The following is a 49726-nucleotide window of genomic DNA, read 5'->3' as shown; positions in this document are numbered from 1 at the left end:
AAACAAGTCGCCCTGACTTTGATCCGGTGATTTTCCTATCATTTTTTGCAAGCTTTTAGGACTTCAAGATACGAAATTCTGCAATATTAAGCAAATAATTGAAGGTATAATTTATTAGTAAATAGCTTATTATGTGCTTTTTAAGGAGCGACTAATTAATGCGAATCAAGGGTTAAATGTGCCGTTAGGCACATCATATTGGTAGAAACATGAATGAAATTCGTTTTTTTGTGCCGTCAGGTACAAAATGTGAATTGTTCTGTAGATATTGCGTACCTGACGGCACGCAATTAACCGGTTAAAGCTTCTTTCTACCAACATTCAGTCCCTAAAGGGACAAAAAATAGCACATTTAACCATTGATTCGCATAATTTATTATATGCCCTTACAGGTAGGCTGTCCCAAGAGTATTTTTATCTCTCTGAGAAGTGAATATTTGAAAACAGTCTCAGATACAGACTCGAAGAAAAAGCATAGAAAAAGAGGCTTGTCCAAAAAAGTCGGACAGCCTCTTTCTAAACCTGTACTTAATATTTGACACACTCTCTTTTCAATCTTAATTACCTGCCTTTCTGAAGGCTGGCCTATTTAGATAAAGATGTACAGATTTCAGTATTTATCTTCTTTACTCTCGGTTCATCTACTTTGATAACCTTACGGTCGTATGTTATCAGCCCGTTTACCTCTCCTTCCACGTCCGTAGTCTGAGTATAAACCGCCGCCGAAAAGCCCGACTTAATCATTTTTTTCAGCATTTCGCCATATTTTACATACTCGTCCGTTACCTCCGAGGCATTCTTGAACTGAACATAACCCCAGTTCTTGTCTGTTTGCCAGAGGTGTCCCTGAAGCGGAAGCCCTATGCCTCCATATTCACCCAATACAGTAGGGCGTTCGGCATCGTACAGGTACATTTCAGGTCCCGGATAGTTGTGCAAGTCGAGCATGTCGCCTGTACGGTAATGGTTGCCGCCACTGGCAGGGTTTACAAGGCGCGAAGGGTCGTATGTTTTCGTCCATTGGGCAATCTCCTCTGTTTTGAACTGTCCCCATGCTTCATTGAAAGGAACCCATGTAACGATGGAAGGATAGGAGATGAGGTAATCCATAATTTCTTTCCATTCCTTACGGTAGTTTACTTCCGATTCACCGCTACGGATGAGTTCGCTTCCATTGAAGTAGTTCCTGTTTTGCCATTGCGGCGAACGGTCGCCGTTAGGCATATCCTGCCATACAAGGATGCCCATCCGGTCGCAATGTGTGTACCAGCGTGCGGGTTCTACCTTCACATGCTTGCGTATCATATTGAACCCGAAGTCTTTTGTTTTCTTGATGTCGTATACCAGTGCCTCATCGGTAGGGGCAGTGTACAATCCGTCGGGCCACCAGCCCTGGTCGAGCGGGCCAAACTGGAAGTAATCCTTATCGTTCAGTTGCAGGCGCATGATACCGTTAGCGTCACGCTTGGTCGAGATTTTACGCATCGCCGTATAGCTTTTTACATTATCTACAGCTTTACCACCTTCGTACAGGGTAACCTCTACGTCGTAAAGGAAAGGGCTTTCGGGCGACCATAGCTTAGGCGAGGCAATAGCCAGTTCCAGTGTTTGCCCTGCCACCGCTTTTCCGGTAGCTACGGTCTGGCTGCCGTCTTTTACCTTTACTTCTATGATGTCCGCAGATGATGTGTTGGCGGTGCATATATCAAAGGCAACCTTGCGGGTATCTGTATCCGGTATTGCTTTTATAGCCGCTATGTGCTTGTTGCTTACAGGTTCGAGCCATACAGTCTGCCAGATGCCCGAAACGGGTGTGTACCAGATGCCTTCGGGGCGGGCGTTTTGTTTTCCTACCGGCTGGTAACCTTCCGTTGTAGGGTCCCATACCTTTACCACGAGTTTCTGGTCGCCCGAAGTAAGAAATGGAGTAATGTCGAAACTGAACGGTGTATAACCACCCTTGTGTGTTCCTATCAGTATGTCATTCAGGAATATTTCCGTTTTCCAGTCTACGGCACCGAAGTGCAGCAGGATATTTTTACCTTTCCAGGCGGATGGAACGGTAAAAGTGCGCTTGTACCATAATTCGTTCTTAGCACCCAGTTCTTTTTGCACCCCCGAAAGGCTGGATTCTACGGCGAACGGGACTAGTATCTGTCCATCGAAGCGCTGAGGTTCTGCCTTACCTACAGGAAGTATGGCATACTCCCACAGCCCGTTGAGGTTCGACCAGTCGGCACGTTCCATGATAGGGCGCGGATATTCGGGCAATACATTTTTTGTGTCGATGGACTCAGCCCATTTCGTTTTAATCTTGTCTCCCGCAGGTTTCCACTGAGCAAAGGCATTTACACTCAGGATGGCGCAGGCTAATAATAATTTAACTTTCATTGGCTATATTTTTAGGTTAATATGTTAGTTGACAGTGGACAATTGACAGTGGATAGTTAGAAACCCGTTAACTGTCAATTATCCACTGTCCATTGTCAACTTAGAATACTGGTTTTTCCGCTTCCGTTGATGGTTTTCCCCCTTCCACATAAGGCCAGTTGTCGCTGTCCCATCTTACCCGGTCGAGCAACAATACCCTGCCTTGCGGATTATTCAGGTCTACGCCATGATAGAATATCCAGTCATTTCCGGCTTTGTCTTGCACTATTTCGGAACAGTGGCCGTTGCCTGCAAAGCGTGTGCTTTTGCCGATAACCACCGTGTAACCGTTGTCCATCATGTCTTTTCCCGTCTTGTCCACATACGGGCCAAACAGCGACTTGGATCGTCCTACTACCAACTCGTATGTGCTGTTAGCACCCTCGCAACAAGTACCGATGGATGCAAACATATAATAGTAATCTCCTTTCTTATGGATGTATGTGCCCTCAAAGGCGGTTCCGGCTATCTGTTTCTTTTCGGCATCCGGCTTCACCGACAGCCCGTCATCGCTCATCTCTATGTAGTAAATACCACGGAAGCTACCCCAGAAGAGGTACTTTTTGCCTCCTTCTTTGATATAAAACTGGTCGATAGAATTTTGCACGCCTATTTCGTTGCTCCTGAACAGCATACCCTTATCGGTGAAAGGCCCTTCGGGCTTATCGGCTACTGCGGCACCTATACCGCAAGTCCACTCGCCACCCCATACCGACATGGAGTAGTAGAGTACATATTTACCGTTTATATAATTGATGTCGGGTGCCCAAAGCCCACCATTCGGCTCGAATGTAGGGCGGGTGGCATCTGTAAAGGCTGTTCCTGCGAATGTCCAGTCCACCAGATTATCCGACTTATAGATGGGTGTATTGCGTGTATCCTCGGTAGCATACAGGTAGAAAAGCCCGTCCTGCGCCTTGACGATGGTAGGGTCGGGCAGGCTTAGCGCTACTACGGGGTTGTGATATTTGTACACCTCAGCCGGAGGGGGAGCCTGTTTATCACTGTCATTACAACCCGAACAGCCGGATATGATGAAAAGCTGTAAAATAAATAGATAGAAAAAATTCTTTCTCATGGTTATTTTAGTTATAAATTATCTTCTTTGGTTGTAGATAATTATAATTTAAGGCATTTGCGCTGCTAAGATAATATGTTATTAACAAAAGAAAAGTACACTGATTAGCCAAAATAATATCAAAATACGCTATACTTGTTCTTTTTGACTGAATTTTTAATGTTTTTGACCGGATTTGACTATTTTCTGTTATGTAGGGGCGAACCTGTGTGTTCGCCCGTTTTTGGGCAGACACGCAGGTCTGCCCCTACATTGCTATATTAATTATATGTTCTTATCATTTCTTTTGATTAAAGTAATTCGATACACGGTCGGGGCTTAGCATCTGCCACAGAGAGGCTACTGTCCAGCCCGGAGCGAATATGTCGTTATAGAATCCCTTGCCGTTTTTGCCATAGTCCCAGTTGGTATGTTGTACCACCTCAGGATAATAGCCTGCTTTTCCGATGTCGAACATGTGTCCTTTTACAGGCATAAGCTGCAACATGGAAGTCTTGATTACAGAAGAGAACTCCGCGAAACGCGGTTCGTTGCGTTCTTTGGCCAGCCAGTCGAGCACGGTGGCAAATTCGAAGATGAATACATCTACATGGTTGTTCTCTACCGATACGTTTCCCCATCCGCGCGACTCGAAGCCTACATCGCCCAGCATCTGTCCCTGTGCAAATGGTACATCCCACATGTAGTACCATGACAGTGCAAAATATGCCGCTTTTTTCGACAGGTCGATGTAGCGTGCTTTCTCTTTATCGGGCGATGCCATAGCCAGATAGTACAAAGCTGTGGACGCATACAGTGACGCTTCTTTATCTTCGCAGTTGGCATCGAGGGTAGACGAGAAGTAATCGGCCTTGGATATCAGTTCTTTTTCAAGGTAAACAGCTGTCTGTTTCGCACTTTCCATATATTGCTTATTCTTGAAGTAAGTATAAGCCATCGTCAGTGGTAACGTTGCCGATGGTGTGCTGCCACCCGATGCGTCCGTTACGTTGAAGTTGTCATTAAACTTGCGGGGGAAGCTGCCATCCTGTCCCTGTAGCTTCAGGAAGTTATCCAGTAAAGCTTTTACTTTCGCTTCCCATTCAGGGTGCTTGCGTCCCTGTTTCTTCTCATAGTCGAGGTAGTTGAGGATGGCGAATGCTCCTTCCGACTGGCGGCGGATGCTATATATATCTGTTTCGTTATTGTGAGTATAGTCTACAAACTCGCGGAAAAAACCGTTCGGTGTGAAACCATGTTGCAGGTAGCTGTCGAATATCGAATTAGCCTTGTTGACAAGGCCGGTGTTGTTTGTCTGCTCACCGTATTCCAAAGCATTGAAAGCATTGAGCAGTACACGTCCTACGAAACCCACTTCTACCGAGCCTGTACTCTTACAGTCATCGGTACGCATGTGTACTCCCGAAAAATATTTCAACGGGTATTTATCTACATAGCTTTCTATAAAGAAGTTGGATAAAACTTTTTTCGCCTCAGCCGTACTCATCGCGCCGGCATATACCTGTGGCTTGAAGGTGTCGTAAGAGTAGTTCCAGACATCTGCTACAAAGGCTGAATAATCCTGAGCTTTTCCTTTACGTATTTCCCAAACCAGTTGGCGGCTTTCCCCTTTTTCCAGTTTTTCGAAAGCCTGTACTGCAGGAGCCAGTGTCAGCTTACGGATATATGTTTTAGGTGCTTCGCTGTATGGAAAACCGAACACAAGGGCTGTAGTGCCGCCCACGTTGCGGAACCCTGTAAAACCTAACGATGTTTTATCTGTTAGTATAACTTCGCCTGCACTATGTGTTGCAAGGCTTTCTCCTTTGAATTCATCCAGGCGTACTACTGTGCAGAAGTCGCCTGTTTTGTCGCTGTAGATACCTGTAAGCGGTGTGCTCAGGCGGTCTTCGCGTACTTGCCAGCTGTCGCTGGTAGCAAACGAAGGGGCTTCTTTCGGCGAGCGTATATTGCGGTGATACCAGAATCCCGGCATAAAGAACTGGCAATCATCGTGGCTGATTCCCGCCAGTTTGCATACCTCTTCAAAGTTGTAGTAAACGAGGTCTTTGGCAGTGATATCGACCGTAATACGTATTGTAGAGGCAGTCTCTGTTTTTTGTTGCCTGATTTCAACAGGCAGGTTCTGCGATGCTTTCAGGTTACCCGAAGCATCTTCCAGCAAGGTGTATGAATCTGCCGGATTGCCCGGCGATTTCAGTGTGATTTTATATTCCGGCTCTATCACCTGAGCATTTACCAATACCCATGAAAGCAAGAATAAGATAACTGCAAACAATCTTCTTTCCATATATTTTTAAGTTTAGTAATTTTCTTTTACTCCCCTTGTCATGCCGAGGTAACGAAGCATCTCGTTTCTCTATAGTGAAGAGATTCTTCACTTCGTTCAGAATGACAGAGAGAATATATTTAATTGTCTAATTTCACCCTCAGCCATGTTTCCGGCTTATCTTCTTCACTGTTTACCAGCATTTCGGTATAGCCGGCCTGCGCATCATCGTAGGCCGATAATGCCATACTTACCCAGATTGTACCATTATCTGCTTCGGGTATATCCTTGGCGGGGATAATGATCTCCAGATCGTAGCCTTTATCGCTTAAAGAAGAGGAGGCCTGTACATTAGCTGCCGACCTTATTTGCCAATCTTTACCTATTTTATCCCACACATCGAATTTCCCCTGATAGCTGCACCACAACCGTAGTGTCTTCTTTCCATTGCTGAAATAGACAAATACGCCATCGGAGGCTGTGCCGGATTCTTTCAAACCATATAAACTGTTATCGTTAACCATGCATTTAACATACAGGTTCTCCTCATCCTTTCCTAATCCTGCACGCAGGTTTGTTTCACCCTTTGCCCCTATGAACAGGGGGTATCCGGTTATATCTTTTGTGGCTATTTTCAGTCCGGGGATTATATATCCTTTTATCAGCCAAGGAGCAATAAATTTAGACTTGAAGTTGGATGCCGCGAGCGCCACTACTGTGTTTTTGTCCCAAAGCGCCAATGAGTTCCATTTGGCTTCCTTGTTCAAAGGGACATCGAACGGGCGTGTCCTGCGCCCGAAATTGCGGGCTTCCTTATCGCCTACGGCTACTTCCATTGTGGAATATTCCCAGTCGGAAGCACGGTTTTCGTTCGTCTGATACGAAATCAGTGTTTCTCCCGTAGGAAGTTTCAGCAGGTAAGGCGCACCCATATATACCGTATCGTTTATCTTCTCGGTCAGGGCATATTCCCTGTCGGGAGAATCGGCCAGTACCGGTTTCGGCCAGTTGTCGGCGAGTTTGGTACGCACGGTATAAGGCTTGAAACGGTCGATATTATTATCTTCGATAACCATAACAATCTCATCACCGACTATCGTAGCCACCGGCATACCATCGCGCCTGCCTTTGCGGAAGCATACCGTACGGGCATCCTCCCACGTTATACCGTTATCTTTAGAGCTCATTACAGAAATTTCCTGTTCGTCAGATTGCTGATACGGATTCTCATTGGCAAAATAGACCTGTAGTTCCCCATCGGGCAGTTGCAGGAACGAAGGTTCCCAGCATCCGTCGTGGAAACGTGGAGCAGCATTGTATAATATCTGCGGTTCGAGCCATGTAGCGCCATTGTCGGTGCTGCGCCTTATGGCTATAGAAAATGGAGCTATTTCCGCCTTTTGCGGGCGGTAGTTTGCTCCCACAATAATATCACCGTTCTTCAATTGCGTTATCTCTGCATTCGACATGTTTACCGGTGTCGATTTTCCATTTTTGCCCTTATAGGTGAACTGCCAGAACATCTTTACAGGCGCAGACCATGTAGCGCCATTGTCATAGCTGCGGCGAAGGTCTATATTACCTGTTAAGGTTTCGTATACAGCTATCAGGGAATTGTCCTGCATCCGCTTGAGGCGGCCATAACCTCCCCGTTGGGCAATCTGCTGCATAGAACTGTAGTCCCATGCTATGCGGATGCCGCCGGCAGCATCTTGCTGTTCTTCTTCCGGTTTGTTGTTATCCGAATGGCAGGCAGTAAAGCCCAGCAATACAATAAGCAGAAATAAACCTGTAAATTTCATTATTTTACAATCTTAGGCTGAATAATATTTCCCGTTATTTTCATCACAGGTACGGCGTCATTCGTAAAATCGACATCTGCAATATACATGGCTCTCGGATGAATGCTGTCCGGAGAATGATGTGCATGGAATACGATCCTCAGTTGTCCCGCCTTGTCGTGGAACATGGCGCTGTGGCCTACACCTACGAGGCTGTCGGGTTTCTGTAATATGGGGTTCTTTTCATACTTTGTCCACGGCCCCATAGGAGAAGTGGCTGTGGCGTAGCCTACTCCGTAGAAAGGGCTTTCGTAGCTGTTTCCCGAATAGGTAAGGTAATACATATCTTTATGTTTCGTCACAAATGCACCTTCGTTGACACGCGGCCATACTTCTTCCCACGATTGCGATACGTTGATACATTTGGTAAGAGTTTCTTTCTTAATTGTTTTCAGGTCACTTTCGAGTTCGGCTACCCAGATATTCAATCCATCGTTGAAACGGTCGAAATAGAGGTAGGGTTTGCCGTCATCGTCTATAAAGAGAGAATTGTCGATACACTTTTCGTCGGCAATCATCGGTTCTTTTACGTCCTGTACAAATGGCCCTGATGGAGAGTCAGCCGTAGCTACACAGATATGCTCATCGGCCGAATAGTACATAAAGAATTTATTCTTTTCCTTGATATAATACACCTCGGGTGCCCAGTACCAGCGGTCGGCCCAGGAGTCTTTTTTGTCGAGGGCAAGGGCAGAAGCCTTCTTCCATGTCAGCAGGTCATCGGAGGTATATACTTCTATCCCGTCTTCGGCGCGTGTACCATAGGCATAATATACATTGTTATGAAGCATGATGAACGGGTCGCCAAGAGAGACAGGTGTGCTGTACTCCATATAGACTTTCTCGCTGCTGCCACATGATGAGAGAAGAATAAGGGACAGGATAAAAAGTGTACAATGTTTTAAATATTTCATTTTATTTGTTTTTTAATAAGTTATGAGTTGATCTCAGTGTTGATGTATCAACTCATAACTTATGCTTAGAAACTGTTTAAATTTTATACGAATATTTTATTATATCTTTTTCTTCGTTCATTTTTAGTCTGTTTTTGGCTCTTTTTTCCTTTCTCTCAACTCAACCAGCGGTCACAGGAGCGAAGCGTATGTAAATAGCCCGCTATTATCGTTTCAAGAAAGAAAAAAACATCTCTAAAAATTGGAACGAATAAAATTTAAACAGTTTCTTAAACTAATTAATAATTAGGGTTCTGTACTATATTCGCATTGTTGTTTATTTCGGTAGAAGGTATAGGCAGGCAATTGTGGTGCCCGATCTTAAAGTTATTGAAGTCTGCATCGCGTGATTTCAGCTCGTCTATACCAGCCTGAGTATCGAGTAAGCCCCAGCGTTTGATATCAGCCCAGCGTTGTCCTTCGCTAGCCAGTTCGAGCATACGCTCCATTTGCAGGCGTTTTAGGAAGGCGTCTTTGCTTGAGCTTGCCGATGAATGGTTTACAGACAGTGCCGGCATATTTACCCTTGCACGTACCTTGTCTACCTGTGCTACGGCTGTAGATAGGTTTCCTCCCGATTGGGCGATACACTCGGCGTACATCAGCAATACATCGGCAAATCGGATAAGCCTTACATTCGTATTGTTATAGTAGTCGTCATAGTCGCGGTAGTAATCAGCGCCATACTTGCGGAAGAATACACGTCCTGTCCAGTTGCTTCGCCCCCAGGTATCGGCGTTACTTGTCTCGTTGAATATCCTGTCATTGTTGGCAAAGTCTGTTTCCATCCCTTCGTAGAAGGCAGTATATTTCAGGCGTATATCGTACTCGTTGCTCAAATTCTTTTCTTTCTTGAACTCTGTTACCAGCCAAGGACGAAGTTCACCGTCAGTCCATCCGATTCCCGGAGGTGCGAAGAATTTACCTTTGTTCAAGCCTAAGTTAGGGTCTACGTCATAGTCGCCGTCGCCCGCAGGGGAGCCATATACGTCAGAAAACTGGATTTCGAACACCGATTCGATATTGTTTTCATTCGCATTGAAGTTGTCGAAATAATTTGTGACCAGCCCGTAATATCTTTTCCCGTCACCTTCTATCAGCCAGTGCAAGTCATTTTTTGCTTCGTTCCATTTGTGCATCTGCATATATACTTTGGCACGGAAAGCGAGGGCTGCTCCTTTTGTCGCACGGCCTTTTTCGTCGCCAGTCCATTCTTCAGGCAGGTTTTTCTGGGCTTCGGTAAAGTCGGCGATAGCCTGTTCGTATATTTCCTGTCCGGAGTGTCCTTCGGGTCTCATAGCCGGAGTCGACGGTTCCAGCGGCATGGCGAGGCTCTTGTTGTCGCTACCCCACAATAGTCCCAGGTAGTAGTAATATAGTCCGCGTAGGAAGTAAGCCTGCGCCAGAATCTGGTCTTTGTCGCTTTGGTTCGTAAATTCTATGTCGGGCACATAATACAATACCTGATTGGCACGGTAGATGGCCTTGTAGCAGGCGCTGTAAGTGCCGGCGTTTCCTTCTCCGAAATTATAGTTGTTGTACCTGAAGTCTGTCCATTCCTTTAGTTCTGCCCACGGGCTTTGGCTGTACCCTTCGTCAGATGTGAGGTCGAGCCTGAACCATATCCAGCGGCTGAAAGTGTCCGGCTTGTAAAAATAGTTATAAGCCGCGTTGATACCGTTTTTTGCATCCTTCTCTGTCTTCCAGAACGACTCAACGGTGGTTGTATTCGGATTCTCTACATCTACATCACAGCCTGTGAAGAATAATGCAGATAAGAAGAATAGTGTATATATAATTTTTTTCATTTTCGTAGATGTTTATAGGTTAGAATGAAATCTGAGCTCCGAATGTAACTGTACGTGGATTTGGAAATGCTCCGTTATCATGGCTTCTTTCCCAGAGGCTTGTGTTTAAGAATTCCGGGTCGAGCCCTGTATATGATGTAAATGTGATCAGGTTCTGAGCATTTACATACAGGCGTGCACTATTGATGTATTTCCCTAAAAACGACTTAGGTATATTGTATCCTAATGCTATCTGTCTCATTCTTAAATAATTTCCGTTTTCAAGCCAGCGGTCCTGATTGCCTATGGCATTTCTCGAATCGGCATAGAGAGGACGAGGGTCTTTTGCATTCGGGTTTTCGGGTGTCCAGGGGTCGTAGTCGGCACGATAGTTGGAGTTGTCATCGAACCTGTCGTACGCACTGCGCGGGCCGTTGAATATTTTGTGACCGAAAGCACCGGTCATCTGTACTTGCAGGTCGAAATCTTTGTAACGGAATCCGAGGTCTATGCCCAGTTCATATTTAGGCATGTTTTCGCCACAGTACTGGCGGTCGGCGTCAGTTATCTGCCCATCGTCGTTAGAGTCTACAAAACGGATGTCTCCCGGCTTCGCATTCGGCTGTATAAGTTTCCCTTCACTGTTTTTGTGAGCCTGTACTTCTTCTTCCGAACGGAAAAGCCCGTCGGTTTTGATCAGGTACCATTGGCCGATAGATTCTCCCACTTTCGATTTTGTATTCCACTGGTCAAACTCGGTTAGTCCGTATCCTATCTTAGTCAGTTTATTTTTCAGGAAAGAGCCATTAAGGCCAATGTTGTAATCCATGTCTTTGCCGATATTATCTTTCCATGTAGCTGCCAGTTCGAAACCTGTGTTCCGGATAGAAGCAGAGTTAACCCAAGGGTTGTCGCCGCTGTGCCCCGATGACATGAGTACAGGCATACGGGTAAGGATGTCGGTAGAATTCTTTATGAAATAATCGGCGGTAATTCCCAGCCTGTTTTTTAGCAAAAGGGCGTCGACACCAACATTGAACTGTGCCATTTCTTCCCATTTCAGGTCTTTGTTTACAAGGGCGGTCTGTATCATACCACTTTGCACCCTGTCTCCGAAAACTACCTGAGGGTACAGGTTTATGAGTTCGATATAGTCGTAGTAGCCATTGTTGGATGTCCCCAAAACCCCGTAGTTGGCTCTGATTTTCAGGTCGTCTACCCACGACACGTTGAAGAATTCTTCGTTGCTGATACGCCAGCCCCCCGAGAATGAAGGGAAATATCCAACACGGTAATCCTTCGCAAACTTGGAAGACTCATCGCGGCGTACGGTTACGCTGAGAAGGTAACGGTTGTCGAATGTATAATTGACGCGGCCAAAAAGTGAGAACAATTTTGATCTTTCCTGATAGCTTCCGGTTTTAGCACCCGATAGGGCGGCATCCAGTTGTTCGAAATACTCCGTACCATTCATCAATACGTCATTCTTTGTTCCCCATAGGCGTTCATAGTTGGTATCCTGATAGCTAATACCCAGTACAGTGCTGATATCGTGTTTGCCGAAAGTTTTGTTAAACTCCAGTGTGTTGTCAAATACCAGATTGTGAGACTGAGCCTGCCTGCGGGTCAATATAGACGGGTCGTATGACTGATTGTACGTCCAGTCTCCTTCTTTACGCAGGTATTTGTGTTTATCGTTGCTGTAGTCGAATCCGAAATTGAATCTGTACTTGAACATCTTAAGTACTTCCAGTTCGGCAAACGCGTTTCCACGGACACGCAGGTTGCTGTTGCGCGTATCTTCCATGTTTTCTTTTGCCACAGGGTTTGTTCCGAAAGTGACGTCGCGTGAGCCATCACCATATCCGTATCCCCCTTTTGTATTATCGGGGTTGTAAACCGATATTGTAGGCAACATACGGTAGACGTCTATGATAGGGTTTGTATTTAACTCATTCACGCCGAAGTAGCTCATCGCTATATTTTCACCCACGCGGAATGTTACATGGTCGCCAAAATTGCGTGTAGCCGAAGTGTTGGCTCTCAGTGTAAAGCGTTCGCTGTCGGTACCTATTGTTGTGCCCGAATTGCTTTGGTAGTTGGTAGAAATGAAGTATCTGCTATTGTCGGAACCTCCCGAAAATGAGACGTTATGGTCCTGAACGATACCTGTCTTGAATACTTCTTTCTGCCAGTCGGTATTACCGTCGAAGTGATTGGCCAGGCCTTTTACATCTTTATTTCCATCACTCATCGCATTGGAGAATGCCATGTCATTCAGTTTTATCCACTGGTCGCGTCCTGCCAGATCATACTTAGGCAGCCACTGAACAGACAGGCGGGATGATATGTCTATTTTCATATCGCCTTTCTTCCCTTGTTTTGTAGTAATGATGATGACCCCGTTACCTGCGCGCGAACCGTAGATAGCTGCCGCCGAAGCATCTTTCAGTACCTGGATACTCTCTATATCATTGTAGTTGAAGTCACGGTTTCCTCCCGAAACAACACCATCGACAACATACAACGGGTTGGAATCGCCCAATGTGCCGACACCACGGATAACCACTTTGCCTTCGCGGCCCGGATTACCGGCAGTACGCACATTCAGCCCAGGTAATGTACCCAGCGCATCGCCTATCGAACCGGTTACGATTGTGTTTTTCATTTCATTAGGATTAAACACCGATACAGCGCCTGTAAGGTCGGCTTTCTTGATAGTCTGGTAGCCGATTACCACCACTTCTTCCAGGTGTTTGTCGTCAGTAGCCAGCGTGACGTTCATCACAGGCTGTCCGTCATATACGATTTCCTGCGAAGTCATTCCCACGAGCTTGTACACCAGCGTTTGTCCCTGCGAAACAGCGATAGAGTAGTTGCCATCTACATCCGTAATGGTGCCTCTTGTTGTACCCTTAACGCTGACGCTAACTCCGGGGAGCGGGTCGTTGATATCATCCACAACTGTTCCCTTTACCTCCACATTCTGCCCATATGCTATTAATGAACAGACCGCAAATAGTAGAAATAAAATTCTTTTTAACATGTTTCTAGATTTTGGTTTTTTATAATTAGGTTAACTCATTATTTATAGGTTAGGATAAATAATAATTTCCTTTGATTTGTATAGTAATTATGAAGATTTGATTATATTGAGTCATTAATAGTAACTCTTGTTCTTGTCGTTACCTTGTCATCCTGACCGTAGGGAAGGATCTCGTCCTTCTTTGCATCCAACTGTTCAGGGTCGGGATGCTTCGTGAGGGTGTGTCATAAGTATTTTTCCATATCTTTTTACATACGCTTCGCTCCTGTGACCGTTGGTTGTCATGTTGAACGGAGTGAAACATCCCGTATCTGGAAGGTCGAGATTCTTCGTTGCACTCAGAAACAACGTTCGCCGAAGCGAAGGCGAGGCAATGACAAAGAGAGTAACAATTTGACAGAGATGTTTTACTTATGACACACCCTCTATGTGACGTTAATTATAATGAACTATAATCTTCAAAGAATAATCGGAAGGGTATGTTTTTTCTTTTTCATATTGATTCATGATTTAATTTAGGTTAAAATTGCTTCGCTTTCCAGTTTCAAAAGTAGTACGAGAGTTAATAAATGTAAGTGCACTTTTCGGCTAAAAAAATGTAAAAACAAGTCTGAACGGCCAAATGCACGATTTTTACAATTATTTGATTACTTTTTACCATAAAATAGAAATAAACGAGGGCTGGTATGTTCGCCGATATAGTGTAACTTTACAATAATGAAAAACTATAGACTATTTTTTACTATTTTCGCGACCGTTCTTTACACCTTAAATCTATTCTCACAGGAAAATTCCAATTTCCACTTCCGCAAGATTCAGGTAGATGACGGGTTGTCTGAGAATGCCGTTTACAGTATCCTGCAAGATTCGAAAGGATTTATGTGGTTCGGCACCAAAGACGGGCTTAACCGCTACGATGGCGACCATTTCCGCATATTCAGGCGCGACACATATAATAACCGTTCGATAGGCAACAACTTTATCCGCTGTATGGCCGAAGACCGGCAGGGCACGCTCTATGTAGGTACCGATGCGGGGCTGTACAGGATGGACGTTGCCGAAGAAAGTTTCGGTAAGATAAATGTAAAAACCGGCACGGGCGCAGAAGTAACATCCGCCGTCAACACCCTCTATGTAGATAAGGACGGGCGTATATGGATCGGCTCCATGTCGCAGGGTGTATTTATGTACGACCCCGCCAATAATACGCTGAAGGCATTAGAGATAGACAAATACCGTCTGGGTCAGAATGCCACATGGTCTATAGTAAGCGACAAGTCGGGCACGATATGGGTAGGCACACGGCTGGGACTGCTGAGGTACAATCCCGGCAGGGATAAGCTGGAAGCCATAGAGGGCATGTTCAGTATACAGGACAATTCGCAGAATGAGATACTATCCATTCTGGATGACAATACAGGCAACTTATGGCTGGGGACATGGGACGATGGTATCCGGCTTTTTAACAAGCAAACAGGCGAATATACCTCATTCTACGGACTGGGCTCGAAGACGCATTATATAACACATGTACGTTCTGTCTTCCAATATACGGATGAGTCGCTACTGATAGGCTCCGACGATGGGTTGTACCTGTTCGACCCCGCGAGCAAGGCGATAAAGCGGCTCGATACCCCTCAGTTGAGATACAGCCTCAGCGACCAGAATATATACTCCATAGCCAAAGACAAAGAAGGCGGCATATGGATTGGGACGTACTTCGGGGGGGTGAATTACCTGAACACCTCCTTGCTGAATATAGAGACATATTATCCCGATATGCTCCACGGACTGTTGTCGGGCAAGGCCGTCAGCCAGTTTCTCGAAGACAGGACGGGCAATATGTGGATTGCCACCGAAGACGGCGGACTCAACTATTTTGATACGAAGACAAACGTATTTTCCCAGCCTGTAAAAACGACCTACCACAATACACACGCACTGCTGATGGACAACGACAACCTGTGGATAGGGACTTTTTCGCGCGGGATAGACATTTATAATACACAACGGCGTTCGCTTACCAACCTGCGGAGTAATACAAAAAATGAGAATACACTGAACGACGACTGTGTTTTTTCCCTGTACAAAACAAAGAACGGCGATATCTATGCCGGTACGCCTGTTGGGCTGAACAAGTACAACCGCGAAACGAACAGCTTTACCCGCATACCCGAAGCATCGGGCTTCATATACGATATGAAGGAAGACGACTACGGCAACCTGTGGGTAGCCACCTACGGATCGGCGGCGATGAGGCTGGATATGAAGCAAAACAAATGGATACACTACGATACTATACAGAGCCGCAACAATCCCATCATAGGCAGCAAGCTTACCAGTATACATATCGATAACCAGAAGCGTGTGATATTTTCGAGTGAAGGGCGGGGCATCTTCATCTACAATTACAATACGGATAACTTCGTCAATATATCGGAAGACGACGGGCTGCCCAATAATGTGGTTTACGGCATACTTGACGATCCCTTCGGCAACCTGTGGATAAGTTGTAACAAAGGGCTTGTATGCTTCAATACATCCGACCCCCAAAACTATAAGTTGTATAACAAAGCCGACGGGCTGCAAAGCAACCAGTTCAACTATAAGTCGAGCTACAAGGCGCGCGATGGCAAATTCTACTTCGGAGGGGTAAACGGTTTCAACTGCTTTTATCCGCAAGAGCTCAATGGGAACAGGAATAATATAACACCATTTATAGAGATTACACGCATAGCCTTGTTGGGAAATACAGACGCGCAAACAGAACAGGAGATTCAGACCAACCTGAACAAGCGGCAAAAGATAAAGCTGCCATACAACCGTTCGTCATTCACCATATCGTATGTGAGCCTCAGCTATATATCGCAAACGAAAAACCAGTATGCTTATATGCTGGAAGGTACCGATACGGAATGGAACTATGCAGGCAACAACAAAAGTGTGACCTACGTAAACCTGTCGCCGGGCAAATACACTTTCAGAGTGAAAGCCTCCAATAATGACGGGCTGTGGAACGACACGGGTACGGCGATAGAAATAGAGATACTGCCGCCGTTCTGGCTATCGCTGCCGGCACGCATATTCTACCTCATACTAGCCATGTCGCTGCTCTACCTGCTGGTGTCGTACTATGTGAGACGGAACGCGAAGAAACAGCAGCAGCACCTCGAAGCATACAAGGCAGAGCAGGAGACACTCGCATTTAAGTCGAAGATTGACTTCTTTACCACCATCGCCCACGAAATACGTACGCCGCTGAGCCTTATCAGCGCGCCGCTGGAGGAAGTTATCGCCTCCCGCGAAGGTAGCAACCAGACGCATCAGAACCTCTCTATCATAGAGAAGAACTGCGACAGGCTGACGGTGCTTATCAACCAACTGCTCGACTTCCGTAAGATGGATACGACAAAATATATCGTCAACCCCGAAACGATAAATCTGACGGAACATATCACCGAACTGTACGAACGGTTTAAGAAAACGGCGCAAAACAAGAACATCGACTTCGAACTGCGTATGCCGTCCGAAGCGGCGGCCAGTGTCGTTTCCGATCCGGATGCGCTGACAAAGATTATCGGCAACCTGCTGACCAACGCGCTGAAATTTACCAAGAACAAAATCATACTGTGCCTGATACTCAACAATGACAAATCGTACACCGTGACGGTGGAAGACAACGGGCGCGGTATTTCCGACAATCATAAGGAACTTATATTCGACCCGTTCTATCAGATACAGCAGGGAGACGAAAAGATAGGTACAGGCATCGGGCTGTCACTGGTAAAGCATCTTGCCGAAATATTGAAAGGTAAAGTAGAGGTCAAAGACGGCACTACGGGCGGCGCGCTTTTCGCTTTCACCTTCTCCGACATCACACAGGAGTTCTTTATAGGCAAAGGAGAAATTGCCGACAACAGGGATACCGATTATACGGCTGGGGAGGAAACGGCGAAGGACAGGAAAAATACGGTGCTGGTGGTGGACGACAATCCCGAAATGATACAGTTTATAAAAAACAGCCTGCAAAACGAATACATAGTAGATACATCGCTGAGCGCTACCGAAGCGTTGAGGCTGTTGGAAGACAAGAGTTTCGACCTCATCGTTTCCGACATTATGATGCCGGGTATTGACGGTATATCCTTTACGAAGAAACTGAGGGCTGACCTCAACTATAGCCATATACCCGTGATACTGCTATCGGCTAAGACGGAGAATGCCGCCAAGGTGGAAGGGCTGCTTTCGGGCGCGGATGTGTTTATAGAGAAGCCGTTCTCTATATCTTACCTCAAGGCGCAGATAACCAGCCTGCTGGAAAACCGCAAGACGATACTTGAGGCCTTCAACCGTTCGCCGCTCGCCTCTTACTCTACGCTGGTAACCAATAAGAGTGACGAACTATTCCTGAACAGGCTGAATGAGGAAATAGAAAAGCATATCTCTGACGAGAACTTCACGGTAGAGTCGCTGACAGATGTGCTTGGCATCAGCCGTTCCAACCTGCAACGCAAACTGAAAAGCATAGGCGGGGTAACGCCGGGCGACTACCTGCGCAACTATCGTCTCAAGAGGGCTTGTAAACTGCTGTTGGAGACAGATATGCGGATAAATGAAGTAGCGTATTATGTAGGGTTCAACTCGGCATCTTATTTTACCAAAGCGTTCTTCAAATGCTATAAAATGTCGCCGAAGGAATTTATAAATAAAATGGGGAACGGATAAGGAGAGATTATAACTGCCTTGTAGGGCAGTGGCTTGTTCCTGCCCCTACATATAAGGTGTTTAATCTGCTAAAAATAACAACCTTACAACCGCCCTTTATCCATATAACTATAGTACGAATGGTCGCAGACGATAACATGGTCGAGCAAGCGTATATCCATTATATTGCCTGCTTCTTTCAGGCGTTTGGTTATCTGGTCATCGTCACCGCTGGGTTGCGCGTTACCCGAAGGATGGTTGTGGCAAAGTATCAGTGCCGATGCCAGGCCATCTATAGCCTCACGCATTATCATGCGGATATCTACCACCGTCCCCGTTACACCACCCTTGCTTACCTGTATCTTTTTCAATACCTTATTTGCCCTGTTCAGCAGCAACACCCATACTTCCTCGTGCTTCAAATCGGCCAGTACGGGATGAAGAAGCTGATAAACAGTTTCGCTGGATGTTATCTGCGGCTGTACAATCACTTCCGATAATTTACGACGTTTACCCAGTTCCAGCGCGGCAACTATTGTAATTGCTTTTGCCTCCCCTATTCCGTTAAAATTTTTAATCAATTCGTTTATTTCAAATTTACCCAATGCATTCAGGTTGTTAGATGCGCTGTGCAGGATACGCTGAGCCAGTTCCACGGCTGTTTCATTCTTATTGCCCGAACCGATAAGGATGCCGAGCAGTTCGGCATCGGAGAGTGCGGCAACTCCTTTGAGCAGCATCTTTTCGCGTGGACGGTCTTCCTCGGCAAGGTCTTTTATATTTAGCTTTGGTCTATTCTCCATTTAATAGAAATTCAATTTGTAGATTGAAAATAAGAAAAATAATCGGATCACGATGACATAAACCACAAAATAGGGAGTAAAGACTGGTATTTTACCGGAGCCAGTACTTTTCCTGTCTTATAATTGATAATCTCCCTGCTTCTCTTGCAGTGAGACTAAGATAATAGAAAGGAAAATATTTTTCGAGTCTTTTTAAATTTTATAGCAAATCTTTTTTATAGCTATTTTTGGATGGATTTTATCATTTTTGCCAGCAGCTTTAGCGGGCTAAACCAAGAGTAAAAAAGGGAATTGAAAATCGGCAGAGCCAAAAAGACACTAAAAAGTACCACAGTACATGACAAAATTTTATATCCTGCTGTAGGGGCATCCCCTTGTGGGTGCCCGTAAACGATGACAAGCGGGCAGGGACAAGCCACTGCCCCTACATCGTCTCCAAATCGTGTTTGAATAATTTTTGTCATATACTGCGAGCAAATATATAAATTTAGAGTGGCACTGTCTTTAAGCCTCTGTATTTAATTCTATATAGTTAATGCCAATCAGGATTTGAGAAAAGGCTTGAAAAGCCAAATCTTCATAACCGCGGGTCATCGACCTGCGGAAAAAGGATGAGCAATACCAGCTGTCTGAAAGACAGGACATACTGTGTGTCCTGCCGCTTCGGGCAGGGGAGTGTAATTGTCCCTTGCTCCGTAAGCTACGCTGCGCTTGCATACGGTTATGAAGATTCTGCCTTTCAGGCAGGAGTTGAGCAATTTTCAACCCCTGATTCGCATAATCAGTAAGAATTACAGCAATATTTCCAGATGATAATTTGTAGAAACAAAACAGTGCGCAGAATGCCGTTATAAACTCTAATCTAAATATTTAGTGTCATATTTCAAAAAAAATAAGGATGGCAAAAGCTCAGTAGAAAACCCTTAAACAAATAAAAGACAGCTATTGCTGTCTTTTACGAACTATATACTACCGGATAGAACATATCACTTTCTGGCTGAAAGCAATCTTATTCTTTCCATTTATTTTACCATACTTACTTAGCCTCAATTTTTATCGGCATAGCGTATTTCGCGCAATTCCTGCAACTTAACGTGCAAGTTGTGCAACCACATATCCAGAACGTCATGCGGGGTGTCCTTTGGCGCATCCTCTATAATCTTCTGGGCAAATTGGATTTCATTGATTAAACTTTCGTATTGACTCATGGATGTAATTATTTAGGGTTATTTAGCTGTTTTTTGTGATTTTGCAATTTATATATTACAATAAATATGTTATAATTGCTATCTGTACATTGCAAATGTAAGAATAATATTAAAAACACAATAAGATATATTGTTATTTAATATATTTTAAGATTATAGTTTGTTACGGAAACAGGGATTACAGGAATTGATATACCTTAATCTTTAATGAAGAGAACGGTGTGCAGGATCGTTATTTCGCTCCCGGCATGGGGGTGGAAAACGGGCATTGATATGTGAAGGGATTGTGGTGTAAGCCAGCAATGCAAAAATATCTCCAATAAAAAAAGAGTTGCCTGACTGTCAGACAACTCTTTGTATATAGGTTTTTGTATATCTTATTCAGAAATTACTTCGAAAGGTATTTCAACGGCAACTTCTTTATGAAGTTTTGCTGTTGCTTTATAACTACCCACTTCTTTCACAGCATCTTTGATAACGATAAGCTTCCTGTCTACATTGTAGCCTAGTTTCTCAAGCGCTTCTGAAATCTGAATATTAGTTACCGAACCAAAAATAGTTCCTGTAGAACTTGTTTTTGCACCGATAGTAAGGGATACACCTTCCAACTTGGCAGCCAAATCCTGAGCATCTTGTTTGATTTTCTCAAGTTTATGCGCACGTTGTTTCATGTTCTCAGCTAATACTTTCTTTGCAGATTCTGATGCTATCACAGCTTTACCTTGGGGAATAAGGTAGTTACGTCCATAACCGTCTTTTACAGTTACGACTTCATCTTTATATCCTAAATTCAGGATGTCTTCTTTTAATATAACTTGCATTTCTTACTCCTCCTTTTTATTTCATTAAGTCTGTTACGTAAGGAAGCAAAGCCAAATGGCGAGCTCTTTTCACTGCTTGTGCAACACGACGTTGGAATTTCAATGATGTTCCTGTAATACGGCGAGGAAGAATCTTACCTTGCTCGTTCAGGAATTTCTTTAAAAACTCAGGGTCTTTATAATCGATATACTTGATACCGTTTTTCTTGAAACGGCAGTATTTCTTTTTCTTTACATCCACTGAAGGCGGAGTCAAATATCTGATTTCTGATTGTTGTGCCATAGCTTAATTCTCCTTTACTTCTTCTTTTTTAGATGATCTTAAATTTCTTCTCTTCAACGCATATTCGTGAGCAAATTTGTCTTGACGGAAAGTCAGGAAACGGATTACTCGTTCGTCGCGGCGGAAGTTCACTTCAAGTTTAGCGATAACAGCAGGGTCAGCTTCGAACTCTAACATCGCATAAAAACCGGTAGATTTCTTCTGAATTGGATAAGCCAATTTGCGAAGTCCCCAGTTTTCTTCATTGGCTATTTTGGCACCTTCGTTAACCAAAAGAGTCTTGAATTTTTCTACCGCTTCCTTCATCTGTACATCAGACAAAACGGGAGTCAAAATGAAAACGGTTTCGTAATTGTTCATAAATTAATTAATTATAAATTAAACATATCATTTTTTCAAATGAGGTGCAAAGATAGTTTTTTTTATTAATATAACAAATGCTAAAGCCTGAAAAAATGTTGGACTTACGGACTTCTTGTCTTACATTTGTAATGAAAATCAGAGAACAGTATACATGGAAAATGAAGAAGCATTAGATTTAAATCAGGATTTAGACTTAATATTCCCGATTATCAACGGAAAAGTATCGATGGCCATAAACAGGATGATGTACAGGAATTTCAGAAAGGAGAACCTCGACATCACACCCGAACAATGGACAGTGCTGGCTTTTCTTTGGCGCGAAGACGGCGTTACCCAGCAAACGTTGTGTAACTCGACATTCAAGGACAAGCCGAGCATGACTCGACTGATAGACAACCTAGCCAAACAGAATCTTGTGTACCGCAACGCATCGACAAGCGACCGGCGTTCAAACATTATCTTCCTGACCGAACAGGGCAAGTTGATAAAAGAAAGAGCCAACAAAGCAGTTCTGGAGACAATGGACTCAGCGCTTGCAGGTATAGATATAGAGGGGCTGAAACAGGTCAGGACGTTGCTGGCAGCCGTTTTTGGCAACATCAGCTTAGCGCTGGAGGACAGATAGTTCAGGGTTTTATCAATAAATCGATATATATAGGCAGGTGGTCGCTGTATCCTCCGAGGTACTTCCATCCCGAATATGTCCTGAATGGCTTTTGTCCGCCATACTTTTCATTATCTTTCTCTAATAAGAAACCGGCTGAAAAGATATGCGCGGCACTGTCTTTCACAGAAACCTTCCGGGATTCGTCCAACAGGTTCCCACTTACAACAAACTGGTCTATAAAACCCCATTTACCCCTGTATTTGTACGAACCTGCATCCTTCTCCTTTATCTTGTGATAGAAAAGGTTATACAGAGACCGGGATGCTATCCCTGATTCTATACTTTGCCCTTTCAGGGTTTGAGACATACTTATGTCATCCGGGTAATCGTTGAAGTCTCCCATAATGATAATATTCGCCTGCTTACGGATACGGAAGATGCTATCGGCCTTTTGCTTCAACAGTCCGGCGCACCTTATACGGTAAGGCCTTGTCTTCTTAATCCCTTCGGAACGTGAAGGGAAGTGGCAGATGAATATATCCAGTATCCCCCCATTCACCACACGGCCTGTAACATGCAATATATCGCGGGTAGGCTTTGCCGGATTATCCGATAAAGGAGTATATGACTTCTTGCTCACCATCTTCATCTGGTCGCGCTGGTATAGCAGGGCTATATTGGAACCGCGCCGATCCCCTGAACAGGTTATAACATATTCATACTTATGTCTTTGTAGCGAGGACTTCCGTGTCAGGTCGAAAAGCACGGAATCATTCTCCACTTCGCACAGTCCTACCAAAGCCGGAGGATAACCTTCCCCTACCGAGGATATTACCTTGCTTACATTTTCCAGCTTCTGCCAATACCTGAACTTTGTCCAATGCAGCTGCCCGTCAGGGGTAAAGTCGTCGTCATCCGTATGCGGGTTATCTTTTATATCATACAGGTTTTCGGCATTGTAGAACATCACGCGGAAATTCTCCTGCGCCACAAGGGGCAACAGCAATAGCCACAGAAAGGCTAGCAAGCGCAACCGCCTACTCAGCCCACTCATAGCAGCCTATATCCGGCCTGGAATCCGACAGGCGGGAGCGCCCGTTCAAGTCGAGCGGAACCTGTGATGAATAAGCCTTATCCGCTTTGTCGATAGCAGGCGAGGACGCCTGTAGCCCAAAACTGTAAGCATAGATACCATCGCTATTCAAATCCAGGAATAAAGGGTCGGTATCCCATATTGTATTCTCAAAGTGGTTGCTGGTTTGCTCCGGCGTTTTTATCAGGCAGTTGCGAAACATGTAATCATACGCGGCCGAACCGGTACCGCTCAGGTATAATTCGTCCATAGCCGAACCGTATATAATGGAATTTATAAAGTCACACTTATTCAAAGCATAGCTTTTCCCCTCATACGAATTACCAACCACAAGGCATTCCATCTGCCGTGCCGACCATCGGTAGTAATTAGCCAGTGTACAATGCAGGAAAGAATAACTTCCGCCCTGTAATGCCACAGGCGCGCCTTTCGAATTGGCAAACAGGCTGTTTTCTACATCGATATTACAGTTTACAGCCAACAATCCGTATTCGGACGTATTCTGCACGATGGTGCTCTTCAAGTCGGCTTTTTTATATTGGGTGTCGGATTCTGAAAATGTCAGTCCCCTGATCGCGTTCTTTATTATAACATTGTTGAAACTATTATTATAGCTGTCGGGATGGACAACTATTCCCATCCATTGCCCCGGCGCGTTGTCGTAGGGAATGTCTCCCTCTATATTATCGAAACGGCTGCCCCTGAATACGACCGGCTCGCCCCGCCCCCCATTGGCAGTAATAGTGCCGTAAATATCAATGACCGCGTTGTTTCGCAGGAAGAAGGTAGTCCCTTTTTCTACGGTCAGGTTCACACCCTTGTTTACCGTCAGTGTATTATATATAAGCAGTGGCTTATCTCCGGTTATTACCGAATCGGCAGTGACTACTTTATCTTTCCATATATATACGTCCTGCCCTATCGCCTCCAACCGTACATACTGCACATTACCATTCACCGTGAAGCGTATCGAATCCTTTATTATCACAGGGTTTTTGCTATTAGTGGGGTCAACGGTCAGTTCAATAAAGCCATACAGGCTATCCTTTTTCAGTATATCCACATTCGTGAGTTTCGCACCCCCCCTTCCGTCTATATTCATACGGAAACCGCTATTTGCCGCCCCCACCAGCTCTATGGATTCTATCGTCAGGGAGTTGCTGTTCCTGTTATAAATCTTGAATTGCCGCGTTGCGGAACCGATTGTCGTAAAAACAGTATCGAAGCCGATAGTCTCGGTAGAAAATGTCAACGACAAATTCTTATCGGACGAAAAATCATCACTGTCCTGGCATGCATTGAAAAGTGCCAGGCAAAAGATAAGTGAGAGGAATATATTTAGCAATGATTTTCGAGGTACAGGATGATTCATAATTGTGTATGTTTCTTAAAAAGTAACAAAGGTAACTATTTTTAGTAGGGGTAAATAACATTCGTCCGTTTATTAAATTCCATTATATCGAAGTTCTGACAAAAGTCTGTCATTCCATGCTTGACACGGAATCCTCAAAGAACCCAGAATTGATTATGAGGGGATTGCGGGGCAAGCCCGCAATGACAATTACTCTTTATGAAATCCGTATTTATACCTGATGAGTATCTTACCTAACCCCTCCGCTTCGCTCGTCCCCTTTATCAAAAGGGGACAATCGCTGGCTTTCCATCGTTTGTTTGGAATTTTAGCCAAGGATGAAAAACCAGAGCTCTCCCCTCGCAGAAGGGGAGTACCACCGGAGGTGGGGAGGGGTTAGGTATTAAGACGGATTACCATTTTACTCTTTTTTAATTTTTTGCATGCCCTCCTACAATTATCAGCAAAAACTTCCAATCTAACTGCACACCCCGTCTATCGAGCACGACTGGCCTGATATAATGTCTCCCCTTTCGGACGAAACGCCATCCTTCTCCCATTCGGCATACGCTTCGTTCAATACCTTCAGGTATTCTTCCGGCGGGATAGAGCCCTGTACAATCTGTTTATTATTGAACAGGTAGAAAGGGATATATTCAAGATTCAGCTCATTTTCGCTAAACTCTACATCTTTCTTTATATCTGCACGATACTGGTCGCTATCCAGCATTTTCTGTATATCATCTTCTTGCAGCCCTATCTGTACACCCAGCCGAACCAACACCTTGTGGTCGCTGATATCCAGACCTTTGATAAAATAGGCATCGAAAAGCACTTCTTCTGCTTCTGTAGCCAGGCTCGATTCATCCGCAAGCTTTATCAGGCGCAAAGCATCGGAAGTATTGGCAACGACCAGATTGTCAAAGTCATAATTCAAGCCGGCTTCTTTTGCCAGCTTTGCCACATTGGACTGTGTCGCACGCGCCTCGTCTTCGGTCATTTCGTACTTTTTTGCGAAATAACTGTATATAGACTGTGAGGTGGCCTTCTTTGGCAAATCGGGGTCTAATTCGTAGCTGTGCCATACCAGTTCAACACTATCGCTGTGAGGAAATTGCTCCAGGGCTTTTTCCAGCTTCCGTTTTCCTATGTAACAATATGGGCAGGCAATGTCCGACCATATCTCTATCTTCATTTTACTCATAACCGTCTTTTAACTAAAAAGTGACAAAAGTGACAGTTTTATCCTATTTATATCCTGTTACTTTTCTTCCCTTTCTAAAAGGTAACAAAGGTAACAAATGTAACACTTTTTTAAGATGTTCACATTTTGTTACCTTATATATTTCAAGTGCCTATTATATAGACAAATTATTAAGAGTCTGTTTAAATTTTATAGCAAATCTTTTTTATAGCTATTTTTAGATGTATTTTATCATTTTTGCTAGCCGAACCAACGGTCAGCGGAGCTAATTAGCGGGCTAAACCAAGAGTAAAAAGGGAATTGAAAATCGGCGGAGCCAAAAAGACGCTAAAAAGAGCCTAAAAAAATTGCTAAGAACTATTGACCTGAACCTGTAATAAAAATTTTCGCTAAAATTTAAACAGGCTCTTATCAAAAAATACTATTTTGCAGGGATGTTTTTCAATGTTTCCAGCAAGAAAACCCACCACTTCTCTACAGAAGCTATTTCGATCTGCTCCTCAGGCGAATGCGCGTTCCTGATGGTAGGGCCACATGAGATCATATCCAGATGCGGATATTTTTCGAGAAACAAGCCGCACTCAAGCCCGGCATGTATCGCCATGATCTCAGCGTCTTTGCCAAACAGGTCTTTGTAAGCCTTCTTAGCCACAGCCAGCACCTTAGAGTCAGGATTCGGTTTCCAGCCCGGATATCCGGCAGAATGAACCACCTCCGCTTTAGCCAGTGTAAATACCGCGTTGACAATATTTCCGGCATCGTCTTTCAGCGAGTTAGTCGAACTGCGCTGGCTTGTAGTAATAACAATCTTGTTGTCATCCTTCATTTTTACCGAAGCCAGATTCGTAGAAGTTTCCACCAGCCCCGGTATTTCATGGCTCATAGCCAATACGCCGTGAGGACAAGCATAGATCCCGTTCAGCAGATTGATTGTCGTATCCTTATCAATAACAAAGGAAGGAGCATCTGTAGACGCCACCGTCATCTTCACATTCGGGTCTACAGCTTTCAGTTCCGCTTCTATATCAGGAGCTAAAGTGTTCAGTTCTACAATCACATGCTCTTTGTCCCCGTACGGAACACCTGCAATAGCATAAGCCTCACGGGCTATGGCGTTATGCAGGTTCCCCCCGTCTATTTCGGCCACAGCCAGCTTATATTTTCTGCTCAGCGCCCACAGGTAACGGTTGAGTACCTTATTGGCATTGCCCAGCCCTTTGTGTATTTCCGATCCTGAGTGTCCTCCATTCAGCCCGTTTACCTGAACCTTGAACCAGAAATAATTGGCAGGAACATCTTCTTTCTTATACGTAAAAGTGACGGTAGTGATTTTACCACCCGCGCATCCTATATATATTTCGCCTTCTTCCTCTGTATCCAGATTGATAAGTATATCCCCGTTAAGGAAGTCTTTTCCAAGGGCATAAGCTCCGGTCAGGCCTGTTTCTTCGTCTACGGTAAACAGGCATTCCAGTTTGCCATGCTCTATCGTATCCGAAGCCAGTATAGCCAGAGCGGCAGCCATTCCCATGCCGTTGTCTGCGCCCAGCGTAGTGCCTTTCGCTTTCAGCCAGTCTCCGTCCACATAGGTTTCTATAGGGTCTTTGTCAAAATCGTGTTTGGTACCGCTATTCTTCTCGCACACCATATCCACATGGCCTTGCAGGATGACTGTAGGAAGATTTTCTTTTCCTTTTGTAGCCGGTTTTGTGATCAAAACATTACCTGCATCGTCTTTTTTTACCTCAAGGTTGTGTTTTTTTGCGAACTCAAGGAGATATGCAATTATTTTTTCTTCCTTCTTCGAAGGCCTTGGAATCTGGGTTATTTCATAAAAATAATTCCATATACCACTCGGTTTTAAATCTTTAATAGTCATTTTTTATTTATTAATTATTACTTTGTTCTTATAATAACATCTAAAATTAGAGAGATATAGCTTAAAAAGCAATTTTTTTACAACTTTTAAAGGTTTAAATGTGATGTTGTTTTAACATAAAGATATATCTTTGCCAAGTCGTTTTAAAACATAAGTGTATTTAGAACCTGCACTTGTGTTTTTTTATGCTATAGGGTAGATTAACTAAATGTATTATTAAATGAAGAATATTTCTTATATTATTAATGGCGTTCTTGCAGTTGCAATAATAGTCCTTTTCATTTTATTTTTCACATCTAATAGGGGAAACACAGGAGATAATGGTAATTCTTTGAAATTTACAGAAGGAGACTCTACAGGAGTATTGCCCATAGCCTATGTAAACATAGATTCGCTGCTGATAAACTACAACTATGCGAAAGACGCGAATGACGCGTTGATGAAAAAGTATAACAGCTCAAATGCCACACTTACTCAAAAGCAAAGACAGTTGGAGTCTGAAGCTGCAGAATTTCAACGTAAAGTACAGAATAATGCATTCTTAAGCCAGGAAAGGGCGCAGCAGGAAGCTGCCCGCATCCAGAAGCTGGAATCAGATCTTCACAGAATGGCTCAGAAACTGCAGGAAGACTATATGGTAGAGCAGCAAAGAGTAAGCAGCCAGATGGGCGACTCGCTAAAGCTGATACTGAAAGAGATAAACAATGCGGCCAATTACCAGATGATATTGAGCAACACTGGCATGGACAATGTGCTGTTTGCTAAAGACGGCCATGATATTACACAAAAGGTTATCGACCTTTTGAACAGCCGTTACAAACAACCGGAAGCATCTAAATAATCGGATAACAATATAGAAATAGGGTAACACTTTATTGGGTTATCCTATTTTTTGTATTATGGAGATTTTATTAACCTAAAATACATCCCTACGCTACATGAAAAAACAAATCGTTCTCCTTATCATCCTTCTTTTCTCAGTGAATGCGCTATTTTCCCAAACAGTGCAGGAAACCGGATTGCTGCCTATAGCCTATGTAGACATCGATTCGTTAGTAACAAAGTATAACTTTGCAAAGAGCGAAAATAACGCGCTGATGGAAAAATATAACAGTTCGAACACCGCCCTTGCTCAAAAACAACAACGGTTTGAAACCGAAATAGCTGTCTTTCAGAAAAGGATAAACGACAATGCTTTTCTTACTGTAGAGAGAGCAGAGGCCGAAGCGGAGCGCCTCCGGAAGATGGAAACAGACCTTCAAACAGAAAGCCTAAAGGTACAGGAAGATTTAGCTATCGGACAAAAAAGAGTGAATGCACAGATAGCTGATTCGGTAAGGCATGCACTGAAAGAGATAAACAAGACTTCGGGCTATCAGATAATATTCAGCAATACAGGAATGGACAATATACTGCTGGCCAAGGATGGTTATAATATTACACAAAAGGTAATAGACCTTCTCAACAGCCGCTTCAAACCTGAACCTCAAGATAACTAAACGGAGAATAATAAACATTGCGTTATGGACACTTATGGAATTATAGGCTATCCCCTGAAACACTCTTTTTCGAAGAAGTTCTTTACCGAAAAATTTGAAAAGGAAGGCATCGATGCTGAGTACCTGAACTTTGAAATTCCTGACATTTCCCATTTCCCCGAGATTGTGGACAGTTATCCTACACTGAAAGGATTCAATGTCACCATCCCTTACAAAGAAAAAGTCATCCCATTCCTTACCGGCCTCGACCCGCGAACCAGAGAAATAGGCGCAGTGAATGTCATAAAAGTTGTCCGTGACGGGGACAACGTCAGCCTGATAGGGTTCAACTCCGATATTATTGGCTTTCAGGATTCTATCGCGCCGCTAATCAACAGGGATATACACCGCAAAGCCCTTATATTGGGTACGGGCGGCGCGTCGAAAGCCGTGCAGGGAGGATTACAGAATCTGGGAATAGGGTGGATGTATGTTTCACGCACTCCCGCCAAAGGCCGGATATCATATACGGATATCAACAAAGAAGTGATGGATGAGTATACAGTAATCATCAATGCGTCCCCACTGGGCACCTATCCCAATGTAGAAGAGGCACCAGACATTCCGTATGATTTGATAAACAGTAAGCATCTGCTGTACGACCTTGTTTACAATCCGGCTGAGACAAGATTCTTAAGATTAGGCAGGGAGAATGGCGCTGCCACTAAGAATGGCGCCGAAATGCTGGAACTTCAGGCACGCGCGGCATGGAAAATATGGAACGGATAAAATTTAAACAGTTACTTAAACAGGCTCTTAGAGTCTGTTTAAATTTTATAGCAAATCTTTTTTATAGCTATTTTTAGATGTATTTTATCATTTTTGCTAGCCGGTTTAGCGGGCTAAACCAAGAGTAAAAAGGGTAAAATACGGTAAAAAGAGCATAAAAAAATTGCTAAGAACTATTGACCAGAACCTGTAATAAAAATTTTCGCTAAAATTTAAACAGGCTCTTAAAATAGTTATTTTCTCCGGCTTTCCATTTGCTGCTGAACAATGGCCACTACGGCGATTACCAGGATGGTGCTCACCGAACATACGATAAGGATAGACATCCAAAACTTGCTAATCAGCCCATAAGCGCCTAACAAACCGGCTCCGGCAGGAATAAAAAAAATAGCCATGTTACGGGTAAACGCATTGGCTACATCTTTTACATAGTCGGGCTTGATTGCTTTGAAATAAAGACTGAGAAACAACAGAATCATTCCGATAATACTCCCCGGCACAAAACCATTTATCAAATAACTGATTCCCTGTCCAAGGAAATAAAACAGAAGAATGATAAAGATACCTTTCACCATTTTCATACCTGCGATTTTTTTTTGACGCGAAGCTTACATGTCGCCATATTCGCTCCACAACGATAACCTTCTTATTAACCTGAATGCAAAGGTAGATGTTTTTTTATTATCAGAGATAAATTATTGGAACAGAAGTTGTAAAAGAATGATTTTTGTCCTCGGTGAGAAAAAAACAGTTGTTTTGTGAATAATTGTGAACTTTATATTAGTTTTGCATGTTTATTGTTAAAGAAAGGGTAAAAAGCAAACATAAATTACTTTACAATCGATATAAAGATATATAAATTCAACATAATTTTATATTTGTATTAATTTAATTAGATTCATTCGAATACTAATTTTAAAACTATTGGATATGAAAAAAGTATTATTAGGTATTATTTTAGCGGCATTTTCTCTTGGGATAAGTGCTCAAACAGGTTCTAAGGCTATAATGCCTAAATTAGGTTATCAGACTGAAATAAAAAGATTTGGGCTGGGCGTTGAAGGACGTTATTTCCTGACTAACAATATTCGTTTGGCTCCGGGTGTGACATTCCTGTTCCCTAAAGACCGTGTAACAGGGTTAGACGTTGACGTGAATGTACATTATGTATTCCCAATACCGGGCGGAATGGCATTCTATCCTTTCATCGGGGGTGCTATGTTGAACAATCGCAAGTCTCCAAAAGAAGGTGATTCTGTCAGTACTACTGACTTCGGGTTCAATATCGGTGCCGGTGGACAGTATGATGTAACCGAAAACGGCTATGTAAACTTTGAGTTCAAATATACCTTTATAGAAGGTGCAGACCCTGCATACTTTATGCTCGGATATGGAATAAGATTCTGATCTCAACTCAATATTTTAGTAAAAGGCCGGAGAACTCTCATATTCTCCGGCTTTTATTTATTGCTATAAAATTTAAACAGTTTCTAAAACCTTGAAAATTTTATCGTTATGCCTAATTCTTATTTCCGGTTCAAACAATTTACCGTTTATCACGACCGCTGCGCCATGAAGGTAGGAACCGACGGTGTCTTGCTGGGCGCATGGGCCGATGTTGCCGGCGCGGGTACAGTGTTGGATATTGGTACGGGTACGGGGCTGATAGCGTTGATGATAGCCCAGCGGAATAATGATGCAGCAATTGATGCAATAGATATTGATATGGACGCTGTCGTTCAGGCAAAGGAAAATATAGCCAATTCGCCGTTCTCTTCCCGTATAACCTGCTTCAATACTCCTTTGCAGGATTTTCAGGGACAAGCGGGCAGGAAATATGACCTTATAGTATCTAACCCGCCTTTCTTTATCCAGTCCTTAAAATCCCCCGTACGAGGCAGGACACTCGCGCGCCATACAGATAGCCTGCCAATGGAAGATTTGATACAGATAGCATCTTCTCTATTATCGGAGAAAGGGAAACTATCGCTTATTTATCCGCATGAGTATAGCGGGGAATTGCAGCTACTGGCACAACAGGCAGGCCTGTTTACTTCTTGCATCGTAAATGTTTACCCTACGGATAATTCTTCCCCGAAGCGGGTTTTGATGGAGTTTTCGAAGGCCGTTTCAGATTTCAGCGAGAGTAGTCTGGTAATAGAAAAAACAAGGCATGTATATTCGGATGACTACACCGCATTAACAAAGGATTTTTATCTGAAATTATAAGAGCCTGTTTTCAAAAGTTTCTTTTTCCCGAAGATATAATATCCGTGTTTAACAATTTTTCCAGCTGTCCGGACAAAAGGCTGAGGTATTTTTTGATTAAAATCGCTTAGTACATGACAAAAAACATTGAACCAGGCTTGAAAAACCTGATTTTGGTTCCGCCGATTTTAGCTCTGCCGATTTTAGCTCCGCTGATTTTCAATTCAATTCAATTCATAACCGAAGGTTATCGGTCCAGTGTCATCAACTTAAGGATTATGAAACCAAAGATCAGGGCTGAAAGCCCGTCTTATTTCAGCCCAAGGCAACGCCTTGGGTCAGAATATCCAAACATAGAGCGTGCGCGCTGAAAGCGCAGGTCACTGATTTGGTCTTGTTCTTTAAGTTTAACCTGCGCTTTGGCTCCGCTTCACTCTGCCGCTGTTTCAGCGCGCAGTTTCTGTTAGATGCTGTTTACCCAAGGCGACGCTTCGCTTGCCATTGGGCTGAAATAATAAAGGCTTTCAGCCTTAGTTTGAAGATATTGGGTCATCGGCCTGCGGAAATTGCAATACTTAGAAACTACTGTCTGAAAGACAAGGCAGCATATATTTTGCCTTTTGGATAATTTGTTAATTATCAAAGTTTTCCATATTGGATATTTTTTTGTCATGTACTAAATTAAAATCGTCAATTTCATATCCAGTCCGTATTCTGTTTTTATCTCAAACACTATTGTGTCAGTTTCCATACCAAAGATATAAAAATGGTGAATTCTTCCGCATTAATATCTGTTTATTTCACTTTATTTTAATTTAATCGCAGTAAAAGTTGACACTTTGCTCATTTTTTATAATATTTGCATTATTGATATAAATTTTAACAAGACACTAAATTAACTACTAACTACTAAAACAAGTATTTATGAAAAAAATTATTTTGACTTTACTAACTACCACTTTCCTTTTTTCGTGTGGAGGCTCTACTCCAAGTTCTAATTCAGATTCGGAATCATCTACAGGCACTGAAGAAAATGCTTCAAGTGGCAAGGAACTAATTTCCAAAAATTTTGATTATAAGATTTTCTCCGACGAAGCCGAAGTAAAAAAAGTTGTAGAAGGAGTTATCGCCAAAGCTGGAGACAACATGAGCAAGCTTGACAAAATTGATATCTGGATCTCCCGCCCTTCAAAGGAAGGCTCGATAAGGCGTGACAAACCGGATTATGCTACAATAACGCTTACATACTTGAATCCGGATGATGCAAAAAAACTTTTTGAATATCGTTACGATTCCGATAACGGAGGTTGGGACAAGGGTCAGGCTAAAACAGTAAGGCTGGTGACCGGTAATAAGGAAACTTTCGTCCTTGCTAACGAAATGTATGACGCTTCGGCTCTTACTTCAGATATGGTAGCACAGGCTGTAAAAGAAGCTTGGGCAAAATACAAAAATGAAGCTAAATATTCTGACCAGTGGGTAAGAGGTATCATCATAAAGAACGGACAGATAGAGGTTGGAGTAAGGGGTATCCTTTCGGCTAACGATTTGGAAAAGACAGAATACTATAAGAAGAAAATTGCTAAAAAATAAGCCATTCTCAGATAAAAATAAGCCTCTTCGTTACTTAAGCGAAGAGGTTTTTTATATTATACCCTTTTGTTTTGCCACCGTGCCTTTGTAAGATATATAACGGAGAAAATGAGCATTGGCCCCCAGTAGAAATACTCTACAGTCCAGCACCATGCTACCGACATTTGCTTGTAGATAACAATCCAGAACATTGCGCCTATATAGATACACATTGTTATAATCTCCAGATACAGAGCCGCCTTGGTGTTTCCTGTCCCCGATATGGAGTTAAAAGCCACTGTCCCCAGCGAGGATACAGGCAGGGAAAATAACAGTACCACCAGAGGCATAACCGTTTCGCCGATAAGTGACACCTGGTCTATCGGTGCGATAAAAGATATCCAGAACCTGGGCGAGATCAGTGTAATAACCAGCATAAGAGTAGTAATACCCAGGCTCAGCAGGCATATCCGCTTGATAAGCGGGAGCACGCCCTTGGTATTGCCCGCGCCGATCGTATTTCCCACCAGTGTATTGGCTGTGGTGGCCAGGGCGTTCATAGGGATAAAATAAACCATATAGAAGCTCCTGACGAGGTTGGTTATTTTGAGGGCGTCCTCGGAGTGCTGTTCTATGGCCACAAAGAAGATAAACCACGTAGACATGGAAATCAGGTATTGCACCATCGTGAAAGAGGATATGCTCAGGATATTTTTGATAATCGACATCCTGAATTTCATCTTGGCAAAACCATACTTCTTGAAATCAATTGTGGCGAATGTGTAAATAGTAAAGAACAGTACGGACGCTACCTCCGACAATACGGCGGCAATAGCAGCCCCTTCTATCCCCAATTCGGGACATCCGAAGTTCCCGAATATCAACGCGTAATCGGCCACGATGTTGACTATTGCCATAGTGATGGCATTGAACGTTAACACCTTGGTGCGCGCAATACCTACGTAGAAAGCCCGGAACATGACGTTGAAGGCCGCAAAGAAGAACCCGTAGATACGCCACGACAGGTACTTGTCGATAGCGCTGAATACATCCGGCGATTTGAGGAATGTAGACAAAACCTGATCGATGAGCAATTGCGAAAGGAAGAACAGTATCAGGGCGAATACCTGCAGGAACATAAGCCCCTGTATAACGATAGTCCCTATCTTGTCATAGTTCTTTTCCCCGTTGCGGCGGCTGATCATTATCTGCCCGCCAATGCTAAACCCGAAGCAGATGGTAAATATGGCTACATAGTATATACCTGCCAGCCCCGAGGCGCTCTGGTATATCCCTGCCAGCCCCGGATGGCCGGGGACGGAATAGTGCCCTAAGAAGAAGGTGCCTGTAAGCTGTACTACACTTTGGGCCAGTAGCCCCAACATTATGGGAAAGCTGACTTTCCATATATCTTTATATGAATAAGAATGCATGATTTATCTGATTTTGAATGGATAATGGACAGTTAATAATTGACAGTTATATGTTGAACATTGTCAATCATCCACTATCAACTGTTCATCAACTTGAGGTCCGGGTTAGAGAATGCTTTCAGGAAGTTTACGAATTTTGTGCGTTCTTCCAACGAGTCCAGATAACGTTTCGGCAGTATAAAGACGGCATTTCGTGCGTAATAAATGAAGTATCTCTGGCTGTCTTCGCGTGTTTCTATTATCTGGCTCCACAAGGCTATAAAATTCCTCTTCGTTGTTTTGTATTCAATCCCTTTTTCGTTTATCAGTACTTCAATATGGACGAAAGTATGGGGATTCAGCTTGTAGGCAATAAAATGAATAAGCCGGAACCGCAATCTCGTCAACAGTACCAACAGCCATGTGCCGGCAGCGATAATAGCGTATATAAAGAAGAAAAGGAATACGAGGAAGGGCGTACTCGATTCGTCTATCCGGCTATCTGTATTATAGCCTATCGTATAAAACAAAACAGACAATACGGTAACGAAAGCCCATACCCAAACAGGCCTCAGTTTCCATTTCCCGAAATGCATCTTGTTGAATGCCATATAGTCGGCAAAGGAGATCGATATCGTCTTTGCAAAAATAAACATCCTCCGGTTTTATTTTATAATCTTGTTCGTTTTGGTGTCGGGAAATACAACCCACGGTTTGAAAGATTTTGCTTCTTCAAATTCCATGTGCGCAAATGACATGATGATGACAACGTCTCCCGGCTGCACCTTACGGGCTGCCGCGCCATTGAGGCATATAGCGCCCGAACCGCGTTTGCCTCTGATAACGTACGTTTCGAGGCGTTCCCCATTGTTGTTGTTCACAATCTGGACTTTTTCGCCTTCGATCAGGTTTGCCGCGTCCATCAAATCTTCGTCGATCGTGATGCTCCCTATATAATTCAGGTTCGCTTCGGTTACAGTAACACGATGTAACTTCGATTTTATAACTTCTATAATCATTTCTTTATTTATATATCGCGGAGAGAATTTGCTTCTCCCTGCTATCCTTTATATACAATATTATCTATCAACCGCACCTCGCCGCAGAATACGGCTATGCACCCTACTATATAAGCGGCATCGTCCCACTCTTTTACCGGCTGCAGGGTATAGCCATCTACTATTTCGTAATATTCAACGCTTAATTCATCAAAAGAGTTGAGCCTGTCCGTCACTTTCTTTATCGTATCCTGCACCGGTAAGGACTTCATCCATTGGCGGCTTTCAAACAGTGTTTCCGATATATTTACGGCTATATCTTTTTGCTTGGCTGTCAGCCTTTCGTTCCTGCTGCTGAGCGCCAGCCCGCTGGCTTCCCTTACTATCGGCATGGGTACTATCTGCACAGGCAGGGCAAGCTGCTTTACCATTGCCCTTATTATCGCCAGTTGCTGGAAATCTTTTTCTCCGAAATAAGCCCTGTCAGGCTTTACGATGTCGAACAAACGGCTTACGACTTGCGCTACGCCATTGAAGTGCCCCGGGCGGTGTACACCTTCCATCACTTTATCTATTTGTCCGAAATCGAATTGGCGGGTGTCAGGCTCGGGATATATTTCTTCCTCCGACGGCGCAAAAATAAAGTCAACGCCGGCTTCTTCGAGATATTGGCTGTCCCGCTCCAGGGTACGCGGATATTTTATCAGATCCTCCTTGTTATTAAATTGTGTGGGATTGACAAAGATGCTGACAATGCATATATCATTATCGGCAATGCATTGCCCGACCAACGAAAGGTGGCCCTGGTGAAGTGCACCCATTGTAGGGACAAATCCGATTTCCGCCCCGGATGAACGCAAAGAAGCTACTTTATCCTGTACTTCTTTTACGGTTTTTAATACTTCCATTCCTTCAAAATCAAAAAGAGGATACAAAGCAAATAAATATTTGCGTAATCCCGAAACAATCAGGTCTTTTTGTTTATTTTTTTTGAGAATAAATTCTTCGTAAAAAGATGAAAAACCCCTTAAAATAAAGTATTGCAGGATTTTGTCACGTAAAGCTTGCAAAAAAGAAGATTTTTTTTTATTATCTTTGTATTCTCAATTCAGAATTAGAAGAGGAAAAATTAAATGGGCACAAAAAAAGTTTTATACATTACACAGGAGATTACTCCTTATTTACCAGATTCACCAATAGCTACCAATTGTAGATACTTGCCACAAGCTATACAAGAGAAAGGACAGGAAATAAGAACATTTATGCCGAAGTTTGGCAGCATCAACGAAAGAAGGAACCAGTTGCATGAAGTAATCCGCCTTTCGGGGATGAATCTTATTATAGATGATACAGACCATCCTCTAATAATAAAGGTAGCTTCTATACAGGCTGCGAGAATGCAGATTTACTTTATAGATAATGACGATTACTTTAAACGGAAATATACCGTTGCCGATGATAATAACCAGGAGTTCGGAGACAACGACGAACGGAGTATATTTTATGTCAGGGGAGTTTTGGAAACCATAAAGAAGCTCCGCTGGATACCCGATGTGATCGATTGCCACGGATGGATGACCGCTCTTACAGGGCTTTATATCAAGACAGCTTATGCGGATGACCCTTGTTTCAAGAATTCGAAAGTAGTATATTCATTGTATAATGATGACTTCAAACAGCCGTTCAGCGATAACTTTATAGAAAAACTGAAGTTCGACGGCATCAAGGATAAAGACATTGCCGACCTGAAAGGTATTGTAGATTTCGAAACTCTTTCTAATTTTGCAATCAAGAATGCGGATGGAGTAATCCAGAGTGAGGATTCTATCAATAAAAATGTGCTTGATTATGTAAACAAAACCGGCAAGAATTTCCTTTCATATCAGGGAGATGTGGAAAATTCGGTGGACGCGATCAATAATTTTTACGAGAATCTTTAAAGTATCTAAAATAAAATTAGAAAAATGCTGTTTTATTTCATGTGAACAGCATTTTTTTAGATATTTGAACCCAATTTAATTAAACCCTTAATTTTGAATGAATATTAAAGCTCTACTGAATCTGACAATTGCCATACTGATGGTGGTCTTTATTTCTTGTGACGATGACCTCACCGAGGTAGGGAACTCCATACAGCCGGGCGGAGACGATATCTCCATATACATAGATACTGTCCAGATAACAGCGAGAACCGTATCTCTTGAAGATTCAGTATATGCCAGAACTCAATGGGGGTTGCTGGGCAATTATACTGATTCCTATTTTGGCAGTGTGAAGTCGGATTACCTTGCCGAGCTATATTGCCCTGAAAATACAAAATTTCCGGATAAGACTTTTTCTATAGACTCTACTTTCATTGAGATCTTGTCGGAAAGTTTTCTTGGAGACACCATCTCTCCATTTGGTATAGCGGCATACAGGGTGACAACGCCTCTTACCGCAAATTTCTTTACGAATGCCAATCCTAAAAAATATTGTGATATGACCGAACCTCTGGGACAGGGGATATTTTCAATAGCCGACGCGCCTAATGACAGCGGACTGAGGAGTTACTTCCTTCGCTTGAAAAATTCTGTTGGTCAGGAGTTCTATGACGAATGGGAAAATTCAAAAGGGGCTACATTTAAGAATTCGGAAACATTGAAGAAGTTCTTTAAAGGGATGTATGTAACCAATAGCTTCGGAACAGGCAGCCTGTTGAGCATAAATGCCACACAGTTGAAAATATATTTCAAATATACAGGCAGGAATGTGGCAGATACGGCAGACTCTACCCGTGTAGGGCTGTTCAGGCTGACATTCACCCCTGAGGTTATTCAGTTGAACCATGTTCAGAATAAGAATCCTGAATATTTATTTACGAACAGCGATACGCGTACTTATCTGAAAAGTCCGGCCGGAGTATGTACAGAAATCACCATACCATTGGGCGAGATAATGAAGAAAGCATCGGAGACCGGAAAGAAAAACAATAAACTGAACGCCGCGAATTTTAAAATCAAAGGATATTCTGAGGTAGAAGAGGAATCTAGCCTGGGCAGGTCTTCGACCCTGTTGTTTATAAACAAGGACTCTTTGAATAATTTCTTCCTGAAGAAGAAGATGGCGGACGCGAAGACTAGTTTCATCATGGAACGGTCTGCCGCTACAAATACCTATAATTTCGTTTATGCAAACGTATCGGGGTCTACTTCGAATAATATAGCGAATCTGGTAAATTATTACATGGACTATTATAAGGATGAGGACAAAGCAAATATTCCTGATCTGAAATATATGGTAATACCTATTTCTGCCAGCACTCAGTCGTCGACATCTACTTACGGTTCTTCATATAACACATATGTGAATGTTTATAACCAGATGAACCCGACATCAGCCGTTCTCAGAACAGATAAAGACAATATGAAAATGGCTCTTATATTCAGCAACTACAATAGTAGTGCCGAATAACAGATTGTACCGTCTTAAACAGACTCTAAGATATAAATAACATACACAGCCGTAATATTACTCCTGTTATATAGGATATTCGGCTGTGTTTCTTATTATATGCACACCACCCTTAAGCGCTCAGCTTTATGATGCATAAGATTTAAGGACATATAGTTTAAATAAATACTGATTCATATTAATCATTGGAAATGAAAGCATTATTTGAATCCACCGAATTTATACTCTTGCTCATATTTGGCAGTTACCTCTTCGGGCAATGGGTTTTCAAAAAAACAAGGTTCGGACTGTTGCATCCGCTGATTATAGCCATCGCTATCATTATAGCGTTCCTGAAAATAACAGGGGTTGACTATCAGACATTCGAGGAAGGAAGCCGCTTCGTTAGTTTTATGTTGGGGCCGTCTGTAGTTGCTCTGGGATATGTATTGTATGAGCAGATCGCATACCTGAAAGGAAATGTAGTGTCTATTCTTACATCTATTTTTATAGGTAGTGTAGTAGGCATTATCAGCGTTATTATACTGGCCAAGATTACAGGAGCGGATGAGATACTGATCCACAGCCTTGAGCCTAAATCGGTAACTACGCCTATCGCGATGAGTATAGCGGCGCAATCGGGCGGGAACGTATCGCTGACTGCTGTTATCGTTATCTTTTGCGGTATATTCGGCAGCATTGTGGGGCCGCCTATCTTGCGCCTGCTCGGCATCAGGAGCAGTGTAGCCAAAGGCCTGGCAATGGGAGCCTCGGCACACGGCGTAGGTACCGCCAAAGCGATGGAAATGGGTATGATAGAAGGTGCCCTCAGCGGACTGGCTATCGGCCTGATGGGGGTAATGACAGCCTTGCTGATACCTATTGTGCACCAGCTGTTTGCCGCTTTGTAATGGCCTGGCCAGCTACCTAGAAGGGTGGAGTATTGTCGTTTCTCTCAGGCTTCGCCATCGCTGGTGGTGTATTTCCCATTGCAGGAGGCGCAGGGGGTACAGTTGAAGCCGTAGCAGCCGGCTCAGCCTTCAGGTGTTTCTTTTCCAGATAATGGGCCAGTACGATTTCGGCTATAGGTATTGCCATCCCGATAAGGAATATGAGGAGGGCATTCATCTTAAATCCTCCGAAAAGGTTTCTGATATGTTTTTCTATAATCGTATTCAGCACCCCGTCATCCAGAATATTTTCTATCTTTACGTTCAGCACCTCATTGGTCATATTCTTATCCATCATTACGGCCGAGCCCATCTTTTCTTCCACATATTGCACAGCCTTATTTTTTATAAATTCCGTTTCGGCAACCTTGCTGAGCAGGAAAGAAGAGGCTTTTGCCGTCAGGGTGGTGTCGGTGGTGGATATATTGCTTTTCAGTTGCTCGCTTACGGTGTTGCCGGCCAGTGAGGCCGCCTTGTCGATCGCCTCGTGACCTGTAAGTTGCAGGTGTTTCTCATCCAGAATTTTCACTACTTCATCTTTCAGGTATACATTGAACAGCGAGTTGGCATCCCCCAGATAAGTAGGGATATTTTTTACCAGTTCGCGTTCGCAGGTGTGCATGGCAAACCACTGGGTAAAGCAAAACCCGGCGAACAAGGGAAAAAATGCCATATACAGGTAAGAAAGGTATTTGAGGCTCCAGTGCCGGCGGCGTATCAGTATTTTCTTCCGCAAAAGGATTTCGGCGACAAGGAATATTATAAAACCAAGAACTCCGCCCAGCACAGCCCCTATGATGACTGTAGCAGGGTTGATGTATTGTGTAAGTGTGTCCCAGTATTTGAAAACGTCTGTAATTGAAAAGTTCATGTCCATGAGATAGTGTTTTGTTTAGAGTCTGTTTAAATTTTATAGCAAATCTTTTTTATAGCTGTTTTTAGATGTATTTTATCATTTTTGCTAGCTGGTTTAGCGGGCTAAACCAAGAGTAAAAAGCGTACAGTACGCTAAAAAGAGCCTAAAAAATTGCTAAGAACTATTGACCAGAACCTGTAATAAAAATTTTCGCTAAAATTTAAACAGGCTCTTAGTAACCGTTAGGAAATTTCTCGTTCTGATTTTTAGAATTGTTTTTGAGATAATTTTTATTTCCACGAAGCGATAGTAGCGGGCTACTTGAGCTGAGTGAAAGAGAAAATTAGCCGAAAACAAGCTAAAAATGAACGAAGAACTCTTAACCTTTCTCTTATGAAAAAGAATTCGTGAAATTTCCTAACAGTTACTTAGTATTTCGGGCATAAAGATAATTTTTTTCTCAAAATAAAAGAGAAAATACAGGGCAAAGGCATCAAAATTCATAAAGTTGTCTTCAGGCTCATGTAGGGGCAGGGTTTGCCCGCCCGATATAGATATTATTCATGCGAATCAAGGGTTAAATGTGCCGTTAGGTACATCATATTGGTAGAAACATGAATGAAATTCGTTTTTTGTGCCGTCAGGTACAAAATGTGAATTGTTCTGTAGATATTGCGTACCTGACGGCACGCAATTAACCGGTTAAAGCTTCTTTCTACCAACATTCAGTCCCTAAAGGGACAAAAAACAGCACATTTAACCCTTGATTCGCATTATTCATATACAGGCAGGCAAACCCTGCTCCTACAAAACAACACTCAATAGCTCCGGATATAGAATCTATAAAAAAACTTATCCGATTTTGATGCCCTGCAACAAATGCCTGTGTCTTTCTTTTTAATTACCTTTGTAGGAATTAGAGTTTAATATTCGGATAATGAAAAAAATACTGATTATATTGTTGTTGTTTTTCTGTATTTTGGATTATGCTCAGGCGCAGGATATTTTGGAGACAGCATATAAGAAAAAGTCAAAAATCATGCTCAATGACTTTTTCAGGAATTGGCAAGAAGAGATAAAACCTATTGGTAAGGACGAACTTCTTAGCCTGAGCGATACTATACAGAATACGTATAAGGTATTTTCAGCTTTTTACAAGCCATTGGATCTTATTTCGGTGGGCAATTCCGAATGGGGAGACAGCATTTATCAGAATGTAAAAACCTTGATAGTCCAAAACTCTGTAAAAATCTATTTTGTTGATAAAGTGTATTATACAGAAGAGGAAACAGATAGTATAGTAACCTGTTTTATTAAAAAAAGCGCGACATCTGAAAAAGTTATAGATAGAAGGAGGATAAATTTGTATCTTGAGGCATCTGGCTCTATAAATGACATGCTGGGGTATAAGGAGGTTTTGACAGATTCCATAATGGATTTCAGACCTAATGTAAATAGTCAGTCGAAAAGAATAACTTATTTGGTGCCAAAGTACAATGTTGCTCTGAACAATTTCTTAGGAAATAGCTATTGGAAGGTTAAGGGAAAACTTTATTTTAGCCCAAACAGGGGCAGGCGGGAAGTAGAAAAGCGAAAGGCTTTCCTCGAAGACGAGGTCAAAATATGGGATGGTCATTGGGGTGGCTATTGGCAATTGCTATCATATCCGCAGGCTTATTCTGTCGTTTTTGATAAAGATATGGAGTATGCAAAAGTTTACTTCAGGTTGGTTTATCAGGGAGGCGAGGCATATTTGAAAAAAGAAAATGGAAACTGGACTGTTTTGTCATCAAGGTTAACATGGATTGAATAATCTTTAATAACGGAAAAATACCGGGAATAAAAAAAGGTAAAAATCATGGAAGCAAACATATTTTTAAACAGATTGACCGATTTGAAATGGTCTGTGGACTTTACGCCTGTAGACAGGTCGAAAATAATACTTCCCGCACTGGCCGAAAAAAGGCTGGCGAAAACGCCGCAGGAGTTTATCGACTTTATCTGTTCTTTCTCAGAAACAGCTTCACCTGACGAAACCCAGTGGTTCTTATCATATAAAGATTACCAGCAGGAGTACGGAAAAGTGGATGACGCTTTTGTGTGGAATACATTCGAGATGGATAGCCTGATGTACGCCGATGAAGATATGAAAGCGGAAATACAGCAATTCTGGGAAATCTTCATACCGTTTTATATGTCGGTAAACGATTACTATTCCTATATCGCTATTTGCGTGAATAATGAGAACTATGGCAAGATTTATCAGGGGAGCGAGCCGGAATATGAAACGCCGGTATTGATTGCCGAAAACCTGTCTTCTTTTCTGAATAAATTTTTACTAACAACTTAGAAACTCTTTAAATTTTATTCGTTCAAATTTTTAGAGCTGTTTTAGAGATGCTTTTTTACATACGCTTCGCTCCTGTGACCGTTGGTTCTTCCTCGAAACGATAATAGCGGGCTATTTGAGTTGAGAGAAAGGAAAAAACAGCCGAAAACAGACTAAAAATGAACGAAGAAAAAGGTATAATAAAATATTCGTATAAAATTTAAACAGTTTCTTAACTATTAATTGAATATATGGCATCTTTCCTGCAAGTAGAAGGACTAACAAAGAGTTTTGGCGATCTGGTACTGTTTCGTGACATTTCTTTCGGTATTGCCGAAGGCGAACGTATCGGGCTGATAGCTAAAAACGGTTCGGGTAAAACAACATTATTAAATATCCTTACAGGAAAAGAGCCTTACGACAGCGGTTCGGTGGTATTCCGCCGCGACCTGCGCGTAGCCTATCTCGAACAAGACCCTGTATATCCGGGCGGGCTGAGTGTGCTCGAAGCCTGTTTCCAATCGGGAAATGAAGTTACGGATTTGATTGCCGAGTACGAACAGGTAATCAATTCGAAAGACCATTCCAACCTTGACGCTATATTGCAGAAGATGGATGTATTGCAGGCATGGGACTACGAACACCGGGCAAAACAGATTCTGGCGCAGTTGAAGATCACCGATTTTGACCAGAAGATATCCGAACTGTCGGGAGGCCAACTCAAACGCGTAGCTCTGGCTAATGTACTGATTACCGAACCCGACCTGATTATTCTGGACGAGCCTACCAACCACCTCGACCTTGATATGGTGGAATGGCTCGAAGAGCATTTGCAACGTTCGCGCCTTAGCCTGCTGATGGTGACGCACGACCGTTATTTCCTCGACCGTGTGTGTAACGAGATTATCGAAATAGACCAGCAGCAACTGTTTCAATATAAAGGCAATTACTCTTACTATCTGGAAAAACGTGACGAGCGTGTTTCTGCCCAGAATGCTGAGATAGACCGCGCAAACAACCTCCTGCGCAAAGAACTGGAATGGATGCGCCGCCAGCCACAGGCACGCGGCACGAAAGCAAAATCACGTATCGATGCATTCTATGATTTGGAGAAGAAAGCACAGCAGGTACGCGATGCGGGTAATGTGCAGTTGCAGATGAAAGGCGCTTATATCGGCAACAAAATTTTTGAGGCTCAACATGTATATAAGGCATTTGGCGACATTAAGATACTTGAAGACTTCAACTATGTTTTTGCCCGCTACGAAAAACTGGGAGTTGTGGGTAATAACGGTACTGGTAAATCTACTTTCATAAAAATGCTGATGGGAGAAGTGGCTCCTGATAGGGGAGGCTTCGACATTGGCGAGACCGTAAAATTCGGCTATTACAGCCAGGACGGGCTGAAATTCGATGAGCAGATGAAAGTTATCGATGTGGTACAGAATATTGCCGAAGTTATCGACTTGGGCAATGGCAGCCGCCTCACAGCCTCTCAGTTTCTGCAACACTTTCTGTTCCCGCCGGAGAAGCAGCATAACTTTGTTTATAAACTGTCGGGAGGAGAGAAACGCCGTCTTTACCTGTGTACGGTACTGATTACCAACCCTAACTTCCTTGTACTGGACGAGCCTACAAACGACCTTGATATAGTAACGCTGAATATACTGGAAGAATACCTGCAACAGTTCAAGGGCTGTGTAATTGTTGTATCGCACGACCGTTACTTTATGGACAAGGTGGTAGGCCATCTGCTTGCTTTTCAGGGGAATGCGAAGATTAAGGATTTTCCCGGCAATTACACACAATACCGCGAGTGGAAAGAGATACAGGAGGAGCTGGAAAAGGAGCAACAGCAAGCAGCCAAACCGAAAGAGGAAAAAGTACAGCGATCTCAGCCGAAGAATGAAGAAAAGAAAAAACTATCGTTTAAGGAAAGACGCGAATTTGAGGAACTGGATGCCCTGATACCGAAGCTTGAAGAAGAAAAATCAACTATTGAAAATGAGCTTTCCAGCGGAACGCTTTCGGCTGATGAACTGATGGCGAAATCGAACCGTATAAGCGAACTGATAGACGAGATAGAAGAAAAGACCATGCGCTGGCTGGAATTGAGTGAACTGGCTTAATTAATTAAATGTTTTCGATTGGATTCATTAACATAGTACCACTACGTGGCACTGACTTTTCACTATTGATCTTATACCCCGTGCTTCCGCACAGGGCTATGAACAGGGAACCGCTTAGCGGTTTTATTACAAGCTGATAGCTTAAAATGTTGTGCTATAAGATTTATTCATAAAGAGACATGTAATGGTATGTTGTATTTGGTTGAAAATAAACCTGTTGGTGTTAGAGTATGTTTGTATCAAGTACTGCGTAGCAGTTACCTGTTTATAGCCCTGAGTGAACTGGCGTAATTAATTAAATGTTTTCGATTGGATTCATTAACATAGTACCACTACGTGGCACTGACTTTTCACTATTGATCTTATACCCCGTGCTTCCGCACAGGGCTATGAACAGGGAACCGCTTAGCGGTTTTATTATAAGCTGATAGCTTAAAATGTTGTGCTATAAGATTTATTCATAAAGAGACATGTAATGGTATGTTGTATTTGTTTGAAAATAAACCTGTTGGTGTTAGAGTATATTTGTATCAAGTACTGCGTAGCAGTTACCTGTTTATAGCCCTGTGCGGAAGCACAGGAAAAAGAATGAGAATTAAAACAGCGCCACGTAGTGGTGCCATATTATAGATATTTTATACCTTTGGTTAACAATCTTTATTCAACATGGCATGCCAAATACATATAGCCAGATATATCTTCAACTTGTCTTTGCTGTAAAATCCCGTGAAGCTTTAATTGATGAGTCTTTTCGTGAAGAACTTCAAAAATATATGAGTGGTATTATTACTAACCGAAAATGTAAATTGTGTGCTATTTATGCCAATCCTGACCATGTTCACATATTGGTTGGTTTGCATCCGAATGTTTCTGTATCCAACTTGGTCAGGGATGTGAAATCTAATTCTTCAAAATTTATTAATGAGAAGGGGGTTATACCTTTTCATTTCCAATGGCAGGACGGGTACGGTGTTTTTTCTTACTCAGCTTCTCATCTTGATGCTGTGGCGAAATATATTCTTAACCAACGCGAACATCATAAGAAGCGGGATTTTAAGACGGAATATATTGATATTCTTCAGAAATTTGGAGTGAATTACGATGAACAATTCCTTTTCGATTGGATTCTTTAACGTGGCGCCACTACTGAGAATCGTTTTCTTCCATAACTTTACTCTTTTTTGAGTAACGCTATTTCAGGACAAGACAAAATTGAAAAACCTGAAAAATGTAGAGGTGAAAATCGGCAAAATGAGTGGAGAAGCAGAAGAAAGATTGTATGCAGTATTAAAGAATTATCCTAAAGAGTAATTATGCAAATATGAAAACTATCTTAATCATACTATTGCTTTGCTTCTCCCTGCCTTTCTTCGCACAGGAGTTATATCAGGACAACAAAAACTCAGAGTACCTCTTTGCCGGCAGTATTTCCGATACTTCTATAAAAGTCTGGAATCTGAATGAGAAAACGATGGACTGGAAGCATCCCGAAGAACTGGAACAGACAGGGCGTTTGCAGGCTACGTCTTTTTTGTCGAAAGTATTTGATGCCGGGCTTTCTTTTCATGCCGAAGGCGATGAACCGTTCTGGAATGCAGAAATAAAAGAGCATTTATTAACCTTTACCCACCCCGAAGCAGGAAAGTCCTCATACAAACTAAAGATAGATGTCAACGATTTTATCGACAACAGCTTCTCTTTTATGTTCGGATGCGAAGGTGAGAATATATATGGACTTGTGAGAGGCTATTCCTATTTTCCCCGCGAACAGCAGGTTTGTGAACTTTGTATATGTGAAGAAGTGTCTTTTTTCGAAATTTTTATTAATTTCAGGGGTCATATTTATAAAGGTTGTGCCAAAATAGAAAAAGAAAATGAATAAAGAACTGACGACTCAATTTATTGACTTGCTCGAACAAGTAGCACAGGGAGAAGAAGCCCGGACTAAAGCTCTCTCATTTCAACTTATCACAAAGGTAGTACCCATGAAAGAATACCTCGGTTTTCTGGTAAAAGATGCACGGTATTACCTCGAACTTAACGAATGGCTGATCGCTCTCGAAAACACGGTCAGTAACCTGTACGAAACGGATATTAAACTCGACAAAGATGTTTTGGATGTTGCCCGCAAGGCCTTTGGGGAGCATATCAACGAGTACGACTGGGGGCACACGCTGGATGAAATGACTAAATAACTGTTTCAATTTTATTCGTTCCAATTTTTAGAGATGTTTATTTACATACGCTTCGCTCCTGTGACCGCTGGTTGAGTTGAGAGAAAGGAAAAAACAGCCGGAAACAGACTAAAAATGAACGAAGAAAAAGATATAATAAAATATTCGTATAAAATTTAAACAGGCTCTTATCTCTTTACCTCCAATATTGTATTTATCTTTGCATAATATAGGATGCGCCTCGGCAACTTCAAGCAAGCTTGATTGCGCTCGGCTTTCACTATATCTGTATAAAACAAAAACGAATGCTTAAACCCGGTCCCATTGGTGTATTTGATTCAGGATATGGCGGCTTAACGATCCTGTCGGAAATACAAGCCCTTATGCCTGAGTATGACTATTGCTATCTCGGCGACAATTCCCGTGCGCCCTATGGTTCGCGTTCGTTTGAAGTTGTTTATGAATTTACCAAACAGGCAGTCGAAGCCCTGTTCGACATGGGTTGCAACCTTGTTGTACTGGCATGTAATACAGCTTCGGCAAAGGCGCTGCGTACTATCCAGCAAAATGACCTCCCTGATATAGACCCCGACAAAAGGGTGCTTGGCGTAATACGCCCTACAGCCGAAATCGTCGGACAAGTAACCAAAAGCCGTCATGTGGGTATTGTGGGTACGGTAGGTACTATACAATCAGGGTCGTACCCGTTGGAGATAAACAAGTTTTTCCCTGACATAAAGGTAACGGGCGAGGCCTGCCCTATGTGGGTTCCGCTGGTTGAGAACAGGGAATACGAGAGCGAAGGAGCGGATTATTTTATAAAGAAGAACCTTGACAATATATTATCCAAAGACCCGCAGATCGATACCCTTATTCTCGGCTGCACACATTACCCGTTGTTGTTGGATAAGATTAAGCGTTTCTTGCCCGGCGGCGTTACAGCCCTGCCTCAGGGAGGATATATAGCCCGCAGCCTGCAGGACTATCTCCACCGCCATCCCGATATGGATAATGTATGTACAAAGGGAGGGGCAACACGTTACTTTACAACCGAATCTCCCGAAAAATTTTCAGAAGCCGCGACCATCTTCCTCCATAAAGAGATTGAAGTGAAGCATATAACGTTGGAATAAAATTTAAACAGTTTCTAATAGTCTAACTCAAGGGCGAGGACTTGAACAATATATTTTTCTCATATTCTGAGCTGTTCACGTTACTTTTTTTCTCTAACTTTATCTTATATAAGAGTCTGTTTAAATTTTATTCGTTCAAATTTATTGTCCCGAAGGGACTGAAGGTGGATAACCACGGGTAAAACCCGTGGCAGGAACTGACAGAAGAATGTGTCTCCGTAGGAGGCAAATAGCAAAAACAAATGCCATTCGCCTCCTACATAGACGGCCTCTCCCTATCCGCTTTTTCCACGGGTTTTACCCGTAGTTATCCATATTAGCCCACTTCGTGGACTTAGAACCCTGGTTGCAAAACAGAAGGTTGATTTATAATAGTATACTGCAACCCAAAGCAACCCTTGATTTGCATTAATAATTAATGCTACATTCTCTTTCTCATGCCGAGGAACGAAGTATCTCGTTGCTCAAAGGAGAACGAGACAAGAGATGCTTCTTGTCGTCAGCATGACAGAAACAAAAAATTACTCTTAAAAAAAAGTGACAATG

General features: G+C 42.9%; 43 protein-coding genes. 20 read left to right on the top strand and 23 right to left on the bottom strand.

Going from position 1 to position 49726, the window contains the following annotated elements; genetic code table 11:
* Nucleotides 1-585: 585 nt before the first annotated feature.
* From D0T84_RS06080 to D0T84_RS06050, 7 genes are all read right to left on the bottom strand, one after another.
* The gene (locus tag D0T84_RS06080; RefSeq protein ID WP_163306985.1) at nucleotides 586-2391 is read right to left on the bottom strand and encodes a glycoside hydrolase family 2 protein; all 1806 of its coding nucleotides are present in this window, start codon (nucleotides 2389-2391) and stop codon (nucleotides 586-588) included.
* Between the two features lie 100 nt (nucleotides 2392-2491).
* Nucleotides 2492-3508, bottom strand: a complete 1017-nt coding sequence (locus D0T84_RS06075; protein ID WP_163306984.1) for a family 43 glycosylhydrolase — start codon at nucleotides 3506-3508, stop codon at nucleotides 2492-2494.
* Between the two features lie 277 nt (nucleotides 3509-3785).
* Nucleotides 3786-5798, bottom strand: coding sequence for a hypothetical protein (locus D0T84_RS06070; protein ID WP_163306983.1), 2013 nt, complete (start codon nucleotides 5796-5798; stop codon nucleotides 3786-3788).
* A 119-nt stretch (nucleotides 5799-5917) separates the two neighbouring features.
* Nucleotides 5918-7579: an exo-alpha-sialidase gene (locus tag D0T84_RS06065; RefSeq protein WP_163306982.1), complete on the bottom strand. Its 1662-nt coding sequence runs from the start codon at nucleotides 7577-7579 to the stop codon at nucleotides 5918-5920.
* The gene (locus D0T84_RS06060) at nucleotides 7579-8532 is read right to left on the bottom strand and encodes a glycoside hydrolase family 43 protein (protein ID WP_163306981.1); all 954 of its coding nucleotides are present in this window, start codon (nucleotides 8530-8532) and stop codon (nucleotides 7579-7581) included. Before D0T84_RS06060 ends, D0T84_RS06065 begins: the two co-directional genes overlap by 1 nt.
* A gap of 278 nt (nucleotides 8533-8810) precedes the next feature.
* Nucleotides 8811-10379: a RagB/SusD family nutrient uptake outer membrane protein gene (locus tag D0T84_RS06055; protein ID WP_163306980.1), complete on the bottom strand. Its 1569-nt coding sequence runs from the start codon at nucleotides 10377-10379 to the stop codon at nucleotides 8811-8813.
* A 19-nt stretch (nucleotides 10380-10398) separates the two neighbouring features.
* Complete coding sequence (locus tag D0T84_RS06050; RefSeq protein ID WP_163306979.1) at nucleotides 10399-13404, bottom strand: TonB-dependent receptor; 3006 nt, start codon at nucleotides 13402-13404, stop codon at nucleotides 10399-10401.
* A 717-nt stretch (nucleotides 13405-14121) separates the two neighbouring features.
* Between D0T84_RS06050 and D0T84_RS06045 the strand changes: the two genes are divergently transcribed.
* The gene (locus D0T84_RS06045) at nucleotides 14122-18129 is read left to right on the top strand and encodes a hybrid sensor histidine kinase/response regulator transcription factor (RefSeq protein ID WP_185155697.1); all 4008 of its coding nucleotides are present in this window, start codon (nucleotides 14122-14124) and stop codon (nucleotides 18127-18129) included.
* Nucleotides 18130-18212: 83 nt separating this feature from the next.
* Here the strand turns inward: D0T84_RS06045 and radC are convergent, their stop codons facing one another.
* Together radC and D0T84_RS06035 are read right to left on the bottom strand one after the other, a co-directional pair.
* Complete coding sequence (radC, locus tag D0T84_RS06040) at nucleotides 18213-18911, bottom strand: DNA repair protein RadC (protein ID WP_163306978.1); 699 nt, start codon at nucleotides 18909-18911, stop codon at nucleotides 18213-18215.
* A 221-nt stretch (nucleotides 18912-19132) separates the two neighbouring features.
* Complete coding sequence (locus tag D0T84_RS06035) at nucleotides 19133-19375, bottom strand: hypothetical protein (RefSeq protein WP_163306977.1); 243 nt, start codon at nucleotides 19373-19375, stop codon at nucleotides 19133-19135.
* Nucleotides 19376-19522: 147 nt separating this feature from the next.
* Between D0T84_RS06035 and D0T84_RS06030 the strand changes: the two genes are divergently transcribed.
* Nucleotides 19523-19699 (top strand): hypothetical protein, encoded by a 177-nt coding sequence (locus tag D0T84_RS06030; protein WP_163306976.1) that lies wholly within the window; start codon nucleotides 19523-19525, stop codon nucleotides 19697-19699.
* Between the two features lie 258 nt (nucleotides 19700-19957).
* Here D0T84_RS06030 and D0T84_RS06025 read toward each other — a convergent pair whose 3' ends face one another.
* The 4 genes from D0T84_RS06025 to rpsF all read right to left on the bottom strand — a co-directional run bounded on the left by D0T84_RS06025 (nucleotide 19958) and on the right by rpsF (nucleotide 21583).
* Complete coding sequence (locus tag D0T84_RS06025; protein WP_163306975.1) at nucleotides 19958-20119, bottom strand: hypothetical protein; 162 nt, start codon at nucleotides 20117-20119, stop codon at nucleotides 19958-19960.
* Between the two features lie 377 nt (nucleotides 20120-20496).
* Complete coding sequence (gene rplI, locus D0T84_RS06020; RefSeq protein ID WP_163306974.1) at nucleotides 20497-20940, bottom strand: 50S ribosomal protein L9; 444 nt, start codon at nucleotides 20938-20940, stop codon at nucleotides 20497-20499.
* 16 nt (nucleotides 20941-20956) lie between these two features.
* Nucleotides 20957-21223, bottom strand: a complete 267-nt coding sequence (rpsR, locus tag D0T84_RS06015) for a 30S ribosomal protein S18 (RefSeq protein ID WP_006798740.1) — start codon at nucleotides 21221-21223, stop codon at nucleotides 20957-20959.
* Between the two features lie 3 nt (nucleotides 21224-21226).
* Nucleotides 21227-21583 carry a 30S ribosomal protein S6 gene (gene rpsF, locus D0T84_RS06010; RefSeq protein ID WP_163306973.1) on the bottom strand — a complete coding sequence of 119 codons (357 nt, stop codon included), beginning with the start codon at nucleotides 21581-21583 and terminating at the stop codon, nucleotides 21227-21229.
* Between the two features lie 154 nt (nucleotides 21584-21737).
* On the opposite strand from rpsF, the gene D0T84_RS06005 reads away from it, so the two are divergent.
* The gene (locus tag D0T84_RS06005; protein WP_163306972.1) at nucleotides 21738-22211 is read left to right on the top strand and encodes a MarR family winged helix-turn-helix transcriptional regulator; all 474 of its coding nucleotides are present in this window, start codon (nucleotides 21738-21740) and stop codon (nucleotides 22209-22211) included.
* 1 nt (nucleotide 22212) lies between these two features.
* Here the strand turns inward: D0T84_RS06005 and D0T84_RS06000 are convergent, their stop codons facing one another.
* The 4 genes from D0T84_RS06000 to D0T84_RS05985 form a co-directional block, all read right to left on the bottom strand.
* Nucleotides 22213-23247, bottom strand: coding sequence for an endonuclease/exonuclease/phosphatase family protein (locus D0T84_RS06000; protein ID WP_255495227.1), 1035 nt, complete (start codon nucleotides 23245-23247; stop codon nucleotides 22213-22215).
* Nucleotides 23231-24658 (bottom strand): choice-of-anchor Q domain-containing protein, encoded by a 1428-nt coding sequence (locus D0T84_RS05995; RefSeq protein WP_163306971.1) that lies wholly within the window; start codon nucleotides 24656-24658, stop codon nucleotides 23231-23233. Before D0T84_RS05995 ends, D0T84_RS06000 begins: the two co-directional genes overlap by 17 nt.
* A 457-nt stretch (nucleotides 24659-25115) precedes the next feature.
* A complete protein-coding gene (locus D0T84_RS05990; RefSeq protein ID WP_163306970.1) occupies nucleotides 25116-25841 on the bottom strand; it encodes a DsbA family protein in 726 nt (241 codons plus the stop codon).
* Nucleotides 25842-26262: 421 nt separating this feature from the next.
* Nucleotides 26263-27720, bottom strand: a complete 1458-nt coding sequence (locus tag D0T84_RS05985; protein WP_163306969.1) for an aminoacyl-histidine dipeptidase — start codon at nucleotides 27718-27720, stop codon at nucleotides 26263-26265.
* Nucleotides 27721-27940: 220 nt separating this feature from the next.
* Between D0T84_RS05985 and D0T84_RS05980 the strand changes: the two genes are divergently transcribed.
* From D0T84_RS05980 to D0T84_RS05970, 3 genes are all read left to right on the top strand, one after another.
* Entirely contained in the window at nucleotides 27941-28561 is a 621-nt protein-coding gene (locus tag D0T84_RS05980; protein WP_163306968.1) for an OmpH family outer membrane protein, read from the top strand.
* A 97-nt stretch (nucleotides 28562-28658) separates the two neighbouring features.
* A complete protein-coding gene (locus D0T84_RS05975) occupies nucleotides 28659-29219 on the top strand; it encodes an OmpH family outer membrane protein (protein ID WP_163306967.1) in 561 nt (186 codons plus the stop codon).
* 24 nt (nucleotides 29220-29243) lie between these two features.
* A complete protein-coding gene (locus D0T84_RS05970; protein ID WP_163306966.1) occupies nucleotides 29244-29987 on the top strand; it encodes a shikimate dehydrogenase in 744 nt (247 codons plus the stop codon).
* A gap of 233 nt (nucleotides 29988-30220) precedes the next feature.
* Here D0T84_RS05970 and D0T84_RS05965 read toward each other — a convergent pair whose 3' ends face one another.
* The gene (locus D0T84_RS05965; protein ID WP_163306965.1) at nucleotides 30221-30568 is read right to left on the bottom strand and encodes a CidA/LrgA family protein; all 348 of its coding nucleotides are present in this window, start codon (nucleotides 30566-30568) and stop codon (nucleotides 30221-30223) included.
* Nucleotides 30569-30917: 349 nt separating this feature from the next.
* Here D0T84_RS05965 and D0T84_RS05960 point away from each other — a divergent pair, with 349 nt between their 5' ends.
* The 4 genes from D0T84_RS05960 to D0T84_RS05945 all read left to right on the top strand — a co-directional run bounded on the left by D0T84_RS05960 (nucleotide 30918) and on the right by D0T84_RS05945 (nucleotide 33788).
* Nucleotides 30918-31394, top strand: coding sequence for an outer membrane protein (locus D0T84_RS05960; protein ID WP_163306964.1), 477 nt, complete (start codon nucleotides 30918-30920; stop codon nucleotides 31392-31394).
* A 108-nt stretch (nucleotides 31395-31502) separates the two neighbouring features.
* Nucleotides 31503-32216 (top strand): tRNA1(Val) (adenine(37)-N6)-methyltransferase, encoded by a 714-nt coding sequence (locus D0T84_RS05955; RefSeq protein ID WP_163306963.1) that lies wholly within the window; start codon nucleotides 31503-31505, stop codon nucleotides 32214-32216.
* A gap of 113 nt (nucleotides 32217-32329) precedes the next feature.
* On the top strand, nucleotides 32330-32566 hold the full coding sequence (locus tag D0T84_RS05950) for a hypothetical protein (protein WP_163306962.1): 237 nt from the start codon (nucleotides 32330-32332) through the stop codon (nucleotides 32564-32566).
* 553 nt (nucleotides 32567-33119) lie between these two features.
* Nucleotides 33120-33788, top strand: coding sequence for a hypothetical protein (locus D0T84_RS05945; RefSeq protein WP_163306961.1), 669 nt, complete (start codon nucleotides 33120-33122; stop codon nucleotides 33786-33788).
* A 56-nt stretch (nucleotides 33789-33844) separates the two neighbouring features.
* Here the strand turns inward: D0T84_RS05945 and D0T84_RS05940 are convergent, their stop codons facing one another.
* The 4 genes from D0T84_RS05940 to panC all read right to left on the bottom strand — a co-directional run bounded on the left by D0T84_RS05940 (nucleotide 33845) and on the right by panC (nucleotide 37085).
* The gene (locus D0T84_RS05940; protein ID WP_163306960.1) at nucleotides 33845-35200 is read right to left on the bottom strand and encodes an MATE family efflux transporter; all 1356 of its coding nucleotides are present in this window, start codon (nucleotides 35198-35200) and stop codon (nucleotides 33845-33847) included.
* Between the two features lie 77 nt (nucleotides 35201-35277).
* Nucleotides 35278-35835, bottom strand: a complete 558-nt coding sequence (locus D0T84_RS05935) for a YcxB family protein (RefSeq protein WP_163306959.1) — start codon at nucleotides 35833-35835, stop codon at nucleotides 35278-35280.
* Nucleotides 35836-35844: 9 nt separating this feature from the next.
* Nucleotides 35845-36198, bottom strand: a complete 354-nt coding sequence (gene panD / locus D0T84_RS05930) for an aspartate 1-decarboxylase (protein WP_163306958.1) — start codon at nucleotides 36196-36198, stop codon at nucleotides 35845-35847.
* 41 nt (nucleotides 36199-36239) lie between these two features.
* Complete coding sequence (gene panC, locus D0T84_RS05925; RefSeq protein ID WP_163306990.1) at nucleotides 36240-37085, bottom strand: pantoate--beta-alanine ligase; 846 nt, start codon at nucleotides 37083-37085, stop codon at nucleotides 36240-36242.
* Between the two features lie 225 nt (nucleotides 37086-37310).
* On the opposite strand from panC, the gene D0T84_RS05920 reads away from it, so the two are divergent.
* The 3 genes from D0T84_RS05920 to D0T84_RS05910 all read left to right on the top strand — a co-directional run bounded on the left by D0T84_RS05920 (nucleotide 37311) and on the right by D0T84_RS05910 (nucleotide 40520).
* Complete coding sequence (locus D0T84_RS05920) at nucleotides 37311-38117, top strand: glycogen/starch synthase (protein ID WP_163306957.1); 807 nt, start codon at nucleotides 37311-37313, stop codon at nucleotides 38115-38117.
* Between the two features lie 97 nt (nucleotides 38118-38214).
* Complete coding sequence (locus D0T84_RS05915; RefSeq protein ID WP_163306956.1) at nucleotides 38215-39630, top strand: DUF4270 domain-containing protein; 1416 nt, start codon at nucleotides 38215-38217, stop codon at nucleotides 39628-39630.
* A 191-nt stretch (nucleotides 39631-39821) separates the two neighbouring features.
* The gene (locus D0T84_RS05910) at nucleotides 39822-40520 is read left to right on the top strand and encodes an LrgB family protein (protein ID WP_163306955.1); all 699 of its coding nucleotides are present in this window, start codon (nucleotides 39822-39824) and stop codon (nucleotides 40518-40520) included.
* Nucleotides 40521-40536: 16 nt separating this feature from the next.
* On the opposite strand, the gene D0T84_RS05905 is transcribed toward D0T84_RS05910, so the two are convergent.
* The gene (locus D0T84_RS05905; protein WP_163306954.1) at nucleotides 40537-41430 is read right to left on the bottom strand and encodes a hypothetical protein; all 894 of its coding nucleotides are present in this window, start codon (nucleotides 41428-41430) and stop codon (nucleotides 40537-40539) included.
* Between the two features lie 922 nt (nucleotides 41431-42352).
* On the opposite strand from D0T84_RS05905, the gene D0T84_RS05900 reads away from it, so the two are divergent.
* The 7 genes from D0T84_RS05900 (at nucleotide 42353) to murI (ending at nucleotide 49180) form a co-directional block, all read left to right on the top strand.
* Nucleotides 42353-43228: a hypothetical protein gene (locus D0T84_RS05900; RefSeq protein WP_163306953.1), complete on the top strand. Its 876-nt coding sequence runs from the start codon at nucleotides 42353-42355 to the stop codon at nucleotides 43226-43228.
* A gap of 45 nt (nucleotides 43229-43273) precedes the next feature.
* Nucleotides 43274-43765, top strand: a complete 492-nt coding sequence (locus tag D0T84_RS05895; RefSeq protein WP_163306952.1) for a hypothetical protein — start codon at nucleotides 43274-43276, stop codon at nucleotides 43763-43765.
* A 230-nt stretch (nucleotides 43766-43995) separates the two neighbouring features.
* The gene (locus D0T84_RS05890) at nucleotides 43996-45873 is read left to right on the top strand and encodes an ABC-F family ATP-binding cassette domain-containing protein (RefSeq protein WP_163306951.1); all 1878 of its coding nucleotides are present in this window, start codon (nucleotides 43996-43998) and stop codon (nucleotides 45871-45873) included.
* A 671-nt stretch (nucleotides 45874-46544) separates the two neighbouring features.
* Nucleotides 46545-47006, top strand: coding sequence for an IS200/IS605 family transposase (gene tnpA, locus D0T84_RS05885; RefSeq protein ID WP_163306949.1), 462 nt, complete (start codon nucleotides 46545-46547; stop codon nucleotides 47004-47006).
* Between the two features lie 188 nt (nucleotides 47007-47194).
* Entirely contained in the window at nucleotides 47195-47755 is a 561-nt protein-coding gene (locus D0T84_RS05880; RefSeq protein WP_163306947.1) for a hypothetical protein, read from the top strand.
* Nucleotides 47748-48068, top strand: a complete 321-nt coding sequence (locus D0T84_RS05875) for a hypothetical protein (protein WP_163306945.1) — start codon at nucleotides 47748-47750, stop codon at nucleotides 48066-48068. The genes D0T84_RS05880 and D0T84_RS05875 overlap by 8 nt, the downstream gene beginning before the upstream one ends.
* A 269-nt stretch (nucleotides 48069-48337) precedes the next feature.
* Nucleotides 48338-49180, top strand: a complete 843-nt coding sequence (murI, locus tag D0T84_RS05870; RefSeq protein WP_370525446.1) for a glutamate racemase — start codon at nucleotides 48338-48340, stop codon at nucleotides 49178-49180.
* Nucleotides 49181-49726 lie beyond the last annotated feature (546 nt).

The organism is Dysgonomonas sp. 521 (assembly GCF_010501055.1).
Lineage (GTDB): Bacteria > Bacteroidota > Bacteroidia > Bacteroidales > Dysgonomonadaceae > Dysgonomonas.
Note: the sequence above shows the minus strand (reverse complement) of the source record. Positions and strands in the feature narration are given on the sequence as shown.

Excerpts from the sequence above, each read along its gene's own strand:
- D0T84_RS06080 (WP_163306985.1), bottom strand. The coding sequence starts at position 2,391 with ATGAAAGTTAAATTATTATTAGCCTGCGCCATCCTGAGTGTAAATGCC.
- D0T84_RS06075 (WP_163306984.1), bottom strand. The coding sequence starts at position 3,508 with ATGAGAAAGAATTTTTTCTATCTATTTATTTTACAGCTTTTCATCATA.
- D0T84_RS06070 (WP_163306983.1), bottom strand. The coding sequence starts at position 5,798 with ATGGAAAGAAGATTGTTTGCAGTTATCTTATTCTTGCTTTCATGGGTA.
- D0T84_RS06065 (WP_163306982.1), bottom strand. The coding sequence starts at position 7,579 with ATGAAATTTACAGGTTTATTTCTGCTTATTGTATTGCTGGGCTTTACT.
- D0T84_RS06060 (WP_163306981.1), bottom strand. The coding sequence starts at position 8,532 with ATGAAATATTTAAAACATTGTACACTTTTTATCCTGTCCCTTATTCTT.
- D0T84_RS06055 (WP_163306980.1), bottom strand. The coding sequence starts at position 10,379 with ATGAAAAAAATTATATATACACTATTCTTCTTATCTGCATTATTCTTC.
- D0T84_RS06050 (WP_163306979.1), bottom strand. The coding sequence starts at position 13,404 with ATGTTAAAAAGAATTTTATTTCTACTATTTGCGGTCTGTTCATTAATA.
- D0T84_RS06045 (WP_185155697.1), top strand. The coding sequence starts at position 14,122 with ATGAAAAACTATAGACTATTTTTTACTATTTTCGCGACCGTTCTTTAC.
- radC (WP_163306978.1), bottom strand. The coding sequence starts at position 18,911 with ATGGAGAATAGACCAAAGCTAAATATAAAAGACCTTGCCGAGGAAGAC.
- D0T84_RS06035 (WP_163306977.1), bottom strand. The coding sequence starts at position 19,375 with ATGACAAAAATTATTCAAACACGATTTGGAGACGATGTAGGGGCAGTG.
- D0T84_RS06030 (WP_163306976.1), top strand. The coding sequence starts at position 19,523 with ATGAGCAATACCAGCTGTCTGAAAGACAGGACATACTGTGTGTCCTGC.
- D0T84_RS06025 (WP_163306975.1), bottom strand. The coding sequence starts at position 20,119 with ATGAGTCAATACGAAAGTTTAATCAATGAAATCCAATTTGCCCAGAAG.
- rplI (WP_163306974.1), bottom strand. The coding sequence starts at position 20,940 with ATGCAAGTTATATTAAAAGAAGACATCCTGAATTTAGGATATAAAGAT.
- rpsR (WP_006798740.1), bottom strand. The coding sequence starts at position 21,223 with ATGGCACAACAATCAGAAATCAGATATTTGACTCCGCCTTCAGTGGAT.
- rpsF (WP_163306973.1), bottom strand. The coding sequence starts at position 21,583 with ATGAACAATTACGAAACCGTTTTCATTTTGACTCCCGTTTTGTCTGAT.
- D0T84_RS06005 (WP_163306972.1), top strand. The coding sequence starts at position 21,738 with ATGGAAAATGAAGAAGCATTAGATTTAAATCAGGATTTAGACTTAATA.
- D0T84_RS06000 (WP_255495227.1), bottom strand. The coding sequence starts at position 23,247 with ATGAGTGGGCTGAGTAGGCGGTTGCGCTTGCTAGCCTTTCTGTGGCTA.
- D0T84_RS05995 (WP_163306971.1), bottom strand. The coding sequence starts at position 24,658 with ATGAATCATCCTGTACCTCGAAAATCATTGCTAAATATATTCCTCTCA.
- D0T84_RS05990 (WP_163306970.1), bottom strand. The coding sequence starts at position 25,841 with ATGAGTAAAATGAAGATAGAGATATGGTCGGACATTGCCTGCCCATAT.
- D0T84_RS05985 (WP_163306969.1), bottom strand. The coding sequence starts at position 27,720 with ATGACTATTAAAGATTTAAAACCGAGTGGTATATGGAATTATTTTTAT.
- D0T84_RS05980 (WP_163306968.1), top strand. The coding sequence starts at position 27,941 with ATGAAGAATATTTCTTATATTATTAATGGCGTTCTTGCAGTTGCAATA.
- D0T84_RS05975 (WP_163306967.1), top strand. The coding sequence starts at position 28,659 with ATGAAAAAACAAATCGTTCTCCTTATCATCCTTCTTTTCTCAGTGAAT.
- D0T84_RS05970 (WP_163306966.1), top strand. The coding sequence starts at position 29,244 with ATGGACACTTATGGAATTATAGGCTATCCCCTGAAACACTCTTTTTCG.
- D0T84_RS05965 (WP_163306965.1), bottom strand. The coding sequence starts at position 30,568 with ATGAAAATGGTGAAAGGTATCTTTATCATTCTTCTGTTTTATTTCCTT.
- D0T84_RS05960 (WP_163306964.1), top strand. The coding sequence starts at position 30,918 with ATGAAAAAAGTATTATTAGGTATTATTTTAGCGGCATTTTCTCTTGGG.
- D0T84_RS05955 (WP_163306963.1), top strand. The coding sequence starts at position 31,503 with ATGCCTAATTCTTATTTCCGGTTCAAACAATTTACCGTTTATCACGAC.
- D0T84_RS05950 (WP_163306962.1), top strand. The coding sequence starts at position 32,330 with ATGACAAAAAACATTGAACCAGGCTTGAAAAACCTGATTTTGGTTCCG.
- D0T84_RS05945 (WP_163306961.1), top strand. The coding sequence starts at position 33,120 with ATGAAAAAAATTATTTTGACTTTACTAACTACCACTTTCCTTTTTTCG.
- D0T84_RS05940 (WP_163306960.1), bottom strand. The coding sequence starts at position 35,200 with ATGCATTCTTATTCATATAAAGATATATGGAAAGTCAGCTTTCCCATA.
- D0T84_RS05935 (WP_163306959.1), bottom strand. The coding sequence starts at position 35,835 with ATGTTTATTTTTGCAAAGACGATATCGATCTCCTTTGCCGACTATATG.
- panD (WP_163306958.1), bottom strand. The coding sequence starts at position 36,198 with ATGATTATAGAAGTTATAAAATCGAAGTTACATCGTGTTACTGTAACC.
- panC (WP_163306990.1), bottom strand. The coding sequence starts at position 37,085 with ATGGAAGTATTAAAAACCGTAAAAGAAGTACAGGATAAAGTAGCTTCT.
- D0T84_RS05920 (WP_163306957.1), top strand. The coding sequence starts at position 37,311 with ATGGGCACAAAAAAAGTTTTATACATTACACAGGAGATTACTCCTTAT.
- D0T84_RS05915 (WP_163306956.1), top strand. The coding sequence starts at position 38,215 with ATGAATATTAAAGCTCTACTGAATCTGACAATTGCCATACTGATGGTG.
- D0T84_RS05910 (WP_163306955.1), top strand. The coding sequence starts at position 39,822 with ATGAAAGCATTATTTGAATCCACCGAATTTATACTCTTGCTCATATTT.
- D0T84_RS05905 (WP_163306954.1), bottom strand. The coding sequence starts at position 41,430 with ATGAACTTTTCAATTACAGACGTTTTCAAATACTGGGACACACTTACA.
- D0T84_RS05900 (WP_163306953.1), top strand. The coding sequence starts at position 42,353 with ATGAAAAAAATACTGATTATATTGTTGTTGTTTTTCTGTATTTTGGAT.
- D0T84_RS05895 (WP_163306952.1), top strand. The coding sequence starts at position 43,274 with ATGGAAGCAAACATATTTTTAAACAGATTGACCGATTTGAAATGGTCT.
- D0T84_RS05890 (WP_163306951.1), top strand. The coding sequence starts at position 43,996 with ATGGCATCTTTCCTGCAAGTAGAAGGACTAACAAAGAGTTTTGGCGAT.
- tnpA (WP_163306949.1), top strand. The coding sequence starts at position 46,545 with ATGCCAAATACATATAGCCAGATATATCTTCAACTTGTCTTTGCTGTA.
- D0T84_RS05880 (WP_163306947.1), top strand. The coding sequence starts at position 47,195 with ATGAAAACTATCTTAATCATACTATTGCTTTGCTTCTCCCTGCCTTTC.
- D0T84_RS05875 (WP_163306945.1), top strand. The coding sequence starts at position 47,748 with ATGAATAAAGAACTGACGACTCAATTTATTGACTTGCTCGAACAAGTA.